This window comes from Bacillus stratosphericus (assembly GCF_020524495.1).
Lineage (GTDB): Bacteria > Bacillota > Bacilli > Bacillales > Bacillaceae > Bacillus > Bacillus stratosphericus_B.
Window position 1 is genome coordinate 57,672 of sequence record NZ_JAIVLB010000003.1, and the last position, 57,671, is coordinate 115,342.

A 57,671-nucleotide genomic window follows, 5' to 3' on the forward strand; every position below is an offset into this window, starting at 1 on the left:
GAAGGGTTATCTATGATGTTTCCCTCATTTTTCAAAATGGACGGATTAAGGACTATGATGCAGCCACTGGACAGGATGCGCTCCAACATCTCATCGAAACAGACGAAGGTTCCCATTATCTAGGGGAAATTGCGTTGGTCTCTAACCATTCTCCACTTGCTCAGGCGGATATGCTTTTTTACAACACATTGTTTGATGAAAATACAGCTTGCCATATTGGCATCGGCAACGCTTCTCCTTCCAACCTACAATATGGCAGCAACCTATCTGGGGAAGCGTTGAAGGAAGCAGGACTGAATACGTCCCTCTTGTTAGTCAATGTTGCCTTTGGTACCGAAGATATGAAGGTGATAGGGATGAAAGAAGACGGAACGGAAGTTTTATTATTAAAAGATGGTGATTTCCAATTCTAATAATCTCAATTCCTTTATATATCGTGGGCTTAACTAAGGTAAGGAAAAGTATAGATGGTCAAACCCGTACCAATAAATTGTTCCTAAATAAGCAAAATAAAAGCAACCTTTCCTGATTAATTGGAAGGGTTGGTTTATCTTTATTTATGGAATCCAGGAATGAAGACCTCTGCCAAGCTTGGAAGCATGAATCTTTCTTCTTAAATAAATCCTAGTCGTGTCTAGCTTCTTGTGCCCAAGAGCACTTGAAATTTTGTAAACGTCAATTCCTTGATCACCAGAGATAATTGCATAACCATGCCGTAAAGTATGTGGTGTTACACTCATTGGTATCAATGCAACTTTGTTGGCAACTAAATTAAGCAAAAGTCCTATGTTACTGTCACAAGGTAGAGTCCAAACCCCTACCTTGTCTTTAATTGTTGGAAGAGAAAAATGATCATTGAGAATTTCACCAAAATGAAGCATTATTCAGTTGCTGCCAAGAATCAAAAAGGAAACGGCTTTGAATTAGTACTGAAAAAGGATCAGCATTTAAGTCAGGAAGATGTTAAAAGGTTGCTTCAGCATCTTGGAAACAGAACTAATCTTCAATTTGAGAAAAAGCTGAAGAAAGAAGAGCCGCAAAAACGTTTTGTCTTTAGGTCTTTTACTAAGCTTTACTCAAGTGGACACTCACACAGCGGATGCAAAGACAGTCAAGTACAAAACCTGTAAAGCGCTTAACAAGGTTTATAAAGGCGGCGTAGCGAAAAGCAAAAACACGAAAAACAAAGTACAAGCCATATGCATCAAAAGCAAATTACCTAAAAAAATAAACACCTTGATCGTGATAAAGACGGCATCGCTTGTGAACGCTAGGAATATGTGACAAGACCTGTAACAGGGTCTTTTTTCTATGGGATCAAACTCGTCCCTTTGTTCCATCTTCATCTTTATATTAAAATAAAGGTAGATTCAAAAAATGATACAAAGTGGGGTACTCAATTTGTCAACACAAGCTGATAAGAAAGACATCCGATTGATTGCCATTGATATGGATGGCACGCTATTAAACAGTGAACACGTCATTCCGGATGAAAATAAACAAGCCATTAAAGAAGCAGAGGCAAAAGGCGTCCATGTGGTCATTAGCACAGGACGTACGCTGATGACATGCCGAGAGCTTGTGGAGCCGCTCAAACTCTCTTCCTATCTTATTACAGCAAACGGCAGTGAAATCTGGGATTCATCGTTTCAGCTCATTGAACGAGAACTGCTGCACCCCGATCATGTCCAAATGATGTGGGAATTTAAAAATAGGTACGAAACCGATTACTGGGCTTCCACTGTGGATAAGGTGTGGAGTGGGGAATTCCCAGAACGTATTCATGACCATGAATGGTTGAAATTTGGCTTTGATATTCATGATGATGACATTCGTGAGGAAGTGCTGAATACACTGAAAACAAATGAGCATCTAGAGATTACGAATTCAAGTCCGACCAATATCGAAGTCAATGCGGCAGGCATTAACAAAGCTGCGGCTCTTGCAAAAGTAGCAGAACGCATTGGCTGTACGATGGACAACGTCATGTCACTTGGCGATAGCCTAAATGATATGGCCATGATTCAAGAAGCAGGATTAGGCATTGCGATGGGAAATGCACAAGAAGTCGTGAAAGAAGCTGCTGATTGGATTACCGCTCCTAATACAGAACACGGTGTAGCAAAAGCCATACAACATTGGGTGCTATCTCAATAAAGAAGGAATGATGAACTGGGTACATGGGGACCAGTTATTTTTTCATGATCTCGCTTGCGATCTATGTGGACTGCACATCCAACTTAGAAATGAACATGGCTGAGGCTGGGTCTGTTTATGAAAAAGCTTTGATCAGCAGCTTTTAGATAATGATGTCTTTCATAAAACATCATCATACCTATTGGAAAAGCGAGAGGACATCACCTCTCGCTTCTTTTCTTTCTCCTAGTTCTATTGTTATGTTTTCTGACAATTTTTTTAATGTCAAGTGTATCAAAAGTTGGTATAATCAATATAAGTCCGAATATTCGGACTTATTATTCCGTTTTTCGGAACAACGAGGGGGGATTCTATGTATCAAGTGGATATCAACTGTGATTTGGGAGAAAGCTTTGGTCAATACACAATCGGTGCAGATGAACAAATTCTTGAATTTGTAACTTCTGCCAACATTGCTTGCGGTTTTCATGCAGGAGATCCAACGGTGATGAGAAAGACAGTCAGAATGGCGCTGGATAAAGGGGTTCAAATTGGTGCACATCCAGGTCTCCAAGATTTAGTCGGCTTTGGAAGACGTCCTATGGCCATCTCGGCAGAGGAAGCCTATGATCTCGTCATCTATCAAATTGGTGCTCTGTCAGCCTTTCTAAAAGCAGAAGGCGGCACGATACAGCATGTCAAACCACACGGCGCCCTGTACAACATGGCGGCTAAAAATACTGAATTATCCGAATCAATTGCAAAGGCTGTATATGATGTCGATCCAAACCTTGTGTTATTTGGGTTATCAGGCAGTGAACTCGCGTTAGCAGGTGAAAGAATAGGTCTTCAAGTGGCGCATGAAGTCTTTTCTGATCGGACGTATCAAACAGATGGAACACTGACGTCCCGCCGCGAGCCACATGCACTCATTGAAGAGGATGAAATGGTGGTAGAGCAGGTCGTTCGTATGGTTAGAGAAGGAAAGGTTCGTACAGTTCAAGGGGAAGATATTTATCTCAAAGCACATACGGTTTGCATCCACGGAGACGGCAGCCATGCGCTTCAATTTGCAAAAACCATTACAGCGAAGCTAAAAGAAGCCAATATTCATCTCAAAGCCTTTCAATAAAAATCGTCATCAAAGGGGGAAACAGCATGAAAACAGAGGAAGTCAAGAACATGAAGGCACCAAAGGGGAACCGATCCATGTTGATGGGGGCAGCCTTTTTAATGGCTACGTCAGCCATCGGACCGGGATTTTTAACACAAACGACCGTGTTCACACAGCAGCTTGCAGCTAGCTTTGGGTTTGTTATTTTGATCTCCATTTTGTTAGATATTTTTGCACAAACGAATGTATGGCGCATCATTGCCGTCTCAGAAAAACGAGGACAGGATATTGCAAATATGGTTTTTCCGGGTCTTGGTTATGTGTTAGCCTTTTTGATTGTCATTGGAGGACTTGCCTTTAATATCGGAAATATCGCTGGTGCTGGTCTCGGTTTTCAGGTGATTTTCGGCGTCGATCCAAGAATAGGGGCCGGGGTCAGTGCAGTGATTGCCATTCTTATTTTTGTCATCAAAGAGGCTGGAAAAGCGATGGATCGATTCACACAGGTGGCCGGCTTTGTGATGATTGGGCTTATGCTGTATGTGGCCATTTCAACTGCTCCACCAGTTGGAGAAGCGGCAGTGAGAACATTCGTTCCAGAGAAAATTGATATTTTATCGATTGTGACTCTTGTGGGCGGAACGGTTGGCGGCTATATCGTCTTTGCTGGTGGTCATCGTTTGCTGGATGCTGGAATCAAAGGGAAGGAGGCACTTCCACAAGTCACGAAAAGCTCCATTTTCGGTATCTTAATTACATCTGTGATGCGTGTCGCTTTATTTTTAGCGGTTCTAGGGGTTGTCTCAAAAGGCTTACAGATTGATCCATCGAATCCACCTGCTTCTGTATTTCAGCTAGCTTCAGGAAATATTGGATTTAAGATGTTCGGATTGATTATGTGGGCTGCGGCGATTACTTCTGTCATTGGAGCGGCATACACATCTGTCTCCTTCTTTAAAACCTTCTCGCCAAAAATTGAGCAAAATCAACGCGGCATTATCATCGGTTTTATTGCTCTCTCGACTATTTGTTTTATGACCATCGGAAGACCTGTGAACGTATTGATATTGGTTGGAGCGATTAATGCATTGATTTTGCCGCTTGCACTTGGAACATTGCTGGTCGCAGCCTATAAAAAAGAGATTGTTGGTGATTATCGTCATCCATTCTTTTTGACAGCGTCAGGGGCGTTTGTTGTCGTCATCATGGCCGTTATGAGCGGATATACCATTTTAAATGAAATCCCGAAACTATGGAGTTGATTCAGATGAATGCATATCAAGCATGTGAGCCAGCACAGATCAGGGAATTGATCCGAAAAAAGGAGATCACAGGACCAACGGCTGCTTATGCTGAAGGATTTGCTCAAGCCAATTTAATGATTGTCAAAAAAGAACTTGCCTTCGATTTTCTTTTATTTTGTCAGCGTAATCCGGTTTCATGCCCCTTGCTTGATGTACTGGAGCCAGGTGATCCAGTGCCAAGACGGTCAGCGCTTCAAGCAGATATTAGAACGGATTTTCCGAAATACCGTATTTACCGAAAAGGGGTCCTTCAAGAAGAGGTGACAGATATCTCCCCTTATTGGGAGGGTGACATGGTCGCCTTTCTTATCGGATGCAGTTTTACTTTTGAGCATGCGCTCATGCTGAATGATATCCCTGTACGCCATATCGAAGACGGTCATAACGTACCGATGTATGAAACGAATATACCCTGTGAACAGGCAGGGGTGTTCCATGGCCCGATGGTTGTCAGCATGAGACCCATTCCGGTGCATCAAGTCACAAGAAGTGTTCAGGTGACGTCTAGATTCCCTTCCGTACATGGCGGTCCCATCCATATTGGAGACCCAGCTGTAATTGGGATTGCAGATGTGGACAAACCAGACTTTGGAGAGCCGTCTGCTATCAAAGAAGGAGAGGTCCTGGTGTTTTGGGCATGCGGTGTGACGCCGCAAGCCATTGTCATGCACACAAAACCAGACATTGCGATCACCCATGCACCTGGTCATATGTTCATCACAGACCGAAGAGATCAGCAGCTCGGTGTGCTGTAGAAAGAGAGGTGTCCTCAAGTGGCGTTTTCGACGATAAAAGATTTCATCACCTTCCACCCGCTTGGAGATGCAGCGATCGTCATCCAAGCTGGAGACGACATACGTGAAGAGATTCATGAGGGTGTTCAACAGCTGTTCGCATGTATTGAACAGCATCCATTTGACGGATATGTTGAAGCCGTTCAAGCCTTTACAAATGTGACCGTTTTTTATGAGCCGTATACGGTTCATCAATCTGCTCAGCTGGATCAACATAGCATATCTCCATATGAATGGGTCAAAGCCTATATCAAAAGGCTTCTTGAAGACAAATGGCAGGAAGGGGTTCAGGTTGAGCGCCGCATCGTCGACATTCCTGTATGTTACGGAGGAGCGTTTGGTCCTGATTTAGAAGAAGTCGCCCGCATCAATGGTTTGACACCTGAAGAAGTGGTGCGTATCCATACAGCCGGGACGTATCTTGTCTATATGATTGGATTTGCCCCAGGGTTTCCGTTTTTGGGCGGGCTTTCTGACAAGATCGCAGCACCCCGCAGGGAAACACCGAGAATGTCCATTCCAAAAGGGTCTGTAGGAATTGCGGGAAAGCAAACAGGCGTTTACCCCATTTCCACACCAGGAGGCTGGCAGCTTATTGGACAAACCCCATTGCCATTGTTTCAGCCAGATGCTGAGATACCAAGTCTACTGAAAGCAGGGGACGAGGTCAGATTTGTCCAAATGTCTGAAAAGGAATTCTTCAGCATGAAGGAGGCAAAACGTTGAGTATTCAAGTCATCAAGCCAGGGATGTTCACAACCATTCAAGATAATGGGAGAAAAGGCTACCAGAAGTATGGCGTCCTAACGAGCGGCGGCATGGATCAGCTCTCCCTCAGAATCGCCAATATTTTGACCGGAAATCAAGAAAACGAAGCTGTACTGGAAATCACCTTGATGGGGCCAGGTCCTGTGTTTAAGTGTCAGAAAGATCAGTTGATTGCAGTCACTGGCGCTGATGTGGAGATCGATATTGATGGGGACCAAGCACCTCTTTGGAAACCACTTTTCATTCGATCCGGAAGCACCATCACCTTTGGACCTTGTATGAGGGGATGCCGCTCCTATCTAGCTGTGGCAGGTGGATTCGATGTTGAGCCAGTCATGCAGAGTAAAAGCACCTATGTGAGAGCGGGGATAGGCGGGCTGAAAGGGCGTCTGCTTGAAAAAGATGACATCCTGACCATTGGAGAGCCATCATCACTAGCGACCAGCCTGCTTCACATGCTAAAAAGTAAAGAGAAATATGCGAGATACAGCGCACCTGATTGGACAGTGAACCATACTCATTTCTTGCCGTTACGGAAATCACAAGTGATTCGGGTTTTGGCAGGCAGATATCTCTCTTATTTTCAGGAAGAATCTCAAAAAGCCTTTTTTAAGCAGCCTTACCAGGTCACGCCTCAATCAGATCGTATGGGATGTAGGTTGAAGGGAGAACCCATTCGCTTAAAGCAAAAGCTTGAATTGATTTCAGAAGCTGTTGCCTTTGGCTCTGTCCAAATCCCTCCTGACGGCCAGCCGATTATTCTGCTGGCAGATCGGCAAACAACAGGCGGATACCCTCGGATGGGTGAAGTAGCGACAGTGGATCTGCCTCTCATTGCGCAGTCAATGCCTGGTGCGAATCTGTATTTTCAGCAAATCGACCGGCAGGAAGCAGAGCAAGCACTATTTCACCAAGAGGAGGAAGTGAGGGAACTGACTGCAAGAATAAAGCTGGAAGCATTCTCGTTTAGAAAAGGTGAGGATTATGCAAAACACAAATAAAACCGTTGTGAAATCAATGGAGATTCTGCGGCTGTTTATCTCACACGAACAATTAACGTTAAATGAAATGATTGAGCTGTCCCATATGCCAAAAACATCTGTACATCGAATGGCCAGCTCATTAGCAGACATGGGTTTATTAGAAAAACACGAGTCTGGTGTTTATCGATTAGGATTGATGTTTCTTGAATACGGTCAGCTTGTAGCCGATCGCCTTGATATTCGGAGGATTGCGAGGCCGTTTATGGAAAGCTTGCGAGATGAGGTAGGAGAAGTCGTACAGCTCATCGTTCGTGAAGGAGACGAAGCCATTTACGTGGAAAAAATCGAAGGTACGCAGCCTGTTCGGCTCTATACCGCCGTTGGCAGGCGATCTCCACTATATGCAGGAGCATGTGCGAGAAGTATTCTCTCATTTTTACCAGAGAAAGAGAGACAGGCCTACATGGACTCGGTCGAGCTAGAGAAAATCGGAATTGGGACCATCACAGATAAAGCTGTCCTTCGAAACATTCTCGAAGAATCAAACAAACGGGGCTATACGTTAAGTTATTCAGAGCTTGAAAACTATACAGCCGCTATTGGAGCGCCGATCTTCAATCATCTCGGGGAAGTGGCAGCAGGAATTAGCATTGCAGGGTTTGAAGCAGGGTATCAAAAGGAACGCCTACCTTACTTAATTGAGGAAGTCAAAAAAGCTGCCGGCGGTATTTCAAGAGAATTAGGATTTTCATCTGAACAAATAAAAAGCCAATAACCGTATAGACTGACATAGCAAAATGAGACACAATTAAAATACACTATTAGGCTGACATGGTACCATAATGTTTTTGGTGCGTGGTAGCCTAATTTTTCTTGGATACGCTCTTCATTATCATACTTGATGTAACGGTCAATTCGTTGTCTGACATCTTTTTCTGATATAGAGTTGAACTTTGTAAACATAAATTCCTCTTATTTGAATGGAATGATTCAATTACTGCGTTATCCCAGCAGTTACCTCGTCTGGACATACTTAAGGTGTTCAACCTGCCTATTCACTTTTTCCTCTTTGGATACATTGTCGGATCCCGAAGCTATATTGTTTTCCAATTGGCTGATCGAATCGATATAACCGATTTTATCGATACCACTTCATCCATGTTTTAATCTGAGACACATTCTTTATATTGTAATTATCCATAATTTGAATGGTAAACTGTCCGCTTCATTTATCTTTCACAACAGCCCTTTTTATTTAAGCTGAATATCTGTTCTTCTCCATAAAAAATACCCCCCAAATTACACTTAGTTTAAGTGTATCACTTAAAGGGTGTTTTTTTATGTCCCATTTGACTAGGTTAGTCTACATTCCCTGTAAAGATCATTGGCTTTTTGTGTATGATTGATTAGAAATTTTTACCTAAAGCTTTTGCACGTTTGATTGCATCTGCTTTAATTTGCTCTGCTTTTGCAGGCTCAGCATTGTGACCTTCAACAATAAGACCTTCGAATGAAGGAATTCCGAAGAAACTCGCAATTTTACCAAGGTAACGATGACCTGCTTCAAGTTCAGCAGCAGGACCTTCAGAGTAGTATCCGCCACGTGCTTGGATGTGTAGCGCTTTTTTGTCTGTTAATAAACCAACAGGACCTTGCTCTGTGTATTTGAATGTTTTACCAGCTACAGCAACAGAGTCGATGTATGCTTTAAGAACTGGTGGGAATGAGAAGTTCCAAAGTGGTGAAACAAAAACATATTTGTCAGCAGAAACGAATTGATCGCTTAATTCGTTTAGACGGGCAACTTTCGCTTGCTCTTCAACTGTAAGTGTATCAAAGCCAGCACCAGATTGAAGCTTGCCCCAGCCTGAGAATACATCTGCATCAATGTGAGGAATGTTTTCTTTGTACAAATCGATATGTACAACCTCGTCACTTGGATTTGCTTCCTTATAAGATTCGATAAATGCTTTGGCAGTAGCCATACTGTAAGAAACGGTTTCATCATGCGGGTGTGCAGTGATGTATAAAACTTTTGCCATAACTTATTCAATCCTTTCTGTTTAAGTGTTTTTTTAGCGTATCCTAAGAATAAACTGAATATTTATCATCTTTATTCATATTGGAATGGTATGAAAAAGATGTAACAATAACAGTTACATAAAAACTGATATTTTCATTGTAATCACAATATAGTTTGAAGTCAAGGTATAAAGTCTTGAAATCAAGATAAAAAGTTTGTGAATTTTTCTGGAATGCTTTGAAGCAAGGATTTAAGCATAAAAAGCCTACACCGATCCATATCGCAAGTAAAGAGTTTGTAAATTCATCTGAACCTTTGGCTTGAAAAAAAGGTGGATGCCTTTAAGCCATCTGCTACAAGCATCTGTTCTGATTTTTCGTATATATAAGAGAAGGCAGGAGAGAGTGAGGGATAAAAGTGGGACGATCTTATGTTGCGATTGGAGATTCCTTAACGGTTGGGGTAGGGGCACGTTTATTTGGCGGAGGCTTTGCTGAGCGGTATGCGGCGATGGTTGAAAAAAAGCTGCATTCGCCTGTAAAGCTGTCTGTTTATGCGAAATCAGGGTTAACGACGGAGGAAATTTTGCAGCGCTTCAAGCTGTCTGAGGTGAGACGTGCCATTGCTCAAGCTGACATCATCACCATAACAGGCTGCGGAAATGATCTTGTTCAAGCGGTTCAGCAGTATGAAGAAGGTGGAGATGAAAAGAAACTGCTGCAAGCGTCCATGCATTGTCAGGCGAATTTTACAAAAATGGTTCAAGAAATCGCTCTGATAAAAAGAGGGCAGCATCAGCCTTACAGCGTGTATCTCATGAATTTATATAATCCTTTTCCTGAAATTCCAATAGCAGAGCGATGGCTGCAGCAATATAATCAACATCTTCGTTTACTTGCAGCCAATCCGCATGTAGAAGTTGTCGATGTTTACCGCATGTTTGAAGGGCATGAAAGAGAGTACTTATCGATTGATCAATTTCATCCGAACCACAAAGGATATGAAGCAATGGCAGAAGCGCTGTTTCAACAATCCGCTAAACAACTGTGATCCGGTGGGATTGCCGTTTTTTCATCCTTTTAAATGAAGGACTGTTTCGATATGATAAAAGAAACGAAGATGATGAACTGCAATTAGATGAAACCTATTTGACCTTTTACCACTCATTACATCTTCGGCCAAGATGCTCCCATTGTGTGATGCAGGGAAAAAAGACAACCGATCAACAAACGGTCATGTTTCGTAACGTTCTCTGCATGCGAGTCGCCTATTTGCAATAAACTAGGTTTAAAGCCCCAGCCTTTGCAGGTTTGCAAGTATATCATGTGATTCGATCTGTTCTGGAATACTGTGAAACGGTTGAGGAGGCCGGTTGTTTTATACAGGAAATGTCTGTCGCCTCAAATGTTCAAAATCATGCTTGCCGATCGACAAGGAGAGGCGGCTGTGATCGAAATGATTGATGGGCAAAAAATTGCAAAAGGGTTGACTAAACATCAATCTGTCAGATACCAAATGTTAATTCAGGCTTTAGAGAAACTGTTCCAGACAGAATATCCTGATGGTCTGACTGTGCACAATTATGAAGAGCTGTTTGGTACGATGCGAACTGTTCTTTTCCGACCGGAGGAAGGAACGATGGATCATTGCTTTGACTCCCCAGTATAAAATATTCAATAAAAGCAGGAGGCACATAACCTTTTCATAAACAAAGGTTCAATTTCATCAAAAGGATTATGAACCGTCATTTTGGGAAAACGTGTGATCAGGACATGGTCTTTCATTCTGTCACGGCCCGTGTGCCAAATTTAGATCAACTTAAGATTGCATCGTTTAGTGAAAGCGTTTTATATTAAATTGTGATAATAGACCTATATAAGCAGAAGGAGGCATTTCATGTACATAACGGCACGAGAACAGAAAGTCATCAAATATATGATTCAGCAAAATCGTTATGTCACCATTCGTGAGATAGCCGATTCTGTTCAGGTAAGTACAAGAACCATTCATAGAGAACTCAAATCCATTAAACCTATTTTAAAAAATTACAATCTATCACTTGATAAACAGCCGGGGAAGGGCTTGAAGGCGGTCGGTGAACAGGAAGACAAACAGCGGCTTCTGTCTCATATTTCAAATGAGGATCAAATCGAATATAGTTCTGATGAACGGAAGCTCTTAATCCTGTGTGCGTTGCTTGAAGCAAAGGAACCCGTGAAATTATATACACTTGCATCCGACTTGCAGGTCACAAATGCGACAATCAGCTACGATTTAGATGAACTGACAGAATGGATCGCTCATTACGGTTTACATCTCATCCGAAAGCGCGGGTATGGCATTGAATTAAAAGGACCGGAAGAAGCAAAACGAAAAATTGTCGGCAATCTCATTGTCGACCGGCTCGACATTCAATTATTTTTAGAAACGATTGAAATGAATATTAAACATCGAACGAAAGCGTCTGAAAAGGTGTTTGGGGTTGTCAGCAGGGGACAGCTACTCAAGGTAGAAAGGCTGCTCTTTCATTTGAAAAACCGACTGTCGCTCTCATTGTCTGATAGTGCCTATATTGCTCTTGTCGTTCACTTAACCTATGCCAATCGAACGTATTCAAATTGGCGAAACCATTCGAATGGAAGAGGAAGAATTGCTTGAATTAAAGCGGACGAAAGAATTTGAATCTTCACAGCGAATCGCAAGAGCACTAGAACGCATGTTTAATGTGGAGATTCCTGAAGCAGAGGTCGGATATATGACCATCCACCTGCGCAGTGCAAACCGAAGCTTTAAGGCAGAATATCGCATTGATGAGATTGAACTGGATATAGCGCTAAGAACGAAAAAACTCATCGATTTTATTTCTAAAAAAACAGGCTACCATTTAAATGAAAATGATTCATTGTATGAGGGACTCGTGTCTCACCTCGAACCTGCCATGAACCGATTAAAGAAAAAGATGAGGATTTATAACCCGCTCAAACAACAAATCAAAAAAGACTACTTTTTGCTGTTCATGGCGATTGAAGAAGGAGTCGAGCGTTTCTGAGGATGAAATTGCCTTTATTGTGCTTCACTTTGGCTCAGTGCTTGAAATTAAAAAAGAAGAAACAAAGATTCATGCATTGGTTGTTTGCTCAAGCGGAATCGGTTCGTCCAAAATGCTCGCATCACGGTTAAAAAAAGAATTGCCAGAGATCGCTAAATTCGATCTATCTTCCTTAATGGAGCTAAAGGAAATCGACGCTACAAGCTATGACATGATTGTATCAACGGTTCCGATCCCATATGAGCATATCGATTACATTATGGTCAGTCCGCTCTTAAACGAGGATGACGCCATACTTGTAAAGTCTCATATTAAACGGAAGATTCCTTATATCATCGAGAAAAAAAGAGCAAAAGAATCTGTAAAAGAATCGGTGCAGGAAACGGTTGATATGATGGCGGTGGCAGAGCAGATAACAAATTATATGTCCGTGATTCGCAGCATCTTGTCCCATTTTACAATAGAAAAAAAGAAGACGATGGAGCAGCATGAGGAAACGATCAGAGAGCTGATGCGTCAGATTGAAAGCCAAGGATATTTAGATCGTGCAGACGATGTGGCGGCCGGTTTACTTGAGCGTGAACAGCAAGGCGGTTTAGGAATTCCGGGTACCGAGTTTGCTCTTTTTCACTTAAAGCATGAATTCATCAAGGAACCGATTTTTCATATCTATGATCTTGATGAGGCATACGAGGTGAAAAGCATGGATGGCGGGCAGCAGCTGATGTCAAGAACGCTCATGATGCTGGCACCGCTAGAACTTGGCAAGGAAGGTTCTGAAATGTTTAGTCTAATCAGTTCATCTATGATTGAAAGTGAAGAAAGCATGGCGCTTTATGGACACGGAACAAAGGAAGACATTGAGCAGAAATTAAATCAGCTTTTCTATCAATTTGTCAAAGAAGCAAAATGGTAAGAAAAAGGCCGAGAGCTTATTGATGTGTTGCCTGTCAAGTAGACAGTGGAAATAACTACTGATTCAATGCTTTATTTTCAGTTGCCATAATGAAGCCTGCAATGCTTCCAAGCCAGCCTTTTGGTCTGCTAAATTTTTTGAAAGGGTTGATAGCATATAAGAACGCTCCTTTTTGATGATCATGTAACCTATTTTTTCCATTTAGGAGCTTACACATGGATTTACGTGAATACTAAACAAACGGCATTCCGCCCCAAACACAGGATCAGCAGCCATGTAGTGAAAGAGAAATGAATCCTGCGCCGATCTTTGAGGATGAGTCGTATCAAGGGTCTGGCAAGCTAAAAAGAAAAGTAGCACTGATTACAGGTGGAGACAGCGGAATTGGACATGCCGTTTTTGTTAGCCAATTTTTATTTTACGAAGAAGGCACTTGATTACATAGCGACAAAAGGAGCCATCAACGGCAGCAGCTATAAGATCTCTTTTTATGAAAAACACATTTCTTTGTTTAATGAATGGATTGTCGTGGCAACCTAAAAATACGGATGAAATTTTGAAGGAGTGAAGGTACATGTCACAAGAAGAGTTAAAACAAAAGGTATTGAACTTATTAGATGAGCAAAAGGTCGGAACACTAGCGACCGTTGAACAGGATCAGCCGCATACCCGCTATATGACCTTTTTCCATGATGGGCTGACGCTATATACCCCAACGAGCAAAGAAACACATAAAGTAGACGAAATTGAGAAAAATCCGAATGTCCATATCTTAATTGGATATACAGGCGAAGGGTTCGGTGACACTTATGCAGAAATTACAGGCACCGCTACATTAACAGATGATCAAGAGCTGATTGACCGAATTTGGTCAGAGGATATGGAGAAATGGTTTAAAGGAAAAGACGATCCAAACCTAGTCATCCTAAAGATTGACTCAACCTCTATCCGTTATATGAATGAGGGAAGTCGTACACCAGCAGAATGATCACTTTAACGCTTGCGTAAGTTGGGGGAACGTGTTATACTTCTATATTAAGTGTTGAAATAAGCAAATAAATAAAGAAAGTAAACTTTCTTTTTTCTATGACATCATAAGAAGCAATAGAGCTTCTACTTGATAAGAACGAGACGCTGTCAAAGCAACAAACTTATTCTTTCCCTTTGCATCCGCCCCCTATAAAAGCGGAAGAATGGAAAAAAGACGTTTTGATTTACAATTCACACTGGCGCGGCTTCGGAGCCGTAAGGACGAATGAGAGGTAGGGCTTTCGTTGTCTTGTTACCAGAACTTCCATGGCGTTTACTTTCAAACGTAGGTTCACTCGGAACACATATGACACACTGATATGATCGAATCTTAATTCATAAACTCCGCAACGGAGATCAGAAATTGATTATTTATTTGCATGAAAAGAGTAAGAAGCAGGCTGCCATCTATTTGGCAGCCTTTTTATGTTCGTCAAACAATAGAATGCAGAGACTAATGATACCTAGAAAAGGGAAGAAGATACACAATATGTTATGAAAGGGGGCCGTATCATTTGTCAGCTTGTTTCTCCAATTTAAGTATGAAGGAAAAAGAACAGGAAAGACTGCAAAAACTGTGATATCTTAAACCCAGATCTCACAAGCCTAGACAACATAAAAAAGCAAGCGTTTCTTGTTGGAACGCTTGCTTTTTCATATTACGCTTTCGTATCAAATTGGCGGAGCACCTTATCATAGGCGAAGTTGCCGAAAGGAATGAATGCCGCAAAAAAACCGGCGATCGACCATTTCAAATGCCAACGAACTTTAAATGTCACATATGCCAAAACGAGCATATAGATGACAAACAATGCGCCATGAAGAGAACCCACAATGGTGACCGCCATGGGAATATCCGCAAAATATTTTAGAGGCATGGCAATTAAAAGAAGGGCTAAAAGAGACATACCCTCAATAAAACCCGCCTGTCGCAGACGGCTAATACTTGTATGCATAAACAATTCCTCCTGTATAAAAGCTAGTTTCTCATCTTCTAATATAAACGAAAGATCGTCTGGACATGCTAAAATCTATGAAAAATTCAAAATATGTTCAAGTAATGCTTAAAAAATAGGGAAAATGAAAATCAGTTATTTAGAGAGTACTTGCTTCAAGTGCGTCACATCATGACTGTAACAATTGCAACAAAATGGCATGGCATCGTTCATACGATGCTTTTTGGAGAGGGCATCAATATGCGGCTAGTCTGCTGTAACCTCTGGGTAGTCCTTTTAACTGTAGACATCGGCGTAGCCTATCAAACACAAGAGGTCACAAATGAAATCATCAAACGTTTAAAGAAAATAATCCGCCATTAGAACCGCATCTCCTCACGTCTGCTATAATAAAAGGATGGATAGAAGAAAGAGATGTGAAATGTAGTGTCAAAAACAGTTGTATTAGCAGAGAAACCTTCAGTAGGACGCGATCTTGCGCGCGTGCTGAAGTGTCATAAAAAAGGAAACGGCTTTTTAGAAGGAGATCAATACATTGTGACGTGGGCACTTGGTCATTTGGTCACACTGGCTGATCCAGAAGGCTACGGAAAAGAATTTCAATCCTGGCGTTTAGAGGATTTGCCGATCATTCCAGAGCCGCTCAAGCTTGTGGTGATGAAAAAGACAAGCAAACAGTTCCAAGCGGTAAAAGCGCAGCTTGCTAGAAAAGATGTGAAAGACATTGTCATTGCAACAGATGCTGGACGTGAAGGAGAGCTTGTGGCGAGATGGATTCTTGAAAAAGCTCATGTGAAAAAGCCCCTGAAACGACTATGGATCTCCTCTGTCACTGACAAAGCGATTCAGGAAGGATTCAAACGATTAAAAGACGGTAGAGAATATGACAACCTGTATCGCTCAGCGGTCGCACGTGCAGAGGCAGACTGGGTTGTAGGGATAAACGCGACAAGAGCGTTAACAACTAAATTTAATGCACAGCTCTCCTGCGGACGGGTGCAAACCCCAACCATTGCGATGATCGCAAAGCGAGAAGAAGACATTCAGCAATTTCAGCCGAAGCCGTTCTTTGGGCTGACTGCACAAGTAGACGGACTCACCTTGACTTGGCAGTATGCAAAAACAAAGCAAAACCGCACATTCCAAGAGGATCTAATCAAGGAACGCTTGGCAAGCTGTAAAGGAAAACCTGCAGTGATTGATGCACTGAAAAAAACAGCCAAAAAAGCCTTTGCTCCAGGGCTGTATGACCTGACAGAATTGCAGCGTGATGCTCATAAACGCTACGGTTTTTCAGCGAAAGAAACACTGTCTACTCTTCAGCGGTTGTATGAGCAGCATAAGCTCGTCACTTACCCGCGTACAGATTCACGTTATATTTCAACGGATATCGTTCCCACATTAAAGGATCGACTAAAAGGAATGAACGTCAGACCATATGCGCATTATGTGAACCGTATTTTACAATCAGGTATTAAGGCACATAAATCCTTCGTCAACGATGCCAAAGTGTCAGATCACCATGCAATCATCCCAACTGAGGAAGAGCTGTATCCTGGTGCATTAAGTGATAAAGAGCGTAAATTATATGACTTGATTGCCAAACGATTTCTTGCTGTCCTCATGAAACCTTTTGAATACGAGGAAACGACTGTTATCGCCAAGATAGGCAGTGAACTGTTCACAGCAAAAGGGAAGACCGTCCAATCAACTGGCTGGAAAGCCGTATACGATGATTCCTATGAAGACGAGGAATCAGTCGAAGCAGATCAGCATCTGCCGGCACTGACAGAAGGCCAGTCTCTTGAAGTAAGACTGCTGAAAGAAACAAAAGGAGAAACGAAGCCTCCTGCTCGATTTAATGAAGCGACCCTTTTATCTGCCATGGAAAACCCTGCTGCATTTATGCAGAACGAAGAAAAGGACTTAGTGAAAACCCTTGGTGAAACGGGTGGATTAGGGACAGTGGCAACAAGAGCCGATATCATTGAAAAACTGTTTAATAGCTTCTTAATTGAGAAAAAGGGCAAAGACATCTTCATCACATCGAAAGGGAAGCAGCTATTATCCTTAGTACCTGAAGACTTAAAGTCTCCTGCCTTAACAGCGGAATGGGAACAGAAACTTACTAAAATTGCAAAAGGTCAATTGAAAGCTTCTCAATTCATGAGTGAAATGAAGGCATATGCAAAACAAGCCGTAACTGAAATCAAGCAGACAAACCAAACATTTAAGCATGACAACATCACGGGAACCCATTGTCCTGACTGCGGAAAACTCATGCTGAAAGTGAACGGGAAAAATGGCACAATGCTCGTTTGTCAGGACCGGGAATGCGGTCATCGCAAAAATGTCGCGAAGAAAACAAATGCACGCTGCCCGAACTGTCATAAAAAGCTCGAGCTGCGAGGGGAAGGAGATGGCAAAATCTTTGCCTGTGTGTGCGGTCATAGAGAGAAGCTGTCTGTTTTTGAAAAGCGCAAAGCACAATCCAATCAAAAACGAGCTAGTAAGCACGATGTGTCTAAATATATGAAGAAACAAAAAAAAGTGGAAGAACCAATCAATAACGCACTAGCTGAACAATTAAAGAAATTAAAATTAGATCAATAGTTGTGTAAAAACCCATGCAGAATCGCATGGGTTTTTCAGTGTGTTCAAGTATGAATATGCGTGTGAAAAGACTCGTAATTTGGTATAAAATATTGATTTAAATTTAAACAGAAACGTTCTAAATCGTTGGATGCTGAGAGAACTGGGATTTACGATGAAAATGTGTTTAATGATAACCAACTGCTTTCCCTTCTCACGGGCTTCTTGTTGTGCGTCCATTACATACCGAATGCCTGATCAATAAAAAGAGAAACCACCTTTCTTATCCAGAAAAGGTGGTTTTGTTTATGATGGTGTTTTTGCAAAGGCTAAGAATAAAGGAATGCCTGTGCCGACAAGTGTAGTGGCAAAAAGGAACATACCGCAAATGAATAGGAAATGGCTGGCTGAAAAGACAAGTGCCAGAATAAGAAAAACGAAGCTGAGTCCTGCCATGCTGTATGATGGGACAAAGCGGCGTTTGTATGTGACTTTCTTTGTTAGGAATGAGAAGAAAATGCCAAATAATAAAGGGAAAATCCATAAGTAAAATAAAATAATTAGAGACATACATCATACCTCGATTTTTCCTTCTATTTTATCAGATGCTGATCACAATGGATACCATAAAGATTCACTTTGTAAAGTAATTTATGCAATCGACACAATTAAGTGGTCTGATCCATTGAATACGCTTTTTGCTTCATATACTCAGGCTGCAAAAGTGCATAGACACAATGATCGGTAAAATGGTCGCCTAGCCATTCACATTGTCTGAGAATGCCTTCAAGAGAAAAGGATAATCGCTCTGCGATGCGTCTGCTTTTCTGATTATCAACAGCGGCTCTTATTTCAATGCGATGCAGTCCACACTCTTGAAATAAATAGTGAATGACCGCTTTGCACGCTTTTGTCATGATGCCTTTTCCTTGATAGCCTTCTCCGAGCCAATAGCCAATGGAAACGGTTCGGTCGACCCAATGAATCTGGTGGGTGCCAATGATACCGACGAGTTCTCCATGTGACCAAATGCCCGCTTGAAAGCCGTTGTTCTGGAAAGCTTGTTGCATTGCACCTTGAATGAACGCCATGCTGTCCTCTTCTGTTTGCGTGGTATCCACCCAAAGCATCCATTCACGTAAATGCTCTCTTGACCGCTGGATGAGCAAAAACAAACTTCTTGCGTCTCTTGGCTCAAGTAGCCGCATGGATACATCTTGGTCCTGATAAAAAAACATGTGCCCACATCCTCTCAAGGTGAATTCTACCATAATCAAATGGAAACAAAAAGACAGCCTCATCACTGTCTTTTACATAAAGGTATCCACAATTAAAAAGAGATTGAGTGCTACAACAAGAGCTGCTATCACCCAAGATATTCCTGTCACCCAGCGTGCATTCGTTAAATCGCCCATAATTCGTTTTTTGCTTGTAAACAAAATAAGCGGAATTAAAGCAAAGGCTATACCAAAGGATAATACCACTTGACTCATCACAAGCGCAGATGTCGGATTGACCCCAGATGCAATGATTGCAATAGGGGGGACGATGGTGATTAACCGGCGTACATACAATGGGATGCGATACTGAATAAATCCCTGCATAATAATATCGCCTGACAAAGTACCAACAGAAGAGCTGGAAAGTCCGGCTACAAGCAGACCTACACCAAATAAGATGGCCGACATAGGACCTGCGATTGTACCAAAATGCTGAAATGCGATGTCCAAATCTTCAACAAAGAGACCATTTTTATAAAATAAAGTAGCTGCCACAATCAACATGCTGGCATTGATGGCTCCAGCGACTAGCATGGCAATAATAATGTCTAAAAACTCAAAGCGGAAAATTTGTTTTTTCTCTTTCTCCGTTCTGCCGACGACTCTTCTTTGGGTTAAAGCTGAATGTAAATAGATCGCGTGCGGCATCACAGTGGCACCTAAAATTCCAGCTGCAAGCAGCACACTATCTGTCCCATCAAACCTTGGAATGAAAAGTCCGCCAGTGACACTTGCGATATCAGGCTTTGCGACAAAGGTTTGCACAGCGAAAGCAATCACCACAACGAACAGCATACCAGTGATACCTGCTTCTAATGCTCGATATCCGCGTCTTTGGAGTTCTAAAATCGCAAAGGATCCGATGGCTGCAATAATTGATGCTTCAAGAAGTGGGATTCGAAAGAGCAAGTACAAGCCAAGTGCAGCACCGATAAATTCAGCTAAGTCTGTGGCGATAATGACGAGCTCGCCCTGAATCCATAAACCGATGGAGACGGGCTTTGGAAACTCTTCACGTGCGATTTCAGGTAGATTTTTACTTGTTGCGATTCCAAGCTTTGCTGACAAGGACTGAATGAGCAAAGCCATTAGATTTGATATGAGAATAACCCATAAAAGCAGAAAACCATATTTTGAGCCAGCCGCAATGTTGGTAGCAAAGTTGCCTGGATCAATATATGCAATGGCTGCAATAAAAGCAGGCCCGAGAAAAGGAAGGAGCCTTCTAAACCCTTTTACCTTCCCTTCAAGTGCACGCTCAGCTGCCACTGACATGTGGGCCTGTGCCTCGATGTATTTGTTTGTCAAATGTCATCACCTAGATTCTACAAAGTTTTGCTTTGGCACAAAAAGTTCCCTCGATGCAATTTTCAATCATCATATGCCCAACTTCATGAATTGTCAACTATCTGAACTAATAGGTTTGTTTATCATATGTAAGTGGAAAAAGGTAATGTCAATCAAAACATAAAAAATACCGCCTCTTAGGCGGTGCCAGCGTGAAGACAAACCCTTACATTCATTGCAGTCCGGTGCTCACGAATGTCAAAAGTCGTTCCGATACTCCGTCTTTCCGAGACTTTAAGGATTTTCAAATGACGTCGAATAAGACAAAGAGCTGAATCTGTATAGCAACAATCAGAAATCCCTAAAAAGGGTTTTTTATTTATCTACTGATCTTCTTGAAAAGCATGCATAGGAGAAAGTTCATAACGATCCCGAAGCTCCTGGATCTGTTTGATCAAGGTGGAATCGATGGTTTTTTCGGCTTCATCATACAAAGGATCAAGGGCTTTCATCCATTTTTGCCTCTCTTCTTGTGTCAATTCGTGGATCTCAATTGGAGATTCCTGTTTAATGTCCTCCAGCTGATCTTTATTTAGCTGTTCCGCATGTTTTTCATTCCAGACCGTTGTTTCTTCCATCGCTTCAAGTAAAATTCGCTTTGTTTCAGGAGTCTGGCGATCAAAGAATGATTGATCTGTTAAGACAACATACCCTAAATACCCGTGATTACTAATCGTCATAAAGTCTTGTATATGATAGAATTTTTTTGAATAAATATTTGAAATTGTATTTTCTTCACCGTCTACTTTTTTTGTTTCCAACAGTTGAAACGTCGAATTGAATGATTCTTGATAGGGCTTTGCTCCAAGAAGTTTGAATTGTTTTTCAATCATGTCGCTTTGCATAATGCGGAGAGATTGATTTTTTAAATCGCCAGGCTGTTTAATTGGTCCTTTATTAGAGGTGAGTTGTTTAAAGCCATTTGTCCAGTAGGCCATTCCCTTTAGTCCGTCTTTTTGCAACGTACCGAACAATCTCTGTCCAATCGCACCATGTAATCCTTCTTGAACAGCTTCATAATTAGAAAAGGCAAAGGGAAGATCAAGTGCCAGCCATTCTAGAGACAGCATGCCTAGCTTAGAGGTAGACGGGGCGATAAATTGAACTTGATTCTCCTTTAGTGCATTCATCTCTTCAATATCGGAATAAAGGCTTCCGTTTGAAAAAATTTGAATGCTGATCTTTCCATCGGATTTCTCGTGCACCAGCTCAGCGAATTTCTTTGCAGCTAGTCCTTTTGGTGTATTATCGGCTACGACATGGCTAAATTTGAACACAAGCTGATCCTTCAGTCCTGTCTGTTCATCATCAAAGATCGTCGCTGTTTTTGGCATCATATGATAAAAACCAAAGTATAAAGCGGTTACAAAACCGATGATCAGCAATAGCGTATAGGCGAATAAATTCTTCATGCGTCAGATCCCCCTTCTGTCAAGCATACTTGACAGAAGAAGAATTCGTAAAGATACAGGTGAAAAAATGATAAGAAATCGCTTAAAATTACAACAATTATCTATTAGGTGGAAACTCACCATCTTGACATATTTTGTTGTCATTTTCGCCCTTTTAATCGGAGGAATTGTCCTTGTCGGGGGAATTCAACAAACGGAGGAACGAGAGCTGAGAAAAAGACTCATGAACACAGCGAGAACAGTGGCTGAGATGAATGAGGTGAAGCAGGCGTTAGCCGATCAGACAAAGGAACGTTCTCGATTACAGCATGCGATTGAAGAGATTCGTATTATTCAAGACGCTGACTATATTGTTGTCATGGATATGGATCATATGAGATTAACGCATCCAGTGAAGGAAAGAATTGGTCAGCGCTCAGAGGGGACAGATGAAGAGCCGGCTTTTGCAGAGCATATTTATTTCTCAGAAGCAGAGGGAGAGCTTGGGACAGCCATTAGAGCTTTTTATCCAGTGAAGGATGAAAAATTTAACCAAACAGGGGTTGTACTTGTCGGAAGAACGCTGCCAAGCATGGTAGATATATTAGGAGAAATGAAGCAGGATATTCTCATGCTCCTCCTGCTGACGCTCAGCTTTGGACTTGTGGGTTCATTTTTGCTTGCCCGCCATATAAAGCAGCAAATGTTTAAGCTTGAGCCGCATGAGATTGTCAGGATGCTAGAGGAACGCACCGCCACCTTTCACTCTATTAATGAAGGGGTCATCGCCATCGATAATCAGCATATGATTACAATCTTCAATGAAAAGGCGAAGCAAATTTTTGTGGTGACAGGTGATGTAGTGGGACGAAATATTTGGGATGTGTTGTCAGATACTAGACTCCCTGAAATTATTGATCGAGCAGAACCAGTCTACAATGAAGAAATTCATATGAGCGGAAAGCGGATTATGAGCAGCCGGATTCCAATTGTGATGAAAAAGAAGATCATCGGAGCAGTCGCGATTTTTCAAGACCGGACAGAGGCTGCCAAATTGGCGGAGGAACTAACTGGGGTCAAGAACTTCGTTGACGGCCTGCGGGTGCAGAATCACGAGCATATGAATAAGCTGCATACCATTGCGGGGCTGATTCAGCTTGGTAAAGCCGATCAGGCACTCGACCTTGCGTTTCAAACGACTGAAGAACAGGAACATGTCACGGACTTTCTTCACCGGGTCATTCAGCACGATGCAGTCGCAGGCCTCTTGATGAGCAAGATGAGAAGGGGCAAGGAGCTAGGCATAAAAGTGGAGGTAGATGAAAATAGCTGTCTGCGTTGCTTTCCAGAGCGTCTAGATCAGCATGATATGACGAAGCTTCTTGGTAATCTTATTGAAAATGCCTTTGCTTCGTTTGATTCTGTAGAAAGAGAAACAAAGCTGATTTCCATTAGTATTGATCAAACGGAGGATGTTCTTGCCATTTTGATTGAGGATCATGGCTTGGGAATAGAAGAGAAAATGATTCCTCATATTTTCGATAAAGGCTTCACACACGGCAAAGAAAACGGAACAGGCTATGGCCTGTATATTGTAAAAACGATTATCGACAAAGGGATGGGAAATGTAGAAGTCACATCAAGCATCGGCATTGGTACCACCTTCTCAATCGAATTCCCAATGATCATAGAGGAGAGAGACAGATGACTCAGATTAAGGTGCTATTAATTGAAGATGATCCAATGGTGCAAGAGGTCAATAAAGAGTTCATTATGAGTATTCCTGGCTTTCAAGTAGTGGCTGTAACAGGGAATGGAGAACAGGGCATCCAGCTCATCAAAGACATTCGCCCAGACCTTGTTGTACTTGATGTCTATATGCCAAAGAAAGATGGAGTCAAAACGTTGCAAGACATTAGAAAGCAAAAGATGAAGGTGGATGTGATCGTGATTTCTGCAGCGAAGGATAAAGAGACAATTGGTGTTATGCTTCAAAATGGTGCGCGAGATTATATCATCAAACCGTTCAAATTTAGACGAATGAAAGAATCTCTTGAAAGCTATAAAGCGTTTAAATCGAAAATTCGTACTGCAGCCGAATTCTCTCAGGAGATGCTGGACGATATCATAAGAAAGCCCGCCGTTAAGCAGGAAGATACGTGGCTCCCTAAGGGGCTGAATGTGCATACGATGAACGAAGTTAAAGCATATATGAGTTTACAAGAAGGAGCGCAATCCGCAGAAGAAGTAGCCAATGCACTTGGTATCGCTCGTGTCACGGCCCGCCGCTATTTAGACTTTCTTGTAAAAGAAGGCGAGTTGAAATTAGATATGCAATATGGCGGGGTAGGACGGCCTGTGAATAAATATATCAAACATTCTGACTAAGAGACCAAAAAGACCAAAATGTACGATATGTTCATAAGCTTCACAGCCTTTAATGAAATCGCTATCATTTATCTTCAGATAATAGTTAAGCGTTTACATCAAAGGGTGAGGGAGTGGATTTTTTATGAAGAGGCTTTTTAATAACCTGACATTCCAGGTGATTGCAGCGGTTATCATCGGGATCATTGTTGGGATGGTCTGGCCAAACGTCGGGAAGGAAATGAAACCGCTTGGTGACACATTTATTAATGCAGTCAAAATGGTCATTGCTCCAATTATTTTCTTAACCATTGTTCTTGGTATTGCCAAGATGGGTGATATGAAAAAGGTGGGGAAAGTTGGGGGGAAAGCATTTATTTATTTTGAAGTCGTCACAACACTTGCACTTGTCATCGGCCTTTTTGTTGTCAATATCATGAAGCCGGGAGCAGGTCTTGACTATAGTAAGCTTGAAAAAGGGGATGTCTCACAGTATATCCAAAATGGAGGACAGGGTATTGACTGGATGGAGTTTGTCACACACATTGTGCCATCTAACATGGTAGATGCCTTTGCGAAGGGCGATATTTTACAGGTCTTATTTTTCTCTATTTTATTTGGTGTTGCGCTTGCTTCACTTGGGGAGAAGGGGAAAGGAATCATCGAATGGCTTGATAAGCTATCACTTGTTTTTTTCAAAATCATTGGCTATATCATGCGTGCAGCGCCATTAGGTGCATTTGGGGCAATGGCCTATACGATCGGACACTTTGGTTTGGCTTCGATTAAACCGCTGGCGAGTCTGATGCTCTCAGTTTATTTGACCATGTTCCTGTTCATCTTCGTCGTACTGAATATCATTTGTAAAATGTATGGCTTTAGCCTGTTCGGTTATCTACGTTTTATCAAAGATGAAATTTTAATTGTTCTTGGTACAAGTTCTTCCGAATCAGTGCTGCCAAGAATGATGGATAAAATGGAACGTTATGGATGCTCTAAGTCAGTTGTGGGTCTTGTCATTCCAACAGGTTATTCCTTTAACTTAGATGGAACCTCTATATACTTATCAATGGCCGTGGTCTTCTTAGCGCAAGTGTTTGGTGTTGATTTGTCAATCGGTCAACAGATCACCATTATCCTTGTTCTTATGCTCACATCAAAGGGAGCAGCTGGGGTGACAGGAAGCGGATTTATCGTGCTGGCATCTACACTTGCTGCGCTTCAGGTGATTCCGCTTGAAGGGCTTGCACTGCTGCTAGGAGTTGACCGATTCATGAGTGAAGGAAGAGCTATTACAAATTTGATTGGAAATGGAATTGCAACAATTGTTGTAGCGAAAAGTGAAGGTGAATTTGACGAAGCAAAAAGCAAAACAGCGCTTCAGGAAATGCGGAATATCAAGCAGGCTGTATAGTATAAATAACCAAAAACCGAAACCTTATGTTCTACATGGGGTTCGGTTTTTTCTTGTGATGAAAAGAAAAAACATGAAAGCTACATAAAAATAGTACGATTCGTAAGACCTCATTGACCATTTGTTATATAATTTACAGAAAGATCCGATATAATGTATATCAGATACGATGAAAAATAGACTTTAGTCCTGGCAGGTGTGTAACGTAATGGCGGCATTTTTAAAATTGTTCGAAAAACCCGGTATTAAGCGGTTTTCAGTATTTGTAGTATTAGCCACAGTATTATATCTATTAAGAGGAATGATGAATTTAATTCTCCTGACCTTCATATTTACCTTTTTGATGAATCGGTTAGAGGGGGTTATTAGAGGCTTTTTAAATCGATTCCTTAAAATAGGACAGAAATCGGTCATTACCATTTTGTACATTCTTCTCGCTGGTGGATTGACGTTTGGCGGATTTGTTTTTGTGCCAATCATCGCCAAACAGGTGGAGCAGCTATTTCATTTAGGGAAGAAAATTGCAGATCATCCACAAGATTTACCCTTCTTTGACGTCATCACCAACGTATTCGGAGATTTCAAAATATCAGCTTTCTTTGAGAAAGGGTTTAATTTCCTCTATGCATACTTAACCGATTTCAGCACGTTCAGTATCCAGGTCATAATGTCCTTAATATTAAGCATGTTCTTCCTGTTTGAAAAGGAACGCCTCATTCAATTTATGAAAAAATTCAAAACGAGTAAAATCTCCGTGTTCTATCATGAAATTGCCTTCTTTGGACGTAAATTCTCCAGAACGTTTGGAAAGGTACTCGAAGCACAGTTTATTATTGCAACTGTTAACTGTGTGTTAACGACAATTGCTCTTGGGATTATGGGATTCCCGCAGTTATTTGGATTAGCCGTGATGGTCTTCTTGCTAGGCTTAATTCCTGTAGCAGGTGTGGTCATCTCTCTCATTCCGTTGAGCATTATTGCGTACACACTTGGAGGCGGAATATACGTTATTTATATTGTGCTAGTAATCGTGATCATCCATGCAATTGAAGCCTATTTCTTAAATCCAAAGCTCATGTCAGCTAAAACAGAACTCCCTATTTTCTTTACGTTTATTGTGCTCATTTTTTCTGAACACTATATTGGCATTTGGGGGCTCATTATTGGTATTCCAATTTTTGTGTTTATCCTAGATATTTTGGAGGTCACAAACAAGGAGGAAAGTAGTTAAAAAGTCTATTTGAACCTTTACAATTTTCAAAAAATAAGGTATAAATAGTATGAATATATCATAATAACCACACGCTTAATCCTTCTAAAGGAATGGGGGACCCACTATTTGGGGGTGAATTTTTCTATGAATAGAAAAAAGGACATCTCTTCGTCCTAACCCGTCAGCTAACCTCATCAGCGTGAAGAGAGTAAAAACGGTGGTACATGTAAGGACACGCAGGCCCACGAGAAAACTCTCCTCGTGGGTCTTTTTGACGAGGAAGGGGAGATTTTATGAAGCTGTCTACAAAAATTATTATTGCCCTTATTGTAGGTGCAATCACGGGACTTTTGCTTAACATTTTTGCTCCAAATGTATTCAAAGTGTTAGATCCTTATCTATTCACACCTCTAGGTCAAATCTTTTTAAATCTAATTAAAATGTTAGTTGTGCCAATCGTGTTCTTTTCCATCACACTTGGCGTGGCAGGGCTTGGTGATCCGAAAAAGCTTGGTCGAATCGGCGCGAAAAGCATCTTATATTTCCTACTTACAACAACGTTCGCTATTATCATTGCAATGTCTTTAGCATTATTAATTAAACCTGGTTCTTTTGGTACATTCGATACAAAGGGGGCAGAATACGAACCTCAAGAAGCACCATCTACGGTTGACACATTATTAAACATCATTCCATCAAATCCAGTCCAATCTCTAGTTGAAGGAAATATGTTACAAATTATTGTGTTCTGTGTATTCTTAGGTCTAGGTATTGCAGTATTAGGTAAAAAAACAGAGGGGTTACTAAAAATATTAAATCAAGGCAATGAACTCATGATGTACCTTGTGGGAGTTGTCATGAAATTTGCCCCATACGGAACTTTTGGCTTAATAGTAACTGCTATTGGGAGCCAAGGTCTTAATGCAATTAAAGCCATGGGACTGTACTTTTCAGTGGTTCTAGTAGCGCTATTTGTCCATTTCTTTCTCACATATGGTTCAACTTTGGCTTTATTTGCAAAACGAAATCCTTTTACATTCTTTAAAGATTTTTCACCTGCGATGGTCGTGGCATTTAGTACGTCAAGCAGTAGTGCAGTTCTTCCGGTTTCAATGGAAACAGCTCAGAAGAAGCTTAAAGTACCAGAGCCTATTTCTAGCTTTGTGCAGCCATTAGGGGCCACGATCAATATGGATGGAACGGCAATTATGCAAGGAGTCGCAACGATCTTTATTGCACAAGTATTTGGTGTTGAATTGACGCTCTTGCAAATGGTAACAGTTGTTTTAACTGCCGTATTAGCAAGTATTGGGACAGCAGGTGTGCCTGGGGTTGGTTTGATTATGCTCGCAATGGTATTGGATTCTGTGGGGCTTCCTGTTGAAGGCATTGCGCTCATCCTTGGTATAGACCGCTTATTAGATATGGCAAGAACCGTTGTCAATATTACAGGTGACGCAGCATGTGCCGTCATTGTTTCTGAGACCGAGAAGAAACATGAGAAGGACACATCATCATCACCTAACCTATCGATGTAATAGGCAAGAAGGGCTGACTAGGTCAGCCTTTTTTTCATGGAGCTCCTTGTCTTGCGTGATATACTCTTAACAGAATGAGCGGCCTTAACTGCCGTCATAGGCTTTACATCAGAAGGAGGAATCACTTTGCAGTCTGCTGTTCTAAAAGTAGAGAAAGTCGATAAAGAAATTGGTCGGCATATGATTTTGCAAGATATTTCTATGGAAATTGGCCAAGGGGAGATTGTCGGTTTACTCGGACCGAATGGGTCGGGGAAAACGACCTTGATTAAATTAATTGTTGGCTTGATGAAAAAAAACAAAGGCCGGATCATGATCAATGGATATTCTCAAGATGATGAATGTCAAAAATCGATGGCATCTATTGGTGCTATCATAGAAAACCCTGAATTTTATTCGTATTTAACAGGATTTGAAAACCTTGAGTTGTATGCGGTCATGCATGATGGGATATCCGAGAAGCGCATTTGTGAAGTGGTGGAAAGACTTCGACTGGAGAACGCCATTCATCAGAAGGTCAAGACGTATTCATTAGGGATGAAACAAAAGCTTGGGATTGCACAAGCTATTTTACATCAACCAAACCTGCTTATATTAGATGAACCGCTAAATGGACTTGATCCCTCAGGAATGAAGGAATTTCGTGAGCATTTGCAAACGCTCGTACAAGAAGAAGGGACTTCTGTATTATTTGCCACACATCTATTGCACGAGGTAGAGGAGTTATGTGACCGCATGATCATTATTCAAAAAGGACAGATCAAAGCCGATGTAAATCTTCGGGGCATTGGTGGACAGGAGCAGGTGTTGATGAATATTCAACCTGTAGAAAAGGCAGCTTCATGGCTCGATGAACATGGATATACATATGAACAAAATGGGCAGCGTGTGATGCTTCAACTGAACAAAGACCGTGTGCCAGAGCTTAACAAACAGCTTGTGTTGGCAGGGTTTGATGTACTTGAAATGACGCCTCAAAAACGATCAATTGAAGAGGCCTTTATGAAATGGACGGAAGGCGGGACAGCAGATGCTTCAACTCATCAAGAATGAGCATAGAAAAATCATGAGACAAAAAATCACACTCATTGCACTTGGATTGATCGTTGTCTTTCAAATGACGATGGTTTTAGTGATGAAACGAGTCATATCCAATCTTGGTGGACAGGACACTGTCGCGAACTATTTTGCCTACTCCACGAATGTGGTGCTTATTTTACAAGTACTTGCTGTCGTTATTGGGGCAACACTGATCTCAACAGAGTTTCAAAAAAGAACGATTTTGTTTTTATTGATCCGGCCAAAGACAAGACTGCATATTTTCCTGTCAAAATACATAACACTTGTGCTGACAGTCACATACCTGTTTCTTTATTATTATGTGTTATCCTTTCTTTTTGGTCTTATTTTTTTTGGTACTGAATTTGATGCAGGAACTGAACGGTTATTCCTCCTTACGTTTGCAGTCATCGGATCTCAGTGGGTGGAAGTAATCATGATGGCCAGCTTTGCGTTGATGTGTTCTAGTTTGTTTAGGAACAGCATGATCGCACTCGTCACTTCATTTTTTGTGTTGTATGCGGCTAAATCGATCGTACCCATCATGTCACTCTTAGAAATTCAGTGGGGGAAAATCCTGCTTTTTGCTAATACGGATTTCTGGCAATACAGCTTCCAAGGACCGCCACCCTTTAATGGAATGAGTCCTATGTTATCTCTATTGATTGTAGGAGCACATTTTGTATTCTTTGTTGGCACTGCTTGGTTCCTTTTTTGGAAGCGTGACGTAAATGTGTGAAAATTAAGTAAAATAACAAGAAAAATTCGTGGCAACTTTGTGAAAATCAGTCTGGATATCACGATAAACGGCTGATTTTGTTTTATAATAGGAGGAGTCATGGAGGTGGCACTATCTTGAAAAATTTCATTACAGCTTTACCAATTTTGTTGCTGCTGTCGTTTTCGTTCGTGTCTTTTGCCTTCCAATTTGATCATCTTGTTTATTTCAGACTAGCGCTAGGGATCTTTTCATTAGCCGGTCTTTTCTTTCTCTATACACTTAAAAGAAATTTGAAATGGTTCATGGTCTATTTATATGTGAGCTGGATCATTCTTGCTGCGGTCACAACATTTGAGGAGCCTGTGTTTTCTCAATTTTTCTTCGGTGGTTTAACGATGACAATGGGTTATCTTACGTATATGCTCATTTACTTAGGAATGAAGCAAGACCGTGTAGCGAAATCACATTAAAACAAAAGCCGATAAAATGGAATAGCAGATTTTATCGGCTTTTCACGGTTGAGGCAGACAAATGCCTGGCTACTTTGTGTTTATGATTCACGTCCAGTAGCCGCAAGCTGCTTCTGATGCTTTTTGTCGATGGTTTCATATATACTCTCCATCATTTTAGGATCACGCAGGATCGTCTTCTTGTTTTCCTCAATCAATTGCTGGTATGTTTTGATTTTTTTTTAGACATGTGAATCATCGCTCCTTTATCAGAATGGGTATCTATAATAATTTCACTCGGATGAAATTAATAATCATTTTCAATTAGCGACTCCATTATACAAAGTCAAATGTCAGAAGTAAAGATTCGATTTAGAAAATTCAAACAACTGACATATTCACTTCCATATCGACGATAAATTCTTTCCCAGGAAATAATTCGCTGTCAATTCTTGTCGTGAAATCAGATAAAACATTCTTTTTTCGTTGAAACGTTTTGGCCTCACATATCGTCTTATGTAGAGATTTGATTATAGAGGACCTAGAAGAAGAGATGAAAAAAACACCAGCAAGAGTTTGCTGATGTCCTTCATTCAACCAATTATGAAACGTGTTTTTGAAGAAACTCTGTCACTTCTTCAGGTGATTTTGCATTCGCACTGTGTAAGTGCGCTGTTTTTTCACCATTTTTGAAAATTAACAGGCTTGGAATACCCATCACCTGATACGTTTCCGCTAATTCAGGGAAGTCATCCTTGTTTATCTCAACCCATTCATACTGAGCATAAAACTCTATAATGTCTGGAATGAACATGTCCATTCTCGTACAATCAGGACACCATGTCGCAAAGAATTTAATGAGGACTTCTTTGTCTGATTGAATGATTTCATTGAATTGTTTAGTACTTGTGATTTTTTTCAATTTGTCACAACTCCTTTTCAATGTCATTTTAATATAAAATAAAGGCAATTGACATACAAAGCTTGGGGGGCTGACAACCTTTACAAATCACTTCGATTCCATGACAACAAAAAATTAATTAGAGCATTTTCACTTGAAAGTGATAAGATAGTAAAGATGAATTTTAGTGGGGGGAGTATCCATTGAAAATAAGTTTAGGATTGGTTTACGGCGGAAAGTCAGCCGAACATAATGTATCACTGCAAACAGCCCTTGCAGTTACAAAAGCACTGAATACTGAGAAGTTTGATATACATCCAATTTATATTACAGAAGAGGGCGAATGGCTAAGAGGAGAAAAACTCACTGAACCAGTCTCAAACGTCAAAATGCTTCAATTTGAACAAAATGCAAAGACGTTTTTACCAACTTCATTAAATGAGAGCATGTTTCCACAGCCTTCATCAGCAGATGAGAAGATTGATGTCGTCTTTCCATTACTGCACGGCCCAAATGGTGAAGATGGAACAATGCAAGGATTACTTGAACTATTAAATATCCCGTATGTCGGCAACGGCGTTCTCGCTTCTGCTGCAGGTATGGATAAAGTCATGATGAAAGATGTTTTTGCTCAAGCAGGTCTTGCACAAGCAAAACACCTTTCCTTCAATAAAAAAGACTATGAGAAAACAAAATCAGACAGCTTAGAGCAGGTGGCACAAGTACTTGGCTACCCTTGCTTTGTGAAACCTGCCAACATGGGATCAAGTGTTGGGATTACTAAATGTCGCAGCACAGAAGAGCTTCAGGCCGCATTTGATTTAGCCTTTCAATATGATCGTCGTGTTGTCGTGGAAGAAGGCGTCATTGGAAGAGAAATCGAAATTGGTGTATTAGGAAATGATGATCCGAAATGCTCTGTTGTTGGTGAAATTGCACCTAAAACAGATTTTTATGATTACAAAGCAAAATATGAAGATGGCGATACAGATTTGATCATTCCTGCGAGTGTTTCAGAGGATGAATACAAGACGATTCAAGATATGGCGATTAAAGCATTTAAAGCCATTGATGGATCTGGTCTTGTGCGTGCAGACTTTTTCCTCACAGAGGAAGGTACAGTGCTAATTAATGAAGTGAATACAATGCCTGGATTCACACCATTCAGTATGTTCCCGCTCCTTTGGAAACATACTGGTGTAGAGTATCCTGAGTTGATTGAAAAGCTGGTGTCACTTGCCGTTGAACGCCATCAAGAAAAACAAACCATTAAAACAACTTTTTAATCAGAGCAACAAGCAGACACTATCCAACAGGTAGTGTCTCTTTTCCTTCAAACGTGTAATAAGAAAGAGAGGCGAAAAATCATGATCAAACGTACAGTGAAACAAATCTCCCAAATGGCTGGTGGAACATTATCTAATCAAGCTTTTGGGGAAGAGCAGATTCACGGAGTCACCACAGATACAAGACAAGTCTCAAAAGGCGCACTGTTTATCCCGCTTATTGGAGAACATTTTAACGGTCATACATTTGCTTCAAAAGCAGTGGAGCTTGGGGCCGCAGCTGTTCTTTGGAATCAAAAAGAAACCAATCCACCCGAAGGTGTTCCAGTCATTCTTGTAGAGGATACACTGACTGCACTTCAACAACTGTCTAAATCCTACTTAATAGAGGAAAATCCTCGTGTTGTAGGTATTACAGGAAGTAATGGGAAAACAACAACGAAAGACATGATTCATTCTGTATTACAAACTGCATATCAAGCCCATAAAACAGTTGGCAATTTTAATAATCACATCGGCCTTCCTCTCACTATTCTTGCGATGCCCGAAGGAACAGAAATCGCTGTTTTGGAGATGGGCATGAGTGCAAAAGGAGAGATCGAGTTTTTATCAAATCTTGCTGAACCTAATGCAGCGGTTATCACCAATATTGGAGAATCTCATATGCAAGACCTAGGATCAAGAGAAGCCATCGCAGATGCAAAATGTGAGATCACAAAAGGGTTAAAAGAGGATGGCATCTTTTATTACTTAGGAGATGAGCCCCTGCTTCGCGAAAGAGCGAATACACTGACACACAAAGTAAAGACTTTTGGAGAAGCAGAGGACTGTGATATCAAGGTAACTCACATCAACCAGCTTGCAGAAGGAACTAAATTTCAAGTGGAAGGATATGCCCAGGCGTTTCTCATTCCTGTATTAGGGAAACATAATGTGAAGAATGCGCTTGCCGCTATTGCCATTGGCGAGCACTTTGGGCTGACTGAAAGACATATAGCCCAAGGACTGATGCAAACGAAATTGACAGGGATGCGTCTTGAGCTTTTTAAAACAGATCAAGGAATTACGGTGATAAACGATGCGTACAATGCGAGTCCTACATCCATGAAAGCGGCGATTGACCTTGTAGGGGATATGGACGGCTTTGCAAATCGTATTCTAGTACTCGGAGATATGTTGGAGATGGGTAGCGAAGAAGAAACATATCATTATGAATTAGGTCAGTACATCAAGCCTGATTTTATCGACCATGTTTTAACGTATGGACGTCTAGGTGCATTCATTGCTGAAGGAGCAAAAAAAGCATTTGGAGACGCGCGTGTGTGCTCTTATATGGACAAAGAAGACTTGAAGAAAAAACTAGCTGCAGTGGCAGAGCCTAATGATGTGGTTCTAGTCAAAGCTTCCCGTGGCATGAGATTGGAAGAAGTCATTCCTGTACTATAAAAGAGTTCGGCAAAGAAGGTGATACAGAATATGATTGGCTGTCTATGTATTCACGTTTTTACAGGTGTCCCTTATAAAGTAGAACCACTGGCGCAGTATTTAAAGGAGGACGACAGATTGGATTTTGCATTCTGTCACGCTTCCGGGTCATGGTGAGGAGCTTCAGCTAAAAGGTATCTCTATCAAGAGTGGATCTCGACAGCTAAACTAGAAATCCTTTCCCTCTATCAACATGTGACACCATTTACTTGGTCGGCTTTTCAATGGGCGGGGTGATTGCCTCTTACTTAGCTATCTTATTGCCGCCTTGTTCTTTTAAGTGCAGCGGCCAAATATGTGAACCGAAAACAAATGATTCAAGACACAAGAGTCCTTTTTAGGGTTGATTGATACGAATCCTTTGTATGATCGGTATCGTCATAAGCTATCGAGTACGCCGCTATCAGCTGCTGTCCTTGAGAAGCTTCATATACCGGTCTTAATCGTTTCAAGGTGAAAGCGATGGGATTATTCCCGCCCCTAGTGCAGAATTTATAATCCCGTCTCGTCAGAAAGAAAAGTTGTATTTGGGTGATTGTAAACATCATGTCTGTCATGAGCCCTGTGCACAGTAATTGTTTGAGAAGGTAGAACCATTTTTTTAAAAGCAATTTAGTATATAGAAAAGTAGAATGTGGCTAAACTAATATAAATCGAACCCCGCTTGTTAAAATCTGCAACAATTTTGTCGAATGAGTGACAGGCCTATGTTACAATAGGGAAGAAAAGTTGGTCGATTCGGTTGTTTCAATATGATGGTAAAACCTTTATCTCCAGTCTAATTCCAGCAATGGGGAATTATCGGAAGGATCCTTATTTCAATATCGTCAGGACGGGAATATTTTAACGAGCCATATCAAGGCGGCAGTATGAGAAGCGGGTCTTGCGAATATTGGATAACGGAAAGATCAAATGGTTAGAAAAGTGGAAATGGATGGATTGAGATTAGAGCGAAGGTGAATCTGTCATTGTGGAGCAGTAGATATATCCATTTCTGTCTTGTTGAAAAACAAATAGTGTAATGGTAAGATATAATGTAGGGTAATTCGGGCTTTGTATATAATGGACCTGTCCTTTCAGAAAAGGGCAGTTTTTAATGATCATTCACGAGATTACTGAAACAGCAATTAGAAGGAGTTTGAATAAATTGACTATAACGTTTCAAGATTTTCAATTAAGCGAAAGTCTCATGAAGTCTATTAACCGCATGGGATTTGAAGAAGCAACACCGATTCAAGCAGAAACGATTCCTCTCGGTCTTCAAAATAAAGATGTCATCGGACAAGCACAAACAGGAACAGGAAAAACCGCAGCATTTGGTATTCCTCTGGTTGAAAAAATCGACCCAGCGTCTCCTAATATCCAAGCGATTATCATTGCGCCAACAAGAGAATTAGCTATTCAAGTATCCGAAGAGCTATATAAAATCGGCCAAGACAAGCGTGCACGTGTACTTCCGATTTACGGTGGACAAGATATCGGCCGCCAAATCCGTTCGCTCAAGAAAAATCCTCATATCATCGTAGGAACTCCAGGACGTTTACTCGATCACATTAACCGTCGTACAATGCGTCTTCAAAATGTTGAAACCGTTGTGCTTGATGAAGCAGACGAAATGCTAAACATGGGTTTTATCGAAGATATTGAAGCGATCCTTTCAAATGTACCAAGTGAACACCAAACACTTTTATTCTCTGCGACAATGCCTGCACCAATTAAGCGCATTGCAGAGCGTTTCATGACAAACCCAGAACATGTAAAAGTAAAAGCGAAAGAAATGACAGTATCTAACATCCAACAGTTCTACTTGGATATCCACGAACGTAAAAAGTTTGATACATTGACACGTCTTCTTGACATTCAATCACCAGAGCTTTCAATTGTATTCGGCCGTACCAAGCGCCGTGTTGACGAATTGACAGAAGCACTTAACCTTAGAGGCTACACAGCTGAAGGAATTCATGGTGACCTGACTCAGGCGAAACGTATGGTTGCTCTTCGTAAATTCAAAGAAGGTTCTATCGATGTACTAGTGGCAACAGACGTTGCAGCACGTGGACTAGATATCTCAGGCGTTACACACGTGTATAACTTCGACGTGCCACAGGATCCAGAAAGCTACGTACATCGTATTGGACGTACAGGCCGTGCTGGACGTACAGGAATGGCAATGACATTTATCACACCACGTGAAAAAGATATGCTTCGTGCAATTGAGCAAACGACTAAACGTAAAATGGATCGTATGAAAGAGCCAACGTTAGACGAGGCAATTGAAGGACAACAGCAAGTAACGGTTGACCGTCTACGCACAATCATTAGTGAAAACAACTTAAACTTCTACATGACAGCGGCTGCTGAATTGCTAGAAGATCATGATTCTGTCACAGTGGTGGCGGCTGCCATCAAAATGATGACAAAAGAACCAGATGCAACGCCTGTTCGTTTAACAGATGAAGCACCAATGATTTCAAAACGTCATCGTAACAACCGTAGCTCTTCTAAACGTAGAGACGGCGGTGGTGGAGGTTACCGTGGAAAAGGTAAGAACAGCCGTTCATCTTACGGTGATAAAAAGCGTTCTTCAAATGACCGCAATCGTTCTTCTAACGATCGTCGTCAAAAGAAATCTTATAACAACTAACATACAAAAGCGAATCCTTTGCAGGGTTCGCTTTTTTAACAGGTTTATCTAACAGGTTTATTGAAACTTTTTAGGCTTTGTTTCGTAATATATTGATAGAAAAGTAAGAGAATGGGGGAAGAATGTGAGAAAACAGCCGCAACGTCAAATTAGTTTAAATGGATTAAAGGTATGGCGCCTTCAAAATGGAATTATCTCATTGATATTCTTACTCATCATGATTGGGGTGTTTTTTGCTAGTTATTATTTCCACTGGCCATATTGGATTGGTGTCATCCTTATTGGAGTGTGGATATTACAAGTCATTTTCGGAATCTGGATCATACCGAAAATTCGTCATCACATCTGGCGCTATGAAGTATTCGAAAATGAAATTGAAATACAGCATGGGCTGATTCGTGTCACACGTGTGATTGTGCCAATGGTTCGTGTCCAGCACGTCGATACATCGCAAGGACCGCTTTTAAGACGCTACCGTTTGGCATCTGTTCAAATCTCTACTGCTGCTACAGTTCACGATATTCCAGCACTAGAATTAGAAGAGGCAGATGAGCTTTGTGATTACATATCTCGTTTAGCAAGGGTGACTGAAGATGATGTCTGAACCAAAACGTGTACATCCTATCTCGATGTTCATTGATTTTATATCAGATGCCGTATCCATGATCAAAAACTTCATTATCCCTTTTTTCGTGCTTATTTTTGTAAACTCGAATTCGAGTATTCGCTTTTATGCATTTATCATTCTTGGTGCGCTCCTTTTATGGAGAGCTGTTTTAACCCTTTTAGAGTGGAGACGATTTACTTACCGAATGGAAGACGATGAATTTCGAGTGGAATCAGGTGTTATCACGAAAAAGAAAAAATATATATCGTTAGAACGAATTCAAACGGTCAATACAAGTGAAGGCATCTTTCAGCGGATTTTCGGTTTAATGCGAGTTCAAATTGAAACGGCAGGCGGGACGGATGGTCCAGAAGTGAGCCTGACGGCGATTACAAAAGCGGAAGCAGAACAATTGAAAGAGTCGATTTTTAACCGGAAGAAAAGCTTGCAGCAAGAAGGAGAGGCAGCAGATGAAAATAGTGATGTACCGCATGATCATCTGACTTCGCATAAACCTGTGGAGGGAGAAGTGAATGTTTCCTATCTTATGGGTGTGCCAGAGCTTCTTTTGGCGGCTACGACTTCCAGCGGAATCGGTGTGATTATTTCGGGTTGTCTCGCTATCTACACACAAATAGATGAAATTCTTCCTTTGGACGGGTTCGCGAAGCAATTCTCCTTTTTAAGTCATGCGAGTATTGAAATTTACGCCATTCTCATTTTTCTGGTGGTATTGATTGCGTGGCTACTCAGTATTGGGTTGACAGCGCTCCAATATGCGAATTTTGCTGCAAAACGAAAAGGGAATGACATCATCATTACAAGAGGACTCATTGAGAGGCATCAAATGACCATTCCGCTTGGGAGAATTCAAGCAGTGAAAATCAAAGAAAACATTCTCCGTGAACCTTTTGGTTTTGCGACGGTGATGCTTGTTAGTGCAGGAGGCTCTATTACAGATAAAGAAACCTCTTCTGTCTTATTTCCACTGATACGGAAGAAAAACATCAATGAATTGTTATCTCAATTTACAGATCAATATCATCTAAAACCAGAAGCAGAGCTGAAAAAGGTCCCCAAGCGTTCGCTCAAACGCTACCTGATCTCATATGGATTTGTTCCATTACTCGTAGGTGTGATTCTGTCAGTACGCTTTCCGCCATGGGGTTATTTGGCGCTGATTCCATTACCATTTGCCTTGTTCTTTGGGTATTTAGCCTATAAGCAATCAGGGTATGTGATCAAAGATCAATTGATTCAGTTAACGACAAGAGGCATCGGCAAAACCACCGGAATTGTATTGAGAAAACGAATGCAAAACTATACGATAACCCAATCTTACTTCCAGAAGAAAGGCCGAGTGGCGAGTATTCACACCTTTGTGAAATCCTCTGCACTGCTTGATTCCTTTGGTGTACATCATCTTGAAGAAGAAGATGCTGCACGTATATTTGATTGGTATTCCTATGAAACAAACAAATCTTCTTAAAACGAAAAAATGTCGATCAGCTTCCCATCAAAAGGAGTGATCGACATTTTTTATGAGATTAATAGCGTCTCTTTTTGGAATGGAAGAATAGGGTGATTGGGGCTAGAATCATGCCGCCAATTAATCCAAATAAGTGAGCCATGATGTTAATGTTCGAATTGACGAACGTCATGATGACAGAGACACCTAGAATCGTTAAGATGACCTGAGAATTGCCGCGGTCCATCATGTGAGGTTTAAACAGGACAAGATACAGATAAACGCCAAACAAACCAAATATGGCGCCAGAAGCTCCGACATGTACATATTCTAAAGGCTCAACCCAATAGGTTCCGAGATTACCAATGAACCCTGCACCAAGATAAATAATCAGAAACCGAACCTTACCAACCAAATATTCAAGTGCTGGAGCAAATAGGAACAGTGACATTGAATTGAACAAAATGTGCGTCAGACTCCCGTGGAGAAAAATAGGGGTAATGAGCCGCCACCATTCTCCTTCTGCTACACCATAATTGAAACCGACAAGATGGTCTTGCCCAAGCTGTATAATAGGAATAGGTATAGCAAATAAAAGCCAAGAGCCTATTTGCAATACAAGGATCGCTGTTACGATTGGATACGATCTAATAAATTGTTGAAAGCTCTCCGTTCGAATAAACATAACAAACCCCTTTTGACTAGATAATGGTAAGTTTATAGTAACACGTTTATGAAGCGAACATCCAAAATAGTACGAGTATCATAGGAGGTACCTCATGATCATAGGAATTGGCATTGATATTGTAGAGATCGACCGGCTGTCACGAGTGCTCAGTAGAAAGTCTCGTTTCCAGAACGAATTCTGACTTTAAGTGAACAGGATGTGTTTCGCAAACTAAGTGAAAAGAGAAGTTGGAGTTTTAGCAGGACGCTTTGCGGCTAAGGAGGATTTCTCAAAAGCGTACGGTACGGGGATCGGTCAGTATTTAAGCTTTCATGACATAGAGATACAAAAAGACGATAACGGACAACCTTTCATCAAAAGCGAGAAAACGAAGGAAGACAAGGTTCATGTATCCTTTACACACACAAAGGAATATGCTGCTGCGCAAGTTTTAATTGAAAGGTTGTCAAGCTAGTCTGCATATTGTTTGTCCCTCCCTCATATATTGGGTAGTGCGATAAGGAAGGGCGAGTTGCTAACAGGCTTTGATGGTTCGCGGTACGCAGTTGACTCTTTAGGCGTACTGTTAAAGTCAAACAAGCGGTTTCTTCCTTTTAACACAATTAACGAAGGGGTTGAAAAGGGTGAGAAAAAGCTTTGTTTTGCTTGTAACGGGGATCCTTTTTGTACTGATTCTTTCCGCATGCGGTCAAAAATCCCAGCAGGATATCGTTGGAAACTTAAACAAAAAGGCAGAGGAAATGACATCATACAAAGCCAAAGCAAAAATGACCATTGAGACAGGAAATGATCCACAGGAGTACCAGGTAGAAATTTGGTACAAGAAGCCGGAGCTTTACCGTGTCTATTTAGAAAATCCACAAAAGGATCAGAGGCAAGTCATTTTAAGAAATGGTAATGGTGTGTTTGTGCTGACACCTTCATTGAACAAAAGTTTCCGATTCCATAGTGATTGGCCGAATAATAGCAGTCAGGTCTATTTGTTTGAATCACTAGTGAAAGACATTAAAAATGATAGTACAGCTCAGTTCAAAGCGAAAGAGTCAAAGTATATTTTCGAAACGAAAACCAATTATCAGCACAATCAAATGCTGCCTACTCAAGAGATTACCTTTCATAAAAAAACAATGGCGCCTGCCAGTGTGAAAGTACTGGATACCGACAAAAAGCCAATGGTGAAAGTAGAATTCTCTCACTTTGAATTCAATAAATCTTTTGACAAAGATGCATTTGATGAGAAGAAAAACATGACGCTCTCCCAAATGGATGTCACCACAAGTGCAGACCCATCTGATAGCTTTGCTATGAAAACACCAGTTGATATGCCAGAGGGCGTGAAGAAGATGGAAGAGAAAGAAATGACAACAGACGCTGGGAAACGATATGTGATTACGTATGGCGGGAAGAAATCCTTCACACTCATTCAGGAAAAAGCGCGAGTGGCAGAAGCGTCTACGCCTGTGACGATGAACGGGGAGCCAGTTGATCTTGGCATGACAGTTGGTGTTCTAACGGATCAATCTCTCTCATGGACATCTGACGGAGTCGACTATTTAATTTCCTCAAGTGATTTATCCAAGGAAGAACTCTTAATGGTCGCAAAAAGTGTAGAAGGACAGTCAGCCAAATAAATGAATATCTCATGGGAGGCCTTGAAAATGGAAAAATCAGCCCTGTGCAGGGCTGATTTTCTTTGATTCGTTTCACATTATTCTTGATTTTTAGTATCATAATGAAGGGATTGAATCATTCAATAGGGAAGTGTGACTGATGGACACAAATGCCTTTTATAGAGACACATGGGCAGAAATTGACTTAACAGCAATTAAGCATAATGTTTCACATATGAAAGACCATATCGGTCAAAAAGTTCAATTAATGGCTGTTGTGAAAGCCAATGCATATGGACATGGTGATATAGAAGTGGCAAGAGCTGCCCTCAGAACAGGTGCAGACTTGTTAGCCGTAGCCTTTTTAGATGAGGCCATTTCTTTAAGAAATAGAGGCATCAAAGCACCAATTCTTGTGCTCGGTGCAGTGCCGCCAGAGTATGTCAAAGTCGCCGTCAGATACAATGTGATCATAACCGCTTACTCCATCTATTGGCTGAGGGAAGTCGTCAAAGTAGTGAAAGAGCATATTGGACAACCTATTCGTTTCCACTTGAAAATTGATAGCGGAATGAATCGTTTAGGTGTTAAAACGTTAGAGCAAGTGAACGAAGTAAAAGAGCTAGCCATCAATCATTCTTATTTACAGCTGGAAGGTGTATTTACTCACTTTGCGACAGCGGATGAAAAGGATGAGGACTACTTTGATATGCAGGTAGACACCTTTAAAACATTGCTTCAGCCGCTTCATACGGACAAACTGCTCGTTCATTGTGCCAACAGTGCAGCGGGATTGCGGTTCAAAGAAGTCTTGTTTAATATGGTTCGGTTTGGGATCAGTATGTACGGGCTGTCACCGTCAGAGGAAATCAAAGATGAATTGCCTTTTAAACTGGAAGAAGCATTGTCTCTTCATACGAAGCTGGCGAATGTGAAGCTCATTCAAAAGGGTGAAAGTGTCAGCTATGGAGCGACCTATACAGCCAATCAGGATACATGGATTGGCACGGTTCCAGTTGGTTATGCAGACGGCTGGATCCGAAAGCTGGCGGGAACGGAAGTGCTAGTTGGTGGAAAGCGCCGGAAGATCGCCGGAAGGATATGTATGGATCAATTCATGGTTGAATTGAAAGAGGATGCTCCAGCAGGTGAGCCAGTTGTTCTTATTGGTGCACAAGGCGGAGAAAAGGTATCAGTTGATGAAGTGGCCAAAAGGCTAGATACCATTAATTATGAGGTCACATGCTCTATTGGTCACCGGGTCCCAAGAGTCTATATGGAAGACGGCAAAAGGGTTCATGTGCGCAATCCACTGCTTCAAGGCGGGCCAAGCTTTTTATAAGTGGTTTGTCGGAACGATGTCCAATACTGACATTGTTCTCTTTTATTCTACAGAGAAGGAATAAAGATTCTCCCTTTTTTAGAGATTTTGGAAATACCGTATGATTTTCGGAAAAAAGCGTATAATGGGAAAGAGAACTCCATTATCACCTTGATTTACGGGTGGCCGACTGCTTCATGTTTTAATAAGAAATCATGAAAAAACAGCTTTGCTTGTGCATTGATTAATGGTATGATTAGTCTTGGAATGGATCGAAACGGTATCCGTAAGTTTTGTGGAGGTGTATGTTTTTTGTCTGAATCCAGCGCAAACGAAATGAAGATTAGACTACCGGAGGCTTTAATGTCTGAAATCGAACGAGTAGCAGAGCAGGATAAGGTAACAAGAAATGAATTGATCTACCGAGCGACAAAAACGTATATTCGTGAACGTAATATTCGACAAAATCGTGAATCGATGAGACGCGGCTACATGGAGATGGCGAAAATTAATCTGAATATCTCTTCAGAGGCACAATACGCAGAATTTGAGGCTGAGAATACAGTTGAGCGATTAGTCAGCGGGGGTTAAACATTTGATTGTTAAACGCGGTGATGTTTACTTTGCTGATTTATCTCCTGTTGTTGGCTCTGAGCAGGGCGGGGTTCGCCCAGTATTGGTGATCCAAAATGACATTGGAAATCGCTTTAGCCCGACTGCTATCGTTGCAGCCATAACAGCCCAAATACAAAAAGCGAAATTACCCACTCACGTCGAAATTAATGCAAGGCGCTACGGCTTTGAACGAGATTCTGTCATTCTTTTGGAGCAGATTCGTACGATCGATAAACAAAGATTGACAGATAAAATCACACATCTTGATGATGAAATGATGGAGAAGGTAGATGAAGCCTTACAAGTTAGTTTGGCTCTTATTGATTTTTAATATGATGAGATTTGGTTGCTCTCTTGTGAGCAACTTTTTTTGTGTTCATTTTTTATTAACGCTATAATGAAGAGAGAATAAAAGTAGTGCTTTATAGGAACGTAGGGGGTAAATCATGTCGAATCATATCGTGTTAGCTTTCGCAAGAGAGCATCAAAAGGAATTAGAAAAAGAGTGGACGGACATTTTTAAACGACTCGGACAAGAAGAAACGGACATGATGCTAAACGACAAAATGTACGAAACCATCTCTGCGGAATATGTTCAGCTGATCATTACATCCCTTTCAGATAGGTATGCAGAGGATCTTGAAGAAAACGTGCAAACTCTTGCTTTAAAAATTGTTCAAATGGGTATGTCACTTAAGTTATTGGCAAATGGTCTAACGGAAATCCGAACCAACTTATATCAAAAAATGAACAATGATAAAGACACATCAGAAGAGAGTCATGACCTCATCTGGCAAATTGATCGTTTCATCACACCGATTCATCACGAGATATTGAATCAATATTCCATTTCATGGGAGAAAACTGTGAACCTTCAAAAAATTGCGCTGCAGGAACTTTCTGCACCGCTGATCCCGGTATTTGAGCACATCACCGTCATGCCACTAGTTGGAACAATTGATACAGAACGTGCGAAAAAAATTATGGAGAACCTGTTAAATGGTGTCGTGAAACATCGTTCACAGGTTGTCTTGATTGATATTACGGGTGTCCCTGTCGTTGATACTATGGTCGCACACCATATCATTCAAGCGTCCGAGGCTGTGAGATTAGTAGGTGCGAAGTGCTTGTTGGTCGGGATTCGTCCAGAAATCGCCCAAACCATCGTCAACCTCGGAATTGATTTATCTCAGGTTACAACAAAGAATACCCTTCAAAAAGGAATTCAAACGGCTTTAGAAATGACAAATCGAAAAATTGTTTCATTGGAGGGATCACCTAGTGAGAAATCACCCGAAGATTCCGATCTTAAAACTATATAACTGTCTTCTGGTTTCAATACAGTGGGAGCTTGATGACCAAACAGCTCTTCACTTTCAAGAAGACTTGCTGAACAAAATCCACGAAACAGGAGCAAATGGTGTTGTCATTGACCTAACGTCTGTTGATATGATTGATTCATTTATTGCAAAAGTATTAGGGGATGTCATCACGATGTCCAAGCTCATGGGGGCAAAGGTTGTATTAACAGGAATACAACCTGCAGTCGCTGTAACGCTCATAGAACTTGGTATATCGCTGGAAGAAATTCAGACAGCACTAGATCTTGAACAAGGGCTTGAGACACTGAAGCGGGAATTGGGGGAATAGATATGAAAGACCAATCCTGTGTAAAAATATTGACGGAATGGGACATAGTCGCCGCAAGACAATTAGGGCGAAATGTTGCAAAAGAGCTTGGTTTTGGAACAGTTGATCAAGCAAGAATTACGACGGTCATTTCAGAATTAGCTCGAAACATCTATTTATACGCTGGTAAGGGTCAGGTTTGTATAGAAGAAGTGATGGAGCGTGGAAAGCATGGACTCAAAGTCACCGCAGCCGATGAGGGGCCTGGCATTATAGATATACGCAAGGTCATGGAAGACGGATTTTCTACATCAGGCGGTCTCGGAGCAGGTCTTCCGGGAGTCAAAAGGCTGATGGATGATTTTACATTAGATTCTGCACCAGAACAAGGAACGGAGATACAAGCTGTCAAGTGGCTTCGCTAGGAGGGAAACTATGGACTTTAAGGAGGTAATGGAGCAGCGATATCATCAGCTGCTCAGTCGTTATATCAGTGATTTAACTGAAACATCGCTTTATCAAGCTCAAAAATTCAGCCGAAAAACCATTGAGCATCAAATACCTCCTGAAGAAATAGTGAGTGTTCACCGAAAAGTGATTCAGGAACTTTACCCTGATTTGCCGAAAGATGTCTTTCATTCACTAGACTTCTTAATTGAAGTCATGATCGGGTACGGACTAGCCTATCAAGAACATTTAACACTTAGAGGTATCCAGCAAGAAATAAAATCAGAAATTGAAATTGCTGCAAATGTTCAGCAAACCCTTCTGGAAACGAAAATTCCAGAAGGAGACACATTTGATCTCGGTGCAATTAGTGTGCCGGCCAAACAGATGAGTGGAGACTATTACCACTTTGTTGCTGATCACGATACGATCAATATCGCGATCGCAGATGTCATTGGAAAGGGAATTCCGGCTGCGCTCTGTATGTCGATGATTAAATATGCGATGGATTCCTTGCCTGAGTCAGGAAGCGGTCCAACAAAAGTGCTGAAAACCCTTAATCGTGTTGTCGAGCAAAACGTAGACCCAAGTATGTTTATCACCATGTTCTATGGCAGTTATAATACAGAAACGCATGAATTTAAATATGCATCGGCTGGTCATGAGCCGGGCTTTTTCTATTGCAAAAAAGAGAATCAACTTTACGATTTAAATGCGAAAGGACTTGTCCTTGGAATCGCACCAGAATTTGATTACAGGCAGTATGAGAAGCATTTGGACGTAGGAGATATGGTCATCTTATTCTCTGATGGTGTAACAGAATCCAAGTCAGAGGACGGCTTCTTAGATCGGGAAGATATCAAAGCGCTCATATCAGAGCACCTATCCTACTCAGCTCAGGAAATGGTGGATGCCATCTATGCGAGCTTACTCAAACTGCAAGACTTTCAGCTTCACGATGACTTTACTTTACTTGTTCTCAAAAGAAAAGTTTAGAAACTGAATATGCGGGTATGTAAAACTTTAGGAAACAAGAATTTCGAGGTGAATGCATAATGAATATGTCTGTAAAAGAGCATCAAATAGATCATAGGGCAAGAATTAGTGTCAGCGGGGAAATCGATGTGTACTCTGCTCCTGAGCTAAGAGAAACGCTTATGCCTAAAGCAGAGCAAGGGGAGCATCTTGAAATCTGTTTGAAGGATGTTTCTTATATGGATAGTACAGGTTTAGGTGTATTTGTTGGGCTGTTCAAAGCGGCTCAAAAAGCAGGTGGAACATTGAAGCTTAAGAACTTGTCGGAACGGCTGATAAGGTTGTTTGAAATTACTGGATTAAAGGACATTATTGACATTTCTGCAAAGTCAGAGGGTGGGGTACAATGAACGAATCAGTAGATCTAATCGAGATGAAAATACCGGCGAAACCAGAATACGTAGGCATCATTCGTCTGACCCTTTCAGGCGTAGCAAGCCGAATGGGTTATGCCTATGAAGAGATTGAGGACTTAAAAATTGCCGTCAGTGAGGCCTGTACAAATGCAGTTCAGCATGCCTACAAAGATGAAAATGGCGAGGATGGAGAGGTAGCAGTTCGCTTTCTTGTCTATGAGGATCGTATAGAAATCATTGTCGCTGATAAAGGCGGTAGCTTTGACTTTAAACAAAAGAAGGAAGACCTAGGGCCGTACACATCTGCTCATACGGTGGATCAATTGGCAGAAGGAGGTCTTGGTTTATATTTAATGCAAACATTAATGGATGAAGTCGAGGTGCAAGCAAACTCGGGAGTTACCGTGGTAATGACAAAGTTTTTAAACAGGGAGCGAGTTGACCATGACGCAACCATCCAAAACTATGAAACTAACTAAAGATGAAGTGGATCGCCTCATCCAAAGCTATCAAACCAATCAAGACGAGCAGGCGCAGCTTACGCTTGTCAAATGCTACACAAACCTCGTTGATATGCTGGCAAAGAAATATTCTAAAGGGAAAAGCTTTCATGAGGACCTTAGGCAAGTTGGAATGATTGGTTTACTCGGCGCAATTAAGCGATACGACCCGCTTGTCGGTAAATCATTTGAAGCCTTTGCGATTCCAACCATTATCGGGGAAATCAAACGCTTTCTACGTGACAAGACATGGAGTGTCCATGTACCAAGGCGGATTAAAGAGCTTGGACCGAGAATCAAAATGGCAGTCGATCATCTGACAACAGAAACACAAAAGTCACCTAAAGTACAAGAAATTGCAGATTATCTAGATGTGACAGAAGAAGAAGTACTTGAAACTATCGAGATGGGCAAAAGCTATCAAGCACTGTCTGTTGACCAAGGTGTAGAGGCTGATTCTGAAGGAAGTACCGTCACCATTTTAGACGTCGTCGGCTCACAGGAAGAAGGCTACGAACGCGTGAACCAAAAAATGATGCTTGAGAGTGTGCTTCATGTTCTGACTGATAGAGAAAAAGAGATTATCAACCTCACTTATCTGCAAAATAAAAGTCAGAAAGAAACAGGCGATTTACTCGGCATATCCCAAATGCATGTATCGAGACTGCAGCGGAAGGCAGTTAAAAAGTTACGAGATGCATTATCAGAAGATGCGTCTATGGAGCTAGGGTAATGAAGCAGATTGAAAAGCAGGAGCATGTGAATACTATAATCTATCAATCGAATAAAGAAGGGAAATCATGCTGCGGGGACAGTTTTTTTATTAAAGCAGATGATGCAGAACTAATTTGTGCTGTAGCAGACGGATTAGGCAGCGGCCAGTTCGCCAATGAATCATCTTCTTTAGTCAGCGAAATTGTCGAAGAATATGGACATGAGGATGTGACGACCCTCATCGACAGATGCAATCAGGCCATGAAAAATAAACGCGGGGCCACTGTTGCCATATTAAAGGTGAATTTTTTCCAGCAGCAATTTACCTATTGTTCGGTTGGTAATATCCGATTTATCTTGAATGCACCTTCTGGCGACTATATTTATCCACTTCCGACATCAGGATACTTATCAGGTAAACCTAGAAAATATAAAATATACACCTATTCCTACGAAAAAGGATCGACATTCATTATGTATTCAGACGGACTGAATGTGCCAAACATGCGAATGTGTTTAAAGCATAGCCATTCAGTGACAGACATCGCACAACAACTTGAAACGTATACACAAGAAAAGAAGGACGATCTCACCTATGTACTTGGTCAGCTCATATGAAATAGCTGACCTTTTTCTATTTTGCCGGTTTTTTTGATACACTAAAAGAGAAGACACAGTGAGAGGATGCAAAGAATGAAGACATCTGACTTTTTATTGAAACAAATTGCGACAGAATTAAAGCTTTCAACAAAACAAATTGAAAGTGTGATCCAGTTATTAGAGGATGGCAACACCGTCCCGTTTATTGCACGCTACCGGAAAGAGCAGACAGGTTCACTGGACGAGGTGCAAATTCAAACTATTTCCGAACGCTATACATATATTCAAAATGTCACGAACCGAAAAGAAGAAGTCATTCGCTTAATCGGTGACCAAGACAAATTGACCGATGAATTAAAACTGAAGATCGAACAAGCGCATAAACTGCAGGAGGTCGAAGATTTATATAGACCATTCAAACAAAAGCGCAAAACCAAGGCAAATGTAGCCAAAGCAAAAGGGCTAGAGCCGTTAGCAGAATATTTGCTCAAGTTGCCGCAGGATGATATACGAAAGAAAGCGGCTGCATTTATAAGCGAAGAAAAAGAAGTGACAAGTGTAGAAGAAGCACTTGAGGGCGCTCAGCATATCATTGCTGAACAGCTGGCAGATGATCCTGATATGCGCAAATGGATTCGCAGTGAAACCTACCAAAAGGGCAATCTTGTGACTTCAGGAAAAGACGTTGAAAACGATGAGAAAAACGTCTATGAAATGTATTATGACTATCAAGAGCCGATCAAAAAGATAGTGCCCCATCGTATACTTGCGGTCAACCGAGGAGAAAAAGAAGGAATCTTAAAAGCAACGATTGCACCACCTGCTGAAAATATTCGTTTCTACCTCGACAAACAAGTCATAAAGGCTAAGCAAACGACAGCGAGACCGTATATTGAAGCGGCAATTGATGATGCATATAAACGCCTCATTCAGCCTTCGATTGAACGTGAAATACGAAAAGAGCTTACAGAAAAAGCAGAGGAGCAAGCCATTCATATTTTCGCTGAAAACTTAAGAAAGCTGCTGCTTCAGCCACCAATGAAAGGGAAACGCGTACTAGGAGTGGATCCTGCATTTCGAACAGGCTGTAAGTTAGCAGTCGTTGATGATACAGGAAAAGTCCATCATATTGGCGTGATTTACCCGCATCCACCCGTACAGAACAAAGCGGAAGCCAAACAAAAAGTAAAAGAAATGATTCAATCATCAAACATTGAAGTCATTGCGATCGGAAACGGAACAGCCTCAAGAGAGACGGAACAATTCATCGCAGACCTGATTCAAGAGCTGGATCAGCCGGTGTCCTATTTGATCGTGAATGAAGCAGGGGCAAGTGTATACTCTGCGTCTGCGCTAGCGAGAGAAGAGTTTCCAGACCTGCAAGTAGAAGAAAGAAGTGCCATTTCAATCGCGAGAAGATTACAAGACCCTTTAGCTGAGCTTGTGAAAATTGATCCGAAATCTGTCGGGGTGGGCCAATACCAGCACGATGTTAGTCAAAAGCAATTAAACAGCTCGTTAACCTTCGTTGTGGAGATGGTCGTAAACCAAGTCGGTGTGAACGTCAATACAGCTTCACAGGCGCTGCTGCAATATGTATCAGGCCTTTCAAAAGCCGTAGCAGGAAATATTGTAAAGCGCCGCGAAGAAATTGGCAGATTCACAAGCAGAAAAGAGCTGAAAGATACTCCAAGACTTGGCGCTAAGACATATGAGCAGTGTATTGGCTTTTTGCGCATTGCAGACGGAAAAGATCCGCTTGATCGCACAGGCATTCACCCTGAAAGCTATAAAGAAACAAAACAGCTCTTACATATGATCAAGATGACGCCAGAGGATCTTGGAACAGAACAATTAAAAGAGAAAATCGCTGAGGTGAAGCTGGACGAAGCAGCAGAGCAGCTTCAAATTGGTTCAATTACACTTCAGGATATCATAGATCAGCTGACAAGGCCTGAGCGTGATCCGCGGGATGAAGTACCAAAACCGCTTTTAAAAACAGATGTATTGAAAATGGAGGACTTGAACCAAGGGATGGAGCTTCAAGGAACGGTGAGAAACGTCGTGGACTTCGGAGCATTTGTTGATATTGGCGTGAAGCAGGATGGACTTGTCCATATTTCAAAACTAAGCAACCGTTTTGTGAAGCATCCCCTTGACGTTGTGTCAGTCGGTGACATTGTAACCGTTTGGGTCGACTCCGTTGACCCAGCAAAAGGCCGCGTTGCCCTTTCCATGCTGAAACCAGAGTAAACAAAAAACGAGGCGCACCTTAGGATGGGGTGTGCCTTGATGTGACTGAATGTTTTTTTCTATAGAAGTACCAGCATTGATTCAGCAATTTGATTTGGTAATGATTTTTTTCATAAAATGCCTTCTGCATCTGATTTTTCAGCCAGTTGGGCATCGCCCATTCCTCCTTTGATCGAAACAGTGGATGTACCTTCAATGTATGCAAAGGGGAAATTGTCCCGTTCGATGTTTTTACAGAAAGGAACGATCTTGATTGAACCACTCGGAATTGCAACAGTTAACAGAGCAAATATCTCAGCAGTTTTTCGGAGAAAAGTTTCGCCACAAGGCTGTTTTTAATGATCATTTAAAAACGACAGGTGGGAGATATTTACTTGGTACACATGACATTGAGCTGAATCGTCGGTATTTAGAGGAGTATGGAAAAGATGAATTGATTGGTATCATTAAGCACGAGCTGTGTCATTATCACCTTCATATTGAGGGAAAGGGATATCAGCATCGTGATCGTGAGTTTAAAGAGTTATTGCAACAGGTAGGAGCCCCGCGCTTTTGTACACCGTTAAGAGACTTACAAAACAAGCGACGTGTGCAGAAACGACATGACTACGTTTGTACAGGATGCGGCCAACATTTTATAAGGAAAAGACGGTTTGATACCTCTCGCTATATGTGCGGCGTCTGCAAAGGGAAATTGAAGTGGCATCGTACGATCGATTCAGTATGATAAGCATTCCGCTATGGGGATGCTTTTTTATGTCCAATTAAATGAAACATCGTCATATATGTAGGAGAGGAAGTAGACATATTGAGACAAAGAGAGACACAAGTCACATTTTGTCGCTTTTTTAAACGGTTTGAATCGTCTAAAGCCGAAGTTTCAATATGTCATGATGTTGGCACGTTTTTTGCTTGTAAAGGAAGTGCAAGCAAAAAAGGAAAGAAAGTTTTACACCATGGAAGTTGCATGATAAAAAAGCAGTATGGATGTATCAAAATGCAGGAGATCCGAACATTTGAAGATCAAGTACACACGCTTTTTACAAAAGAAATTTGCCAGGGTTCTTTATGCTGATGAAGAAACTGTCACTATAGGAGTCTGCGCCCATCTGAATGAAAAAGACAGTATCACAAGTACACACTGTGTTCACGGGCATTGTATAGCTAAAGGCTGTGATCTAAAAGGAATGAAATTTATGGGAAAGCCCATCAAGGAGGCCCTGGTCTCCCATTAAGAGGTCGAGGTCTTTCTTTCTTCCATATAAACAGAAAACAAAAAGGAAGGGGAAAAGGCTTGACTGTTATATAAGTATATGTTAAATTATAAAAGCCGTCGCAAATGGAGCAGGAATGAAACGCTTAAAAATTCTTGACACATTTTTCTGGCATAGATATAATGAAACATGCCTTATCATTCCGCAGTAGCTCAGTGGTAGAGCTATCGGCTGTTAACCGATCGGTCGTAGGTTCGAGTCCTACCTGCGGAGCCATAATGGAGAAGTACTCAAGTGGCTGAAGAGGCGCCCCTGCTAAGGGTGTAGGTCGCGCAAGCGGCGCGAGGGTTCAAATCCCTCCTTCTCCGCCATTTATCTGGCCCGTTGGTCAAGCGGTTAAGACACCGCCCTTTCACGGCGGTAACACGGGTTCGAATCCCGTACGGGTCATGTTTTGTTTTTTGATTCGTTGGGCTATAGCCAAGCGGTAAGGCAACGGACTTTGACTCCGTCATGCGTTGGTTCGAATCCAGCTAGCCCAGCCATTTTATATATGTTTTTCTGCTGCATAGCAGATGAGCCATTAGCTCAGTTGGTAGAGCATCTGACTTTTAATCAGAGGGTCGAAGGTTCGAGTCCTTCATGGCTCACCATTGTCACGCGGGTGTGGCGGAATTGGCAGACGCGCTAGACTTAGGATCTAGTGTCTTTATGACGTGGGGGTTCAAGTCCCTTCACCCGCATTGTTTTTTTCAAACAGTGCACTTATTGATATATAAGCACATCATACATGCGGTCGTGGCGGAATGGCAGACGCGCTAGGTTGAGGGCCTAGTGGGTGAATAACCCGTGGAGGTTCAAGTCCTCTCGGCCGCATCAATGATACCAAGGGTTGTAGACCTTTGGTATATTTTGTGTGTTCTTTTTCTTCACTCGATTTATCGTTTATTTTTGTTTTTGGGTAAAGAATGGATATGTTGTTGATGGCTTTCTTGAAACACGAAAAATGAAGGTGTGTTTTTTATAAAATAAAGACATACTTACATTAAATTGATATCTTTATTTACCTAATAACCGAGTTTTACTCTCTAAAAGCTAAGGGCTATGATAGTAAGTGAACAAGCACCAATGAGCTAGAGAAAATGATATGATTGATAGGAGTCTTCTCATGTTGAATATACTGATTGTTGATGATGATCGACACATTCTTGAATTACTGACACATAGCCTACAGGTAGAAGGCTATCGAGTCTTTGAGGCTTTAGATGGCGAGGAAGCTTCTTTGATTTTGGCAAAAAAACAAGTTCATTTAGCTATAGTTGACGTTATGATGCCTCATAAGAATGGTCTGCAACTGTGTGAGGAAATCAGGAAGTACTATGACTTTCCTGTTATTTTACTTACAGCAAAAGACCAGCTAGTTGATAAGGAAAAAGGGTTTTCTGCCGGTGCAGATGACTACCTGACCAAACCTTTCGAGCCAAAAGAATTAATATTTCGTATAAAAGCACTGCTACGACGATATAAAATGGTGAATTCAGAAAAGATCCATCTCAATAATACTGTTATAAATCGAAAAAGCTATGAAGTGCATTGTCACAACAAATTACTATTGCTACCTATGAAGGAGTTTGAATTATTGTCTCAGCTTGCAAGCTACCCAGGTCGCATTTTTACACGGGAAGAATTAATCTATTTGGTTTGGGGAACGGATTTTGAAGGAGATGATCGAACAGTAGATGTTCATATCAAAAGGCTGCGAAGCCGTTTTTCTGCTACAGATGACTTTCATATTAAAACCATTCGGGGCGTTGGCTATAAGTTGGAGGTGGGGAAAAAGTGAGATCACTCTATTTGAAGATTGTTATGACCACAGTTGTTGTCATGGTTTTCAGTAGTGCAGTCGCTTTTCTCATCTCCAATGCCTATTATCAGTACAGTCTGAAACCCTACAATGATAAAAAATTAACCCGTATGGCTGAAGAGGTTAAAACCTTTTATGAAAGTAGCTCAATGGATGATTTAGATGACTATTTAACAAATATCGGTGAATTGGGCTATCAAATTTATTTAGTTGATGAGCAAGGGAAGGGCATTTTTTTTGGTGGTTCATTCAGAAATAAAGAGTTAAGTCATCAGGTCGTTGAATCGGTTTTAGATGGTCATGTCTATCATGGAATTTCTCAGTTTTCTTCAAAAGGTTTGTTCACTGGCTTTTTTGATAACGCACTTGTCAATACGATCGGAGTTCCAGTGACGGGTAAGGGGAATAACTATGCCTTATTTTTCCGTCCTAATACGGAGCTTCAATTTGGAGAATTACGAATCTTTTTTGCTTTGATTCTTTTTTTGACCGTTCTTCTCAGTATTCTGACTGTGTTGGTTAGCACCCGTTATCTTGTAAAGCCTATTGTTACACTAACTCAAGCTACAAAACAAATTGCTAAAGGAAAATATAATATTCAATTAAACGTAAAATTACGTGATGAAATTGGGGAATTAGCCAATCACTTTACAAAAATGGCAAACAATCTAGAGCAACTGGACCTGATGCGCCAGGAATTCGTTTCTAATGTTTCCCATGAAATACAATCACCACTCGCTTCTATTCAGGGATTCTCACAAACGTTGCAATCTAAGGAACTATCTGAAGACAAGCGTCAGCATTACTTATCCATTATAGAAAATGAGAGCCGGCGGTTGTCCCAAATGAGTAAACAATTGCTAACACTCGCTTCCTTAGATAAAGAAAAAGAAATATTAAATCAACATACCTTTGATGTTGCGACTCAGATAAAACAAGTGTTATTTATGACTGAATGGAGCTGGCGTGAAAAAGACTTAACTGTGGAACTGGACCTTACTTCTGCACCGATTTATGCGGATGAGCAACTGCTCCATCAAGTTTGGACCAACTTGCTTGTGAACAGCATCAAATTCACTGAAAAAGGTGGGGCGATTTTCATAAATCTGTCGAAAAGAGAAAATGGCTATTGCATTCAGTTCAAGGATACAGGGATTGGTATCTCGAAAAATGATTTACCTCATATATTCACACGTTTCTATAAAGCAGATAAAGCTAGGAGCCGTAAAGAAGCTAGTAGTGGCTTAGGACTTGCAATTACCAAGAAAATTATTGAGCTGCATGATGGACAAATAGATGTTGAAAGCCAATTAGGAAAAGGAACAATTTTCCATATATACCTCCCTAAAAAGTAATGTAATTTCTCGTTCATGTGCTGTTCATATTCCCAATCTATATTTATCTCATGCAAAAAAACTGTAAGGACATATGATGATAGGAGGAATAGACAGTGTTTCTTGCTTTACGAGAACTTAAATATGCGAAATTACGCTATTTTCTAATTGGATTAATTATGGTGCTCATCGCTTGGCTTGTTCTTTTTGTTTCTGGACTTGCAAAAGGACTATCTGCTGATAATGCTTCTTCAATTCAAAAGATGGATACAGACTATTTTGTGATTCAAAAAGAAGCAGATCATCGCTTGGTTCGTTCAATACTGTCTGAGGACAAGCTGAAAGACATCCGGCACTTGACCAACAATGAATCAGCTTCACCTTTAGGCGTATACATGACGACATTTACGCAGAAAGAGTCTTCTAAAAAGATTGATACCACATTCTTTGCCATAGATATGAAAGGATTTTTGGCACCTGATGTTGTTGAGGGCCGGATGATGAACAACAAGGCCACAAATGAAATCATTGTAGATCGTTCGCTAAAAGAAGAGGGATTGAAATTGGGGGACTATATAAAAGAGCAGTCCTCAGGTAAAATGTTTGAGATTGTGGGGTTTTCAAAAGGAGAATCATTTAGCCACACACCTGTGATTCACATCAATTTTAAAGAGTGGGGAGACATCAATCGATATTCTTCTAATAAAGAATTATCTTTTAACGCAATTGCTTTAAAGATCAGTCAAGATGTCGCTGAGCAAATTGATAAGGATGTAACCGGAGTTGATGTAATTGATAAAAGCCAGGCTCTAAAAGGGATTCCGGGTTATTCTGAGGAACAAGGCTCGTTGATCATGATGATTGTTTTTCTATTTATCATTGCTGCTTTTGTGTTAGCCGTTTTCTTCTATGTGATGACTATACAGAAAATCAATCAATTTGGGGTATTAAAGGCTATGGGAGCAACAACCGGTTATTTAGCACGTAATATTTTTTTCCAAGTTGTATTGTTAACATGTATAAGTCTTGTGATTAGTATTTCACTAACATATGGAGTGGCTGCTATTTTACCACCCGGCATGCCGTTTGATCTTACACCACAATTGGTTTTAGGTTCCTCAAGTCTTTTTCTGGCTGTTTCAGTGATAGGATCATTCATATCTCTATATAAAGTTACGAAAATTGATGCGATTGAAGCGATTGGAAGTGCTGGACAATGAGTCATAAATTGATACTGGATCATGTTGATAAAGTTTTTGGTGATGGTGATTTAACTGTAAAAGTTCTAGATCAAGTGTCTTTAGAAGTGAAAGCGGGAGAATTCGTTGCTGTTGTGGGGCCATCTGGGTCTGGTAAAAGTACGCTACTCTCGATTGCTGGTGCGCTGCTATCTCCAACGAGAGGCCGTATTATCATTGATGGAAAGGATATCAGTCAGCTACCAGAAAAAAAAATGAATCGCATTAGATTAGACAAAATTGGCTTTGTATTTCAGTCATCGAATTTAATTCCGTATTTAACCGTCCGTGACCAACTTTTGCTTATTCCGAAGCTAGCGGGACATGATAAAAGAAAAGCGGAACAAAGAGCGATTGCCCTTTTAGAAAAGCTTGAATTGACCCATCGTATGGATAGTTATCCACAAAGTTTATCAGGGGGAGAACGTCAACGTACGGCCATTGCTCGGGCTTGGATGAACGAACCAGAGATCATTCTGGCTGATGAGCCAACTGCCAGCCTTGACTCAGAGCGCGGTCGTACAATTGTAAAAATGCTAGCAGATGAAGTGAAAATCAGAGAAAAAGCTGCTGTCATGGTGACTCATGATGAAAGAATGTTAGATTTATGTGACCGTGTTGTCATGATGGAAGATGGCCAGCTTTCGGAAATACCAAAAAAAGGATAAGGAAGATAACCGAATCTCTTACAGGGGTTTCGGTTTTTTTCATCAGCTACGAAGAGCTAAAACAGGAACAGAGAGGTATGAACAATACGCTATATAAATGAATATATTTTGCAATTATTTCCGATCCATGCTATAATGAAAAGTAATTATTTTTGTTCGGCGTAAGGGATAGTATGAAGATCGACTTTTCGTCTTGAGGGTACTTTGGGCAAGGATAGTATAATACATTGTGTGGTAACGCACGAGGAGGCAACAATCATGGAACAAGGTACAGTAAAATGGTTTAACGCAGAAAAAGGTTTTGGCTTTATCGAACGTGAAGAAGGAGACGATGTATTCGTACATTTCTCTGCTATCCAAGGTGACGGCTTCAAATCTTTAGACGAAGGTCAAAAAGTAACATTTGACGTGGAGCAGGGCTCTCGTGGAGCTCAAGCGGCTAACGTTCAAAAAGTAGCTTAATCTACTTCCCTTAAAACAGGTTCTCTATGGAGAGCCTGTTTTTTTTTGCAATAAAAAACCCTACTCAGCGTACAAGTAGGGAGATGGTACAAGGAAAAAAATTCATGCTTCAAAGGTTTGTGTTTAGTATAACATACTAGATTGACAATATGAGGAATTTATATAAATTATTTCATTTTCTTTTTGTGAAAGCTTAAAATGTGTCATGAATTAAGCTTGAATAAGGAGTTATCCACATGGTAAAAGGATTTTTATTTATTTTTCTACGCTCGTCATGGCAATTGTTGTT

At 41.1% G+C, this 57,671-nt stretch carries 57 protein-coding genes, 7 tRNA genes, 6 pseudogenes and 1 riboswitch (1 of these 71 only partly in view); of the genes and pseudogenes, 59 read left to right on the plus strand and 11 right to left on the minus strand.

The window, feature by feature from the left end:
- Positions 1-413: the final stretch of an aminopeptidase gene (locus LC033_RS01885; protein WP_226566661.1), read on the plus strand. The gene continues 841 nt to the left of window position 1, outside the view; 413 of the gene's 1,254 nt are visible here — the last part of the coding sequence; its start codon lies beyond the left edge, outside the window; it ends in the stop codon at positions 411-413.
- Positions 414-557: 144 nt separating this feature from the next.
- On the opposite strand, the gene LC033_RS16775 is transcribed toward LC033_RS01885, so the two are convergent.
- Positions 558-881: a tyrosine-type recombinase/integrase gene (locus LC033_RS16775; protein ID WP_264188595.1), complete on the minus strand. Its 324-nt coding sequence runs from the start codon at positions 879-881 to the stop codon at positions 558-560.
- Here LC033_RS16775 and LC033_RS01895 point away from each other — a divergent pair.
- The 9 genes and pseudogenes from LC033_RS01895 (at position 849) to LC033_RS01935 (ending at position 7,874) form a co-directional block, all read left to right on the plus strand.
- Positions 849-1,130: a hypothetical protein gene (locus LC033_RS01895; protein ID WP_226566666.1), complete on the plus strand. Its 282-nt coding sequence runs from the start codon at positions 849-851 to the stop codon at positions 1,128-1,130. The genes LC033_RS16775 and LC033_RS01895 overlap by 33 nt on opposite strands.
- Positions 1,048-1,274: pseudogene (locus tag LC033_RS01900) on the plus strand (excalibur calcium-binding domain-containing protein). Before LC033_RS01895 ends, LC033_RS01900 begins: the two are co-directional and overlap by 83 nt.
- A gap of 103 nt (positions 1,275-1,377) precedes the next feature.
- Positions 1,378-2,157: a Cof-type HAD-IIB family hydrolase gene (locus tag LC033_RS01905; protein WP_376776390.1), complete on the plus strand. Its 780-nt coding sequence runs from the start codon at positions 1,378-1,380 to the stop codon at positions 2,155-2,157.
- Positions 2,158-2,509: 352 nt separating this feature from the next.
- Positions 2,510-3,268: a 5-oxoprolinase subunit PpxA gene (pxpA, locus tag LC033_RS01910; protein ID WP_226566598.1), complete on the plus strand. Its 759-nt coding sequence runs from the start codon at positions 2,510-2,512 to the stop codon at positions 3,266-3,268.
- Between the two features lie 26 nt (positions 3,269-3,294).
- Positions 3,295-4,512, plus strand: a complete 1,218-nt coding sequence (locus tag LC033_RS01915; RefSeq protein WP_226566599.1) for an NRAMP family divalent metal transporter — start codon at positions 3,295-3,297, stop codon at positions 4,510-4,512.
- Between the two features lie 5 nt (positions 4,513-4,517).
- Positions 4,518-5,309, plus strand: a complete 792-nt coding sequence (locus LC033_RS01920; protein ID WP_226566600.1) for a putative hydro-lyase — start codon at positions 4,518-4,520, stop codon at positions 5,307-5,309.
- An 18-nt stretch (positions 5,310-5,327) separates the two neighbouring features.
- Positions 5,328-6,074, plus strand: coding sequence for a 5-oxoprolinase subunit PxpB (pxpB, locus tag LC033_RS01925; protein WP_226566601.1), 747 nt, complete (start codon positions 5,328-5,330; stop codon positions 6,072-6,074).
- Entirely contained in the window at positions 6,071-7,117 is a 1,047-nt protein-coding gene (locus LC033_RS01930) for a 5-oxoprolinase subunit C family protein (protein WP_264188596.1), read from the plus strand. The genes pxpB and LC033_RS01930 overlap by 4 nt, the downstream gene beginning before the upstream one ends.
- Entirely contained in the window at positions 7,101-7,874 is a 774-nt protein-coding gene (locus LC033_RS01935; protein WP_226566602.1) for an IclR family transcriptional regulator, read from the plus strand. Before LC033_RS01930 ends, LC033_RS01935 begins: the two co-directional genes overlap by 17 nt.
- A gap of 631 nt (positions 7,875-8,505) precedes the next feature.
- Here the strand turns inward: LC033_RS01935 and LC033_RS01940 are convergent.
- Positions 8,506-9,141 (minus strand): FMN-dependent NADH-azoreductase, encoded by a 636-nt coding sequence (locus LC033_RS01940; protein WP_226566603.1) that lies wholly within the window; start codon positions 9,139-9,141, stop codon positions 8,506-8,508.
- 398 nt (positions 9,142-9,539) lie between these two features.
- Here LC033_RS01940 and LC033_RS01945 point away from each other — a divergent pair, with 398 nt between their 5' ends.
- The 5 genes and pseudogenes from LC033_RS01945 (at position 9,540) to LC033_RS01965 (ending at position 14,075) form a co-directional block, all read left to right on the plus strand.
- The gene (locus tag LC033_RS01945) at positions 9,540-10,172 is read left to right on the plus strand and encodes a GDSL-type esterase/lipase family protein (protein WP_226566604.1); all 633 of its coding nucleotides are present in this window, start codon (positions 9,540-9,542) and stop codon (positions 10,170-10,172) included.
- Between the two features lie 396 nt (positions 10,173-10,568).
- Positions 10,569-10,790 (plus strand): carcinine hydrolase/isopenicillin-N N-acyltransferase family protein, encoded by a 222-nt coding sequence (locus LC033_RS01950; RefSeq protein WP_226566605.1) that lies wholly within the window; start codon positions 10,569-10,571, stop codon positions 10,788-10,790.
- A 228-nt stretch (positions 10,791-11,018) separates the two neighbouring features.
- Positions 11,019-13,087, plus strand: a pseudogene (locus LC033_RS01955) (BglG family transcription antiterminator).
- Between the two features lie 245 nt (positions 13,088-13,332).
- Positions 13,333-13,494: pseudogene (locus tag LC033_RS01960) on the plus strand (NAD(P)-dependent oxidoreductase); the annotation flags it as partial.
- Between the two features lie 167 nt (positions 13,495-13,661).
- Positions 13,662-14,075: a pyridoxamine 5'-phosphate oxidase family protein gene (locus tag LC033_RS01965; protein WP_226566606.1), complete on the plus strand. Its 414-nt coding sequence runs from the start codon at positions 13,662-13,664 to the stop codon at positions 14,073-14,075.
- 700 nt (positions 14,076-14,775) lie between these two features.
- On the opposite strand, the gene LC033_RS01970 is transcribed toward LC033_RS01965, so the two are convergent.
- Positions 14,776-15,072, minus strand: a complete 297-nt coding sequence (locus LC033_RS01970; protein ID WP_226566607.1) for a DUF3817 domain-containing protein — start codon at positions 15,070-15,072, stop codon at positions 14,776-14,778.
- A gap of 171 nt (positions 15,073-15,243) precedes the next feature.
- Between LC033_RS01970 and LC033_RS01975 the strand changes: the two genes are divergently transcribed.
- Together LC033_RS01975 and LC033_RS01980 are read left to right on the plus strand one after the other, a co-directional pair.
- The gene (locus tag LC033_RS01975; protein ID WP_226566608.1) at positions 15,244-15,435 is read left to right on the plus strand and encodes a hypothetical protein; all 192 of its coding nucleotides are present in this window, start codon (positions 15,244-15,246) and stop codon (positions 15,433-15,435) included.
- A 63-nt stretch (positions 15,436-15,498) separates the two neighbouring features.
- Positions 15,499-17,685, plus strand: a complete 2,187-nt coding sequence (locus LC033_RS01980; protein WP_226566609.1) for a DNA topoisomerase III — start codon at positions 15,499-15,501, stop codon at positions 17,683-17,685.
- Positions 17,686-17,970: 285 nt separating this feature from the next.
- On the opposite strand, the gene LC033_RS01985 is transcribed toward LC033_RS01980, so the two are convergent.
- The 4 genes from LC033_RS01985 to LC033_RS02000 form a co-directional block, all read right to left on the minus strand.
- Entirely contained in the window at positions 17,971-18,234 is a 264-nt protein-coding gene (locus LC033_RS01985) for a response regulator (RefSeq protein ID WP_226566610.1), read from the minus strand.
- A 98-nt stretch (positions 18,235-18,332) separates the two neighbouring features.
- Complete coding sequence (locus tag LC033_RS01990; RefSeq protein WP_226566611.1) at positions 18,333-18,902, minus strand: GNAT family N-acetyltransferase; 570 nt, start codon at positions 18,900-18,902, stop codon at positions 18,333-18,335.
- Between the two features lie 72 nt (positions 18,903-18,974).
- Positions 18,975-20,252: an Nramp family divalent metal transporter gene (locus LC033_RS01995; protein ID WP_226566612.1), complete on the minus strand. Its 1,278-nt coding sequence runs from the start codon at positions 20,250-20,252 to the stop codon at positions 18,975-18,977.
- A gap of 362 nt (positions 20,253-20,614) precedes the next feature.
- Complete coding sequence (locus tag LC033_RS02000) at positions 20,615-21,703, minus strand: DctP family TRAP transporter solute-binding subunit (protein ID WP_226566613.1); 1,089 nt, start codon at positions 21,701-21,703, stop codon at positions 20,615-20,617.
- 67 nt (positions 21,704-21,770) lie between these two features.
- Between LC033_RS02000 and LC033_RS02005 the strand changes: the two genes are divergently transcribed.
- The 8 genes from LC033_RS02005 (at position 21,771) to LC033_RS02040 (ending at position 30,464) form a co-directional block, all read left to right on the plus strand.
- Positions 21,771-23,390, plus strand: coding sequence for an ATP-binding protein (locus LC033_RS02005; protein WP_226566614.1), 1,620 nt, complete (start codon positions 21,771-21,773; stop codon positions 23,388-23,390).
- Positions 23,387-24,070 (plus strand): response regulator, encoded by a 684-nt coding sequence (locus tag LC033_RS02010; protein WP_226566615.1) that lies wholly within the window; start codon positions 23,387-23,389, stop codon positions 24,068-24,070. Before LC033_RS02005 ends, LC033_RS02010 begins: the two co-directional genes overlap by 4 nt.
- A 124-nt stretch (positions 24,071-24,194) precedes the next feature.
- Positions 24,195-25,463 (plus strand): C4-dicarboxylate transporter DctP, encoded by a 1,269-nt coding sequence (dctP, locus tag LC033_RS02015; protein WP_226566616.1) that lies wholly within the window; start codon positions 24,195-24,197, stop codon positions 25,461-25,463.
- Between the two features lie 208 nt (positions 25,464-25,671).
- A complete protein-coding gene (locus LC033_RS02020; protein WP_226566617.1) occupies positions 25,672-26,694 on the plus strand; it encodes an AI-2E family transporter in 1,023 nt (340 codons plus the stop codon).
- 62 nt (positions 26,695-26,756) lie between these two features.
- Positions 26,757-26,890: riboswitch (cyclic di-AMP (ydaO/yuaA leader) on the plus strand.
- 79 nt (positions 26,891-26,969) lie between these two features.
- Complete coding sequence (locus tag LC033_RS02025; protein WP_226566618.1) at positions 26,970-28,214, plus strand: dicarboxylate/amino acid:cation symporter; 1,245 nt, start codon at positions 26,970-26,972, stop codon at positions 28,212-28,214.
- Positions 28,215-28,340: 126 nt separating this feature from the next.
- The gene (locus tag LC033_RS02030; RefSeq protein WP_226566619.1) at positions 28,341-29,267 is read left to right on the plus strand and encodes an ABC transporter ATP-binding protein; all 927 of its coding nucleotides are present in this window, start codon (positions 28,341-28,343) and stop codon (positions 29,265-29,267) included.
- On the plus strand, positions 29,245-30,012 hold the full coding sequence (locus LC033_RS02035) for an ABC transporter permease (protein ID WP_226566620.1): 768 nt from the start codon (positions 29,245-29,247) through the stop codon (positions 30,010-30,012). The genes LC033_RS02030 and LC033_RS02035 overlap by 23 nt, the downstream gene beginning before the upstream one ends.
- 116 nt (positions 30,013-30,128) lie before the next feature.
- Complete coding sequence (locus LC033_RS02040; protein WP_226566621.1) at positions 30,129-30,464, plus strand: hypothetical protein; 336 nt, start codon at positions 30,129-30,131, stop codon at positions 30,462-30,464.
- Between the two features lie 80 nt (positions 30,465-30,544).
- Here LC033_RS02040 and fbpB read toward each other — a convergent pair whose 3' ends face one another.
- Together fbpB and LC033_RS02050 are read right to left on the minus strand one after the other, a co-directional pair.
- Entirely contained in the window at positions 30,545-30,679 is a 135-nt protein-coding gene (gene fbpB, locus LC033_RS02045; RefSeq protein WP_226566664.1) for a Fur-regulated basic protein FbpB, read from the minus strand.
- Positions 30,680-31,044: 365 nt separating this feature from the next.
- Positions 31,045-31,365, minus strand: a complete 321-nt coding sequence (locus LC033_RS02050) for a thioredoxin family protein (RefSeq protein ID WP_226566622.1) — start codon at positions 31,363-31,365, stop codon at positions 31,045-31,047.
- A 182-nt stretch (positions 31,366-31,547) separates the two neighbouring features.
- Between LC033_RS02050 and LC033_RS02055 the strand changes: the two genes are divergently transcribed.
- The 6 genes and pseudogenes from LC033_RS02055 to LC033_RS02080 all read left to right on the plus strand — a co-directional run bounded on the left by LC033_RS02055 (position 31,548) and on the right by LC033_RS02080 (position 38,855).
- Positions 31,548-32,630 (plus strand): D-alanine--D-alanine ligase, encoded by a 1,083-nt coding sequence (locus LC033_RS02055; protein ID WP_226566623.1) that lies wholly within the window; start codon positions 31,548-31,550, stop codon positions 32,628-32,630.
- A gap of 81 nt (positions 32,631-32,711) precedes the next feature.
- Positions 32,712-34,076 carry a UDP-N-acetylmuramoyl-tripeptide--D-alanyl-D-alanine ligase gene (locus LC033_RS02060; protein WP_226566624.1) on the plus strand — a complete coding sequence of 455 codons (1,365 nt, stop codon included), beginning with the start codon at positions 32,712-32,714 and terminating at the stop codon, positions 34,074-34,076.
- Between the two features lie 30 nt (positions 34,077-34,106).
- Positions 34,107-34,690: pseudogene (locus tag LC033_RS02065) on the plus strand (alpha/beta hydrolase).
- Positions 34,691-35,262: 572 nt separating this feature from the next.
- On the plus strand, positions 35,263-36,759 hold the full coding sequence (gene cshA / locus LC033_RS02070) for a degradosome RNA helicase CshA (RefSeq protein ID WP_376776391.1): 1,497 nt from the start codon (positions 35,263-35,265) through the stop codon (positions 36,757-36,759).
- Positions 36,760-36,883: 124 nt separating this feature from the next.
- The gene (locus LC033_RS02075; RefSeq protein WP_226566626.1) at positions 36,884-37,363 is read left to right on the plus strand and encodes a PH domain-containing protein; all 480 of its coding nucleotides are present in this window, start codon (positions 36,884-36,886) and stop codon (positions 37,361-37,363) included.
- Complete coding sequence (locus LC033_RS02080; RefSeq protein ID WP_226566627.1) at positions 37,353-38,855, plus strand: PH domain-containing protein; 1,503 nt, start codon at positions 37,353-37,355, stop codon at positions 38,853-38,855. The genes LC033_RS02075 and LC033_RS02080 overlap by 11 nt, the downstream gene beginning before the upstream one ends.
- Before the next feature lie 58 nt (positions 38,856-38,913).
- Here the strand turns inward: LC033_RS02080 and LC033_RS02085 are convergent, their stop codons facing one another.
- A complete protein-coding gene (locus LC033_RS02085) occupies positions 38,914-39,519 on the minus strand; it encodes a rhomboid family intramembrane serine protease (RefSeq protein ID WP_226566628.1) in 606 nt (201 codons plus the stop codon).
- Positions 39,520-39,613: 94 nt separating this feature from the next.
- Here LC033_RS02085 and acpS point away from each other — a divergent pair.
- The 14 genes and pseudogenes from acpS to LC033_RS02155 all read left to right on the plus strand — a co-directional run bounded on the left by acpS (position 39,614) and on the right by LC033_RS02155 (position 50,602).
- Positions 39,614-39,976, plus strand: a pseudogene (gene acpS / locus LC033_RS02090) (holo-ACP synthase).
- Positions 39,977-40,136: 160 nt separating this feature from the next.
- A complete protein-coding gene (locus LC033_RS02095) occupies positions 40,137-41,153 on the plus strand; it encodes an outer membrane lipoprotein-sorting protein (RefSeq protein ID WP_226566629.1) in 1,017 nt (338 codons plus the stop codon).
- Between the two features lie 139 nt (positions 41,154-41,292).
- Positions 41,293-42,474: an alanine racemase gene (alr, locus tag LC033_RS02100; RefSeq protein ID WP_226566630.1), complete on the plus strand. Its 1,182-nt coding sequence runs from the start codon at positions 41,293-41,295 to the stop codon at positions 42,472-42,474.
- Between the two features lie 291 nt (positions 42,475-42,765).
- The gene (locus LC033_RS02105; RefSeq protein WP_226566631.1) at positions 42,766-43,044 is read left to right on the plus strand and encodes an antitoxin endoai; all 279 of its coding nucleotides are present in this window, start codon (positions 42,766-42,768) and stop codon (positions 43,042-43,044) included.
- A gap of 4 nt (positions 43,045-43,048) precedes the next feature.
- On the plus strand, positions 43,049-43,399 hold the full coding sequence (gene ndoA, locus LC033_RS02110) for a type II toxin-antitoxin system endoribonuclease NdoA (protein ID WP_226566632.1): 351 nt from the start codon (positions 43,049-43,051) through the stop codon (positions 43,397-43,399).
- 115 nt (positions 43,400-43,514) lie between these two features.
- Positions 43,515-44,390, plus strand: coding sequence for an RsbT co-antagonist protein RsbRA (gene rsbRA / locus LC033_RS02115; protein ID WP_264188597.1), 876 nt, complete (start codon positions 43,515-43,517; stop codon positions 44,388-44,390).
- Positions 44,350-44,718, plus strand: coding sequence for an RsbT antagonist protein RsbS (gene rsbS / locus LC033_RS02120; protein ID WP_226566633.1), 369 nt, complete (start codon positions 44,350-44,352; stop codon positions 44,716-44,718). The genes rsbRA and rsbS overlap by 41 nt, the downstream gene beginning before the upstream one ends.
- 2 nt (positions 44,719-44,720) lie before the next feature.
- Positions 44,721-45,122, plus strand: coding sequence for an anti-sigma regulatory factor (locus LC033_RS02125; protein WP_226566634.1), 402 nt, complete (start codon positions 44,721-44,723; stop codon positions 45,120-45,122).
- A 10-nt stretch (positions 45,123-45,132) separates the two neighbouring features.
- A complete protein-coding gene (locus LC033_RS02130; protein ID WP_226566635.1) occupies positions 45,133-46,140 on the plus strand; it encodes a phosphoserine phosphatase RsbU in 1,008 nt (335 codons plus the stop codon).
- A 59-nt stretch (positions 46,141-46,199) separates the two neighbouring features.
- Positions 46,200-46,529 carry an anti-sigma factor antagonist gene (locus LC033_RS02135; RefSeq protein WP_226566636.1) on the plus strand — a complete coding sequence of 110 codons (330 nt, stop codon included), beginning with the start codon at positions 46,200-46,202 and terminating at the stop codon, positions 46,527-46,529.
- On the plus strand, positions 46,526-47,014 hold the full coding sequence (rsbW, locus tag LC033_RS02140) for an anti-sigma B factor RsbW (RefSeq protein ID WP_226566637.1): 489 nt from the start codon (positions 46,526-46,528) through the stop codon (positions 47,012-47,014). Before LC033_RS02135 ends, rsbW begins: the two co-directional genes overlap by 4 nt.
- Positions 46,980-47,768 carry an RNA polymerase sigma factor SigB gene (gene sigB / locus LC033_RS02145; protein ID WP_226566638.1) on the plus strand — a complete coding sequence of 263 codons (789 nt, stop codon included), beginning with the start codon at positions 46,980-46,982 and terminating at the stop codon, positions 47,766-47,768. The genes rsbW and sigB overlap by 35 nt, the downstream gene beginning before the upstream one ends.
- Entirely contained in the window at positions 47,768-48,367 is a 600-nt protein-coding gene (locus LC033_RS02150; protein ID WP_226566639.1) for a PP2C family serine/threonine-protein phosphatase, read from the plus strand. The genes sigB and LC033_RS02150 overlap by 1 nt, the downstream gene beginning before the upstream one ends.
- Before the next feature lie 75 nt (positions 48,368-48,442).
- Positions 48,443-50,602, plus strand: a complete 2,160-nt coding sequence (locus LC033_RS02155) for a Tex family protein (RefSeq protein ID WP_226566640.1) — start codon at positions 48,443-48,445, stop codon at positions 50,600-50,602.
- Between the two features lie 19 nt (positions 50,603-50,621).
- On the opposite strand, the gene cmpA is transcribed toward LC033_RS02155, so the two are convergent.
- Entirely contained in the window at positions 50,622-50,756 is a 135-nt protein-coding gene (cmpA, locus tag LC033_RS02160; RefSeq protein WP_008346893.1) for a cortex morphogenetic protein CmpA, read from the minus strand.
- A gap of 99 nt (positions 50,757-50,855) precedes the next feature.
- Here cmpA and LC033_RS02165 point away from each other — a divergent pair, with 99 nt between their 5' ends.
- From LC033_RS02165 to LC033_RS02230, 14 genes and pseudogenes are all read left to right on the plus strand, one after another.
- Entirely contained in the window at positions 50,856-51,329 is a 474-nt protein-coding gene (locus tag LC033_RS02165; protein WP_226566641.1) for a SprT family protein, read from the plus strand.
- Between the two features lie 260 nt (positions 51,330-51,589).
- A pseudogene (locus LC033_RS02170) lies at positions 51,590-51,792 on the plus strand (thiamine pyrophosphate-dependent enzyme); the annotation flags it as partial.
- Positions 51,793-52,017: 225 nt separating this feature from the next.
- Positions 52,018-52,092, plus strand: a tRNA-Asn gene (locus LC033_RS02175).
- Positions 52,093-52,096: 4 nt separating this feature from the next.
- Positions 52,097-52,187, plus strand: a tRNA-Ser gene (locus LC033_RS02180).
- A gap of 7 nt (positions 52,188-52,194) precedes the next feature.
- Positions 52,195-52,266, plus strand: a tRNA-Glu gene (locus tag LC033_RS02185).
- A 20-nt stretch (positions 52,267-52,286) separates the two neighbouring features.
- Positions 52,287-52,361, plus strand: a tRNA-Gln gene (locus LC033_RS02190).
- 32 nt (positions 52,362-52,393) lie between these two features.
- Positions 52,394-52,469, plus strand: a tRNA-Lys gene (locus LC033_RS02195).
- 7 nt (positions 52,470-52,476) lie between these two features.
- Positions 52,477-52,559 (plus strand) — tRNA-Leu (locus tag LC033_RS02200).
- Between the two features lie 49 nt (positions 52,560-52,608).
- Positions 52,609-52,692 (plus strand) — tRNA-Leu (locus LC033_RS02205).
- Between the two features lie 292 nt (positions 52,693-52,984).
- Complete coding sequence (locus tag LC033_RS02210; RefSeq protein WP_226566642.1) at positions 52,985-53,659, plus strand: response regulator transcription factor; 675 nt, start codon at positions 52,985-52,987, stop codon at positions 53,657-53,659.
- A complete protein-coding gene (locus LC033_RS02215) occupies positions 53,656-55,035 on the plus strand; it encodes a HAMP domain-containing sensor histidine kinase (RefSeq protein WP_226566643.1) in 1,380 nt (459 codons plus the stop codon). The genes LC033_RS02210 and LC033_RS02215 overlap by 4 nt, the downstream gene beginning before the upstream one ends.
- Positions 55,036-55,130: 95 nt before the next feature.
- Positions 55,131-56,234, plus strand: coding sequence for an ABC transporter permease (locus LC033_RS02220; protein WP_226566644.1), 1,104 nt, complete (start codon positions 55,131-55,133; stop codon positions 56,232-56,234).
- Positions 56,231-56,920, plus strand: a complete 690-nt coding sequence (locus LC033_RS02225; protein ID WP_226566645.1) for an ABC transporter ATP-binding protein — start codon at positions 56,231-56,233, stop codon at positions 56,918-56,920. Before LC033_RS02220 ends, LC033_RS02225 begins: the two co-directional genes overlap by 4 nt.
- 258 nt (positions 56,921-57,178) lie before the next feature.
- The gene (locus LC033_RS02230; RefSeq protein ID WP_226566646.1) at positions 57,179-57,382 is read left to right on the plus strand and encodes a cold-shock protein; all 204 of its coding nucleotides are present in this window, start codon (positions 57,179-57,181) and stop codon (positions 57,380-57,382) included.
- Positions 57,383-57,671 lie beyond the last annotated feature (289 nt).

What these genes read in the sequence shown, in the direction of transcription:
- LC033_RS01895 (WP_226566666.1), top strand. Translation starts at nt 849, where the DNA reads ATGATCATTGAGAATTTCACCAAAATGAAGCATTATTCAGTTGCTGCC.
- LC033_RS16775 (WP_264188595.1), bottom strand. Translation starts at nt 881, where the DNA reads ATGCTTCATTTTGGTGAAATTCTCAATGATCATTTTTCTCTTCCAACA.
- LC033_RS01905 (WP_376776390.1), top strand. Translation starts at nt 1,378, where the DNA reads ATGATACAAAGTGGGGTACTCAATTTGTCAACACAAGCTGATAAGAAA.
- pxpA (WP_226566598.1), top strand. Translation starts at nt 2,510, where the DNA reads ATGTATCAAGTGGATATCAACTGTGATTTGGGAGAAAGCTTTGGTCAA.
- LC033_RS01915 (WP_226566599.1), top strand. Translation starts at nt 3,295, where the DNA reads ATGAAAACAGAGGAAGTCAAGAACATGAAGGCACCAAAGGGGAACCGA.
- LC033_RS01920 (WP_226566600.1), top strand. Translation starts at nt 4,518, where the DNA reads ATGAATGCATATCAAGCATGTGAGCCAGCACAGATCAGGGAATTGATC.
- LC033_RS01935 (WP_226566602.1), top strand. Translation starts at nt 7,101, where the DNA reads ATGCAAAACACAAATAAAACCGTTGTGAAATCAATGGAGATTCTGCGG.
- LC033_RS01940 (WP_226566603.1), bottom strand. Translation starts at nt 9,141, where the DNA reads ATGGCAAAAGTTTTATACATCACTGCACACCCGCATGATGAAACCGTT.
- LC033_RS01965 (WP_226566606.1), top strand. Translation starts at nt 13,662, where the DNA reads ATGTCACAAGAAGAGTTAAAACAAAAGGTATTGAACTTATTAGATGAG.
- LC033_RS01970 (WP_226566607.1), bottom strand. Translation starts at nt 15,072, where the DNA reads ATGCATACAAGTATTAGCCGTCTGCGACAGGCGGGTTTTATTGAGGGT.
- LC033_RS01975 (WP_226566608.1), top strand. Translation starts at nt 15,244, where the DNA reads ATGACTGTAACAATTGCAACAAAATGGCATGGCATCGTTCATACGATG.
- LC033_RS01985 (WP_226566610.1), bottom strand. Translation starts at nt 18,234, where the DNA reads ATGTCTCTAATTATTTTATTTTACTTATGGATTTTCCCTTTATTATTT.
- LC033_RS01990 (WP_226566611.1), bottom strand. Translation starts at nt 18,902, where the DNA reads ATGTTTTTTTATCAGGACCAAGATGTATCCATGCGGCTACTTGAGCCA.
- LC033_RS02000 (WP_226566613.1), bottom strand. Translation starts at nt 21,703, where the DNA reads ATGAAGAATTTATTCGCCTATACGCTATTGCTGATCATCGGTTTTGTA.
- LC033_RS02005 (WP_226566614.1), top strand. Translation starts at nt 21,771, where the DNA reads ATGATAAGAAATCGCTTAAAATTACAACAATTATCTATTAGGTGGAAA.
- LC033_RS02010 (WP_226566615.1), top strand. Translation starts at nt 23,387, where the DNA reads ATGACTCAGATTAAGGTGCTATTAATTGAAGATGATCCAATGGTGCAA.
- dctP (WP_226566616.1), top strand. Translation starts at nt 24,195, where the DNA reads ATGAAGAGGCTTTTTAATAACCTGACATTCCAGGTGATTGCAGCGGTT.
- LC033_RS02020 (WP_226566617.1), top strand. Translation starts at nt 25,672, where the DNA reads ATGGCGGCATTTTTAAAATTGTTCGAAAAACCCGGTATTAAGCGGTTT.
- LC033_RS02025 (WP_226566618.1), top strand. Translation starts at nt 26,970, where the DNA reads ATGAAGCTGTCTACAAAAATTATTATTGCCCTTATTGTAGGTGCAATC.
- LC033_RS02035 (WP_226566620.1), top strand. Translation starts at nt 29,245, where the DNA reads ATGCTTCAACTCATCAAGAATGAGCATAGAAAAATCATGAGACAAAAA.
- LC033_RS02060 (WP_226566624.1), top strand. Translation starts at nt 32,712, where the DNA reads ATGATCAAACGTACAGTGAAACAAATCTCCCAAATGGCTGGTGGAACA.
- LC033_RS02080 (WP_226566627.1), top strand. Translation starts at nt 37,353, where the DNA reads ATGATGTCTGAACCAAAACGTGTACATCCTATCTCGATGTTCATTGAT.
- LC033_RS02085 (WP_226566628.1), bottom strand. Translation starts at nt 39,519, where the DNA reads ATGTTTATTCGAACGGAGAGCTTTCAACAATTTATTAGATCGTATCCA.
- alr (WP_226566630.1), top strand. Translation starts at nt 41,293, where the DNA reads ATGGACACAAATGCCTTTTATAGAGACACATGGGCAGAAATTGACTTA.
- rsbRA (WP_264188597.1), top strand. Translation starts at nt 43,515, where the DNA reads ATGTCGAATCATATCGTGTTAGCTTTCGCAAGAGAGCATCAAAAGGAA.
- LC033_RS02125 (WP_226566634.1), top strand. Translation starts at nt 44,721, where the DNA reads ATGAAAGACCAATCCTGTGTAAAAATATTGACGGAATGGGACATAGTC.
- LC033_RS02130 (WP_226566635.1), top strand. Translation starts at nt 45,133, where the DNA reads ATGGACTTTAAGGAGGTAATGGAGCAGCGATATCATCAGCTGCTCAGT.
- LC033_RS02135 (WP_226566636.1), top strand. Translation starts at nt 46,200, where the DNA reads ATGAATATGTCTGTAAAAGAGCATCAAATAGATCATAGGGCAAGAATT.
- rsbW (WP_226566637.1), top strand. Translation starts at nt 46,526, where the DNA reads ATGAACGAATCAGTAGATCTAATCGAGATGAAAATACCGGCGAAACCA.
- sigB (WP_226566638.1), top strand. Translation starts at nt 46,980, where the DNA reads ATGACGCAACCATCCAAAACTATGAAACTAACTAAAGATGAAGTGGAT.
- LC033_RS02150 (WP_226566639.1), top strand. Translation starts at nt 47,768, where the DNA reads ATGAAGCAGATTGAAAAGCAGGAGCATGTGAATACTATAATCTATCAA.
- LC033_RS02155 (WP_226566640.1), top strand. Translation starts at nt 48,443, where the DNA reads ATGAAGACATCTGACTTTTTATTGAAACAAATTGCGACAGAATTAAAG.
- cmpA (WP_008346893.1), bottom strand. Translation starts at nt 50,756, where the DNA reads ATGCCCAACTGGCTGAAAAATCAGATGCAGAAGGCATTTTATGAAAAA.
- LC033_RS02210 (WP_226566642.1), top strand. Translation starts at nt 52,985, where the DNA reads ATGTTGAATATACTGATTGTTGATGATGATCGACACATTCTTGAATTA.
- LC033_RS02225 (WP_226566645.1), top strand. Translation starts at nt 56,231, where the DNA reads ATGAGTCATAAATTGATACTGGATCATGTTGATAAAGTTTTTGGTGAT.
- LC033_RS02230 (WP_226566646.1), top strand. Translation starts at nt 57,179, where the DNA reads ATGGAACAAGGTACAGTAAAATGGTTTAACGCAGAAAAAGGTTTTGGC.